Here is a 57,498-nt window from a genome sequence, read left to right as displayed (position 1 = left end):
TGCGCAACGGCGGACAAGCGTGCACGGCCGCCAACCGCTTCCTGGTCGCCGACGCTGTGCTCGAGGAATTCACGGCCCGGCTGACCGAACGCATGGCCGCGTTGACCGTCGGTGCCGGACATCGGACAGGCGTCGCAGTCGGGCCGCTGGTCAGTGCCGCCCAGCTCGACAGGGTCGCAGGGCTCGTCGACGAAGCGGTCGCGGCCGGTGCCCGGATACGAACCGGCGGCAAACCCCTGCCGGGTCCAGGTTTCTTCTACCCGCCCACGGTCCTGGATCAGATCCCCGTCCGCGCGCACATTCTCGACCAGGAGATCTTCGGTCCGGTCGCGGTCGTCACCGGTTTCGGCGACGAAGCCGAAGCGATCGACCGAGCCAACGCCAGCGAGTACGGCTTGGCCGCCTACCTCTACACCCGTGACCTCGGCCGCGCCCTACGCGTCACCGATGCGTTGGAGACCGGCATGGTCGCGGTCAATCGGGGAGTCCTGTCCGATGTCGCGGCTCCGTTCGGCGGCGTCAAAGCCTCCGGCCTCGGACACGAAGGCGGCATCGAAGGCATCGACGAATACCTCGACTCCAAATATGTCGCACTCACGAACTGACACGCCACGACCGCCGCTTCGATCATCGTCCCAGTCATCCGCCCGGATCGTCCTCTGCGGCGACCGCGCTCGCGGCGCCGTGCAGGATCATGTCGATGAAGCGAATTCGCAGCTGCGGATCGAGGGGATCACTCAGTTTCAAGGCCCGCAACTGTAAAGGGGCGAGCAAGGTTTCGAGCAACATTCGTGGCTCGATGCCGACCGGCAGCTCGCCCCTGCGGACCGCGCGTTCGGTGATCGGGTAGATCGGTCGCAGCGTGGCATCCCACAAGGAGTCTCGCAGCCTTGTCCAGCGGGGGTCGTCGCCGCCGAAGGACAAGGCGTGGTTCAGGAGCCGGCCCGTCGGTGTGCCGAGACATTCGCTGACGATGTTCAACAACTCGTCCAGGTCGGAGCGAATCGAGCCGGTGTCGGGGACCTGGACAGACAAGCCTGCCGCGCTCGACAAGGCATCGACGATGAGGTCCTCGCGCGAGCCCCAGCGTCGGTAGATGGTTGTCTCATGGACCTGGGACAGGGCGACGACCTCCGCGACCGCGAACGCGGTCAACCCCTTGTCGGCCAGAACTTTCAGTGTCGCGTCGATAACGGATTCCCGTACTCGCGCGGATCGCCCGCCGGGCCGCCGACGTTTCTGCTCACCCACCATTGCACCTCCACCACTTGCCCCCCTGCGATCAACATTGGAAGCCGGGCGGACCCGGCGCAAGGGTGTCCCGCTCGGCAATGTGGTGATATGAGACATACGAAAGATGTTGTGCACCAACTAGTTTCATGATGATCGAATGTCGAGGCCGTGTAGCCCGTGCCAGCACAAGGTGCTGATCGCTTCCACCGCGTGGTGCTTGGGTACGAGCATTCCGGCCCGATGCCAATCCGAGGCAGCGGTCAGACTGGCGCCGACCAAGCCGAAGGCCAGCATTCGCGCCCGTACCTGCTCGCTGTCGTGCGGGCACAGTCGTTCTGCGATGGTGCCCGCACAGCTCGACAGTGCTGCGCGGACTCGCAGTTCGACCGACGGCTCACTGGGCACGCCGCCACCGAAAACGAGCGTGAGGCTAGAAATGCCCTCGTGATCGATCAGGTCGAAGAAGACCGCGACCGTGCAGTCGACGACCTTCCGATCGGTCTCGGCAGAGCCGAGTGCTCGGTCCACTGTGGCGACCAAGTCGTCGAGCATGCACTGGACGACCGTCAGATAGAGGTCGAGTTTGCTGGAGAAGTAGTCGTAGAGCACAGGTTTGGTCACGTCGGCCCGGCGAGCGAGCAGGGCCATGGTGACACCGTGGTATCCCCTGGCCACGAACGCCTCTCGTGCGATGTCGAGGAGTTGGTTTCTGCGCGCGATCCTGCGCGTACTGATCTTGTCGTGCCGCTGCTCGCCCGCACTCATCGTCGGCCGTCGGCCAGGAAGAACTGGTGCACCCGGCCGACAGCGTCGGTCTTCAGAATCCCGATTCGTCGAGACGCATCACAGCGAGGTCGGTGCTGGACACGACCGCGCGTTCGGCGGTCAGGTGTGGCAGGACCGTGGTGGCGAAGAACGAGGCGACGGCGACCTTGCCCTGGTAGAACTCGGCCTCGTCGAGACCGTCCTCGGTGCCCAGAGCCGCGAGCGCGATGTCGGCGGCAACGATCAGCCGCCACGCCACGAGCAGATCGCCGACGGCCAGCAGAAAACGCACGGCATGCAGACCGATCCGATAGAGCTCGGTCGGCTCCTCGCGCCCGGCGAACAGGTGTTTGGTCAGGTCGCCCGCGACTTCTTGAATGTCCTCGAGCGCGTGGGCGAGCAGAATCTTCTCGGACTTGAGGCGCCCGCCATCGGCATCGGACCCGGCGGTGGATCGGACCTGGTCGAGCAGGTGCGCCAGGGCCACCCCGCGATCGCGCGCGATCTTGCGGAAGAAGAAGTCCTGCGCCTGGATCGCGGTGGTGCCCTCGTAGAGCGAGTCGATCTTGGCGTCGCGGATGTACTGCTCGATCGGGTAGTCCTGGAGGAATCCGGATCCGCCCAAAGTTTGCAGGGATTCGGTCAGATACTGGTAGGCGCGTTCGGAGCCGACGCCTTTAACTACCGGCAGGAGCAGATCGTTGACGCGTTCGGCAAGGTTCTCGTCGGCTCCAGAGATCTGGCGGGCCAAGACCGGGTCCTGATGGCCGGCTGTGTAGAGATAGATCGAGCGCAAGCCCTCGGTGTAGGCCTTCTGCATCATCAGCGACCGGCGGACGTCGGCATGGTTGATGATGGCGACCTTCGCGGCGTTCTTCTCCAGGGAGCGGGCCAGATCAGAGCCCTGGACCCGAGATTTCGCATAGTCGAGGGCGTTGAGATAGCCGGTGGAAAGAGTGGCGATAGCTTTGGTGCCGACCATCATTCGGGCTTCCTCGATCACCTTGAACATCTGAGCGATGCCGTCGTGGATGTCGCCGACGAGGTAGCCCACCGCGGGTACCCCGTGTCCGCCGAAGGTCAGCTCACAGGTGGCCGAGGCCTTCAAGCCCATCTTGTGTTCGACGTTGGTGACGAAGACGCCGTTGCGCTCGCCGGGCTCGCCGGTTTCGTCGTCGAAGTGGAACTTCGGGACGATGAACAGGCTCAGGCCCTTGGTTCCGGGCCCGGCTCCTTCGGGGCGGGCCAGGACCACGTGGACGATGTTCTCGAACAGGTCGTCGGAGTCGGCGGAGGTGATGAATCGCTTCACGCCCTGGATGTGCCACGATCCGTCTTCCTGCTCGGTTGCCGTGGTGCGGCCCGCGCCGACGTCGGAGCCTGCGTCCGGTTCGGTCAGCACCATCGTCGCGCCCCAGTTACGTTCGACGATGTGCGTCGCCCAGCGCTGCTGCTGTTGAGTCCCGATCCCGGTGAGGATATCGGCCATCGTCGGCCCTGTGAGGTACATGTAGGCCGCCGGCTGGGCGCCCAGGATCAGCTCGCTGATCGCCCACGCGAGCATGGAAGGCGCGGGCACGCCTCCGATCGCCTCGCTCTTGGCCACCCGCCACCAGCCTGCCTCGTGCCAGGCGCGCACTGCCTTCTTGAACGGTTCCGGTAGTCGAACCGAGTGGGTGGCCGGGGTGAAAACCGGTGGGTTGCGGTCGGTGTCGGCAAACGGGTCCGCGAGCGGCCCCTCCGCCAGCCTGGCCGCCTCCGACAGCATCATCTGCACGGTGTCGCTGTCCAGGTCGCCGAAGGCGCCCGCGTCGAGGACGGTATCGAGGCCGTACACCTCGAACAGATTGAATTCCAGATCTCGAACGTTGCTCTTGTAGTGGCCCACCGGGTCATCCCTCTCGACGGGACCCGCCTCGTTCGAGCGGGTGCTGAAACGCGGCGCGCGGCGCGCTGCCGGAGCCATGATGGCGCAGCAATCCGATCCATGCAACCTAAGTAACTCTGCGATAAGGTTGCTGGACAGTCTGTATCACCAACTGATCTGGGAGTTCACAGTCTCAGTGCCGTTAAGTCACTGCGAGACCGACTGCGGTATCGGCGAGTAGGGCACATCGGCCATGGCGATTCGCTCACCGATAACGCACAGCAGGTCAGCGAGGTCGGCACGCCGGGTCAGCCGGGGATTGCGCACCGAGTCGGTGACCACTGTGGTGATCGTGTGGATCAACACCCGGGCGGTCGGCATAGACAGCTCAGGGCGGATCGACTGCAGCAGCCGTGCCCAGCCGATATTGCCTTCACGGTGGATGCGGCGGTACCTGGCAGCGGCGTCATCGGGGAGGTGCCCGATCTCGCTGACCGCCGTACCGACGAGATCGGTGCGATCCATGGCGAATTCCACGTAGTACCGCAGCAGGAGCCGCAGCGATGCCTGCGGATTCGCACCCTCGGCGAGCGCGCGCTGGGCGTAGATCTCGACCCATTCGTTGTTGCGGTCGATGATCTCGTTGAGCAGTTGGGTCTTGCCGGCGAAATGGTGATAGAGCGCGGCCCCGCTGACCCCGACCGCGGCACCGATGTCCTCGATACTCACCGCGCCGAAACCACGTTCCTCGAACAGCTGTGCCGCGGCGATGATCATTCGCTCCGGTCGGGAGTCGGGCTCGGATCGCGTGTCTGGTCCGGTGTCGCCGGACTCGACGATCGGTGTCCGCGCGTCGCCGCCGGGAAGATCGACGTCGACCACGGCACCGAGGACCGCGTCGAGCGTCGAGACGAATCGATCCGTCGGCAGCTGGATGCGATGGTTGGACGGGCTGGTCACCACGGACAGAACGATCCAGCTCAGCGCCTCCAGATCACTCGGGGCCAGCCCCGGGCGACGCTGGCCGACGGTCTCTCTGATGCGCTGGGTCAGGCGAACCGCGCGAGACAGGATGCCGCTGCGGTCGACCGGCCTCAGGCTCCGGAACTCGAGTTGCCACAGCCGGGCAACACCGCGGATCTCCAGCGTGACCCGGACCAGCTCGTGCAGTGCCACACCGACATCGCCCGGATTCTCGCGAGCGGTATCGACCCGGGAGATGATCAGGTCGAGACTTTCACGCAGGCAGGAACCGAGGAGCTCCTGCTTCGTGCGGAAGTGTCGATAGACCGCGGCATGGGTGACGCCGGTGGCCGAGGCGATATCGGTCATCGAGGTGCGGTGGAAGCCACGCTCGGCGAAAGCGGTCGCGGCCGTGCGCAGAATGATCTCCCTGCGGTTGCGTGGTCTGCGGCGAACCGATGTCTGCTCGGCGCTGGGCGGGTCCACCTGCGATTGCTTCGGGCCCGGTGTGCCCAGAATTCCGAAGAGGATCCGCTGCAGGCTGTCGGCGAGCTGCTCCGGGGTGGCATCGATCCAGCCGATCGCCCAGTCGTGCATCAATCCGTTGACCGCACCCGCGAACGTGGTGGCGCTGAGCCGGAAGTCGTCCGGGGCGATCTCGCCGTCGGAGGCGAAGCTGTCGAACGTGTCGCACAGCTGGTCCAGCCAGCGCGAACGGACCTGCAGGCGTTGCAGATCCATCCGCTCGCTGACTCCCACTATTTCGACGAAAGCGACCCGGGCCCAGCGGCGATCGGCAGTGAAGTACGAGAGGTAGGCACCCAGTATCGCCGTCGCCCGGTCGATCAACGGTCGACCGACGGTCTGTCGAGCGGCGTCGAGGACGCGCTGTTCGACGGTGTCGTTCACGTGCAGGAACAGTTCACTCAGGAGGTCTTCGAGGGTGTTGTACTCCTGGTAGAACTGCCGGGTCGACAGCCCTGCGGTTCGGCAGAGTTCGGCCAGTCGGATTTCGCGGTAGCCGGGTCCGGTGGCGAAGGCCTCGAGGGCGATGTGCCGGAGGCGGCGGCGCCGCTCGGTCCGCCGCTCGTCGGCCGTCAGGCCCGCGTAGCTTCGGACTGCCGGCGTGATTCTCCCCACCACTTCTCCATTCGGTCGTCATGCTGTCGGTCTCTGTGCAGTGTGCGCCTTGCGGTGCTACGCCCCTGCTCACGCACATTATGGATACATTCGTATTCACAATACTGCCTCTGGTTCGCCCTGTCCGGGCTAGCGGTGCGCGAGGTGTGAGCCCTTGTGTTTGTCCGGAATCGGGGACAGTCTTAACGCAATTAGTTATGGCGTTAAGGATTGATCGCACAGAGAGGGAGGGCTGGTCATGGTTGCATCCGCAGCGGACGTCGCGACGACGCGGCGGGCGGGTCCAGTCGCTTTCGTCATCACGGTCTTCGCCTTCACGGTCGTCATGATGGGCACCACGCTGCCCACCCCGCTGTACGCGCTCTATGCCGAGCACATGGGCTTCGACGTGCTCACCACTACGACCATCTTCGCGGCCTACGCACTGGGCGTCGTCGCCGCGCTGATCCTGTTCGGCCGCTGGTCCGACCAATTCGGCCGCCGCCCACTACTTCTCGCGGGCATCGCTTTCTCCGCTGTCGGCGCGGTGGTGTTCTTGACTGCGGGACCGGTCTGGCAGCTGATGGGCGCACGACTGCTGTCGGGTATTTCGGCGGGCATCTACGCGGGTGCTGCCACCGCTGCCGTCATCGACACGGCTCCGGTTTCGTGGCGCCACCGCGCCGCGGCGGTGGCCACTGCGTCGAATATCGGTGGGCTCGGGCTCGGGGTCCTGGCCGGCGGTCTGATCGCGGAGTACGGTTCGACGCCGCTGCGCAGCCCCTTCGTCATCGACTTGATCCTGCTGGCAGCGGCCGCCGTAGGGGTGTGGTTCATCGCCGAACCGGTCGAGGTGACTTGCCGGGCCCGGCCGAGAATGCAGAAGCCGGTGGTTCCTGCCGAAGCGCGTGCCACATTCGCCCGTGCGGCGCTGGCGGCAGGGGCGGGCTTCGCGGTCATGGGATCGTTCAGCGCCATCGCCCCGTCGTTCCTGGCCCATGTCATCGGCATCGACAACCACGCGATCACCGCGCTCGTGATCGCGACCCTGTTCCTGTGTTCGGCCTCGGCGCAGATCATCGGGCGTGGGATGTCGACGCCAGTCGCGATCGTCATCGGCTGCGCGCTGCTCGCGGTGGGTGGGCTGGTTCTCATCGCCGCGCTGGCCGCCCAGGCGTTCGCGCTCATGGTCATGGGTGCGGCGTTCTGTGGGATCGGTCAGGGCTTGTCGTTCAGTAAGGGCGTCGTCGCCCTGCTCGCCGCGGTCTCGGAGACTCGACGCGCGGAAGTGGTCTCGGCCTATTTTGTCGTCGCCTATCTCGCTACATCGATTCCGGTGATCGGACAAGGACTCGCCGCGAATCATTGGGGATTGCGCACTGCGGGTACGACCCTGGACGGAGCCATTGTTGTGGTGGCGGTTCTGGCCTTGGTTACTACCGTCATTGCCGCCCGGCGCGCGCCCGAGAAATAGTCTCGCGGCGATCTAGGGATTCTGCTCGACACAAACTTAAAACTGGCGTTCGATGTGCGTAGATATTGGACTCGGTACCCGTTTCCAGAGCTCCGGAAACGGGTTGGAGTTGCTTGTTTGTGCCTGGTCGGTACTGCAAAAGTCCGTGTGAGCTGGTGATTCGTCATGTGCAGAGTCTGCATAAGTAGATTATTCAATGTCCCGAATCCCGGCCCTTGTGACTGCCGACACCTTTGTTTTGGATTGTGATGAAGTAGTTTCCCGAAAATCAGCGTGACGCTATTGTTTACATCTCTGACGTACCGAATGAAGCTCGTTGGAGTTATTGTTCCGTTATCCAACTGTTCGGTTTTCTCCGATCTTCTTGGTGGAGGGGATTCAGCGCAAATAGGGCCGACGGTACGAGCGGTCGGCCGTCGACCGAGAGGAAGTTATTCATGCAAGCAACAGAAACGCGCTCGGGTCCGGATGCTGTGAGATCCGGCTGGCGCGAGGTGGTGAAGTTCGACCTCCCGTCGTCGATCGTCGTCTTCCTGGTCGCGGTGCCGTTGTGCCTTGGCATCGCGCTGGCCTCGGGTTCCCCGGTCTACAGCGGGCTGATCTCCTCGGTGATCGCCGGCGTCCTCGGCGGGCTTCTCGGCGGATCACCGCTGATGGTGAGTGGTCCGGCCGCGGGAATGGTCGTCGTCGTAGCGGGGTTGATCACCGACCTGGGCTGGGCGGCCATGTGCGCGATCACCGTCATCGCGGGTGGCCTGCAGATCCTGCTGGGGCTCAGCCGCGTTGCCCGTGTCGCGCTGGCGATCTCACCGGCGGTGGTGCACTCCATGCTGGCCGGTATCGGTGTCACCATCGTCCTCGGTCAGGTGCACGTGATCCTCGGGTCGAAGGCGAAGAGCTCGCCTATCGAGAACCTGGCCTCGATGGTCGGCGACCTCGTCGCGGCCCCGCTGTGGGAAGTTGTCGTCGGGTCGTCCACGTTCGCGATCCTGCTGCTGTGGCCGAAGATGCCCGCGACGGTGCGCCGGGTCCCAGGACCGCTGGTCGCGATCGTGCTCGTCACGCTTGTCTCGACCCTGGCCGATCTGCGGATCAGTCGGGTCGATATTCCCGGAAACCCGCTTGCCGCACTGTCGTTCGCGCCGCGTCTGCCCGGATCCGAGCTCGGTGTGTTCCTGATCGGGGTGCTGTCGGTGACGCTCATCGCCAGCGTGGAGAACCTGCTCTCCGCTGTCGCTGTCGACAAGCTGCACCGGGGCCCGCGGGCCGATCTGAACCGGGAACTCATCGGGCAGGGCATCTCCAATATCGCCTGCGGCGCGGTCGGCGGACTGCCCGTCACCGGCGTGATCGTGCGTAGCTCGACCAATGTGATGGCCGGCGCGCGCACCCGCTGGTCCGCTGTGCTGCACGGCGTCTGGGTGCTCGTCTTCACCGTCGCCCTGGGTGGTCTGATCCAGAACATTCCCATGGCCGCGCTGGCTGGTCTGCTGGTGTACGTCGGTATCAAGCTCGTCGACATTGGGCACGTCCGCACCGCGCGCAGGCACGGCGACCTGCCCGTCTACTCGGCGACGATCGGCGGGGTCGTGTTGCTCGATCTGATGATGGGCGTGTTCCTCGGACTGGCCGTCGCCGCGGTGATGATGCTGTACCGCACGATGTGGTCGGGTATCCACGCCGAGGAACGACAAGACGGGTGGCACCTTGTGATCGAGGGCTCGCTCAGCTTCCTGTCCACGCCGAAGCTGTCGGCAGTGCTGAACTCGATTCCACCGGCGGCCGTGGTGCACGTGGACCTGGTCGCGGACTATCTCGACCATTCCGTCTTCGAGACGATCAACGACTGGCAGGAGAGCTACGAGACAGGCGGTGGACTGGTGATCGTCCAGGAGATCGGCCACCCCTGGTTGAGTGCCGGACGTGACGGAACACCGACCGTGCACCGCAAGACCGCCGCGGCATCGCCCGCACCGTGGATGGCGGGTTGGGCGGACCGGCAGTCGCCTGAGCTCGCCGAACTCCGGTCGGACCCGGGTGCACCGACTGTGGTCAATCCGTCACTGCAACGCGGCGTCGATACCTACCGCATGCACACCGCGGCCTCGGTACGGCCGCTGATGAACCGGCTCTCCGCAGGGCAGGCACCCAAGACGCTGCTCATCACCTGCGCCGACTCGCGCATCGTGCCGAACATGATCACCGCCAGTGGTCCGGGCGACCTGTTCGTGGTGCGCAATATCGGCAACCTCGTCCCGGTCAGCGACGCGGTGACAGGTCCCGGCTCGGTGGCCGACAGCTCGGTGGCCGCGGCCGTCGAATTCGCGGTCGAAGTCCTCGGTGTGGAGGACATCGTCGTGTGCGGGCACTCCTCGTGCGGCGCGATGACCGCGGCGCTCACCGGGGCTCCGGGGCACCTGCCCGGGCTGAACCACTGGATCGAGCAAGCGCAACCCAGTGTGGCGCGCATGACTGCGGGCCTTCCCGTGCCCGCGTTGGGTCCCGGACCGGTCGAGCTAGTCGGCAACACGGTCGATGAGCTGGCCAAACACAATGTGGCGCAACAACTCGAGCACCTGCGGACCTACCCCACCGTTGCGGCCGCCGAGCGTGCGGGGCGGCTGCGTCTGGCCGGGATGTACTTCGACATCGCCACGGCTGGCGTGTATCTCATCGATCAGCACGTAGTGCAGCACGGCTGAGGGCGGCCGACCCGGTCTCCTGAGTCGATGCCCGGCCCGCCGATATCGGTGGGCCGGGCATCGGTCTGTGCGGTCCTCGGCGTCAGGCGGTCGCCGCGACCGGGGCTGCGGCGATCATCCAGTTGCTGAACTCGTCGGCCAGGTGCCATTGGTGCTGGTGGATGAGCCGGTCGGGCAGATTGCCCGGGAACTGCACCGTCAGTAGGGCTTCGAGAGTGCCGTCGCGGTCACGGAACTGGTGGCGGACGCCGCCGATGACCAGGCCGTCGTCGAGCAGGGCTTGGCCCGCGACCTGGATGGGGAAGTCGGGATCGACGGGGATGGTCAGCGCTTCGGTTCTGGTGTAATCGACGAGGAACCGCGACGCCGTGGGCGAGCCGCCGGTCGTTTCGACGACTTCCTGACGGCCGTCGGGCAGGCCGCGCAACAGGTAGTGGTCCGGGGTGGCGGCCACCATGTCGACCTCGGCGTCGGTGATGGTCAGATCGTTGAACCAGTCGGCGAATCGCTGCGCGGAGTAATGGGGGACTTCGAGGCGGGTGACCGAAAACTTGGCTCGGCCCCGGCTGGTGGCGACACCGATTCGTGCCATCCGGTCCGAGATCGCCAGATCGCGCTTGAGCATGGCGTAGATTCCCGCGTGCCCCAGCTCGGTCTTCATGGCGGTGAGGGCCTCGCGCTGGACGTCGAGGGGCGCGTCGAGCGCTCTGTCGATCGTGAAGTCGGGCAGGAGTTCGGCTACTCCGCGGCGCCCCAGGCGTGCGGCGAACCTCTTGAGCACCGCTTCGGCGCGCCGCGCTTCCCAGGCGCGCACCTGCTGGCGTGTGACGTTCTCCTCGCCGAGGAATGTTCGGATTTCGATGGGATCGTCCATGTCGGCAACCTCTCATTAAAGCTATTGAAACTTGCGTTAACACTGCCTTCCCGCGCCTGGAAACGCAAGTTCGTATGGCGTTAATTATGCGCAGACCGTTGACAACGTGACGGCGGTAACGGAAGCTGTGTTATCGCAAGTTGAGCTAGCTTTAAATCGAAGGGAATTGGTCAATGCTGACCAGAAGAAGCTTCATCGTCCGTGCCGCCGGGGTGACGGCTGCCACCGCGGCGGTCGCCTATGCCGGTGCGGGAACCACTTTCGCCGACCCTGGTCCGTCGGCAGCCGGACTGCGGACATATATCGACGGTCGCTTGGTCGACCAGGGCAGAGTCGTCGAGTGGGAACGACGGCGGCTCTCGGTCGCCGCGGCGCGGCTGCGCAAGGACTACGTCGGCCTGTTGACCGGTGAGCTCGACTCACTGCTCGCCCGCTTCGCGATCGAAGTCGACGACATCCCCGCCGCCCGAGCGGTGCTGGCTCAGGCTCGCGTGCTGATCGGATCCAACGGATTGCGTGAGCTTCTCGCCGGTGAGCTCGTCGCCTCCGAAGCCGCCACCCGCGCCACACTCGCGGCCTCGGGTGGACGCTGGGCCGTGTCGACCGTCGAGATCGCCAGCGACCACGGCACCGCGCAGGGCTTCATCGACACATTCGACCGGGCGCGGGTGGGCAACGATCAGGCGTTCTGGACCGACGCGTGCCCGGACCACTACATCATCGCCACCATGCCCGATGGACGACAGGAGGTTGTCGAGGTGACCGGTGGAGCCATGCTCGCCAGCCGGTTCCTCGTCGAGTACACCGACCCGGCGAAAGTGGTGGTCGCCGCGGACCCGTCCTACCCGTTCGCGGTCGCCGGTGCGGCCAAGCTCGCCGACGGTGAACTCATCGGCGGGGTCTGCCATCAGTTCCGTGACGAGCCCGGCGGTGGGTTCCGCAGTCAGCTGAAAGTCGCGTTTCCCGCGGCGGTGCCCGGCTTGTACATCAGCGAGCACCAGTGGCATCTCGCGACCGAGTTCGGCAACTGGATCGAGGCATATCTGCGCTGACCCCGGGTGGGGCAGGACGCGTCGGTCCCATCGGTCGGCATTGGGCGTACGGCGTGGCCGTCGAGTAGAACTGGACCATGGATCAGAGTGGACTCGATGCCGACGACAAACAGTCGGTGACACCCCCGGCTCCGCGTAAGCGGACCGGGGGACGCTCGGCGCGGGTGCGTGACGCTGTTCTGACCGCGACCCTGGAGCAGGTCACCGAGCACGGGATCGAGGGTTTGACCATCGGTGATGTCGCGGCCCGCGCGGGTGTCGCCGAGACGACGATCTATCGCCGCTGGGGCACCCGGACCGCGTTGATCGCCGAGGCGGTCACCGAGCTCGCCGCCGTCGGGAATCCCGCGCCGGACACCGGCAGCTTGCGATCGGATCTGGCGGTGCTGGCCGGACAGGTTTCCGACCTGATCTCGCGCCCGGGGATGGCGCGGCTGGTGGGCACCACCGTGGCTCTGTCGTCCGATCCGGAAGTCGACGCCGCGCGCCGCAAATTCTGGAACGATCGCTTCGAGCGGAGCTCCCAGGTGATCACGAACGCGGTGGCGCGCGGTGAACTCCCGGCATCGGTCAATCCGCGCGCTGTGCTCGAAACCCTTTCCGCACCACTATATTTCAGGCTCTTGGTCGGAGAACAGGCGATCGATGACGTGTTCATCGCACGCTGCATCGACGACACACTCGCCCTCCACGGCGAACGGACCTGAGGACAGCCACGCTTCGCGAACGGATCAGGTCGGTGTGAAGCCCGCACCCCTTCCGCGTGGGCTTCACACCGAATCTCATCGGGCAGGGGCGAGGGCGACCGTGAAATCTGCTCCGGTGGCCGCGCGAACGTCGGATTCGCTGACGCCCGGCGCGGTTTCGACGAGTGTGAGCCCGTCGGGGCCGATGTCGAGCACGGCCATCTCGGTGATGATCCGGTGCACGCAACCCAGTCCGGTCCGTGGCAGGGTGCACTGCTCGACGATCTTGGGTTCGCCGCTGCGGGAACGGTGTTCCATCATCACGATGACCCGTTTCGCGCCGTGGACCAGGTCCATCGCGCCACCCATGCCCTTGACCATCTTGCCCGGAATCATCCAGTTCGCCAGGTCGCCGTGGGCGCTGACCTGCATCGCGCCCAGCACGGCGACATCGACGCAGCCGCCGCGGATCATCCCGAAGGACTGCGACGAGTCGAAATAGGAGGCGCCGGGCAGAACGGTGATCGTCTCCTTGCCCGCGTTGATCAGCTCGGGATCGACTTCGTCCTCGGTGGGGTAGGGCCCCACGCCGAGTACGCCGTTCTCCGAATGCAGGACGACCGTGACGTCGTCGGGCAGATAGTTGGGTACCAACGTCGGCATCCCGATGCCGAGGTTGACGTACTGGCCGTCACTGAGTTCGGCGGCCACCCGCGCTGCCAACTCCTGGCGTGTCCACGTCATGGCCGCACCGTCCTGTTCTCGATTCCGACCTCGACTGTGCCCACGTGCACCACGCGCTGTACGTGGATGCCGGGGGTGTGCACCTCGTCTGGATCCAGCTCGCCCGGTTCCACCAGATGCTCGACCTGGGCGATGGTGATTCGGCCCGCTGTGGCGGCCGGGGGATTGAAGTTGCGCGCGCTGCGGCGGTAGACGAGGTTGCCGTGGCGGTCGCCCTTCCAGGCGTGGACCAGCGCGAAATCGGTGACGATCGCGTGTTCGAGCACGTAGGGCACCCCGCCGAAGACGCGCGTCTCCTTCGGGGGACTGGCCAGCGCGATCCCGCCGTCGCCGTCGTAGCGCAGCGGGAGGCCGCCGTCGGCGACCTGTGTGCCGACCCCGGCGGGGGTGAAGAACGCCGGAATGCCCGCACCGCCTGCCCGCATCCGTTCGGCCAGGGTGCCCTGCGGTGTCAGTTCCACTTCGAGTTCGCCGGCGAGGAACTGACGCGCGAACTCCGCGTTCGATCCTACGTAGGAGCTGGTCGTGCGGCGGATCCGGTGAGCCTCGAGGAGCACGCCCAATCCGACGCCCGCGGTGCCGCAGTTGTTGCTCACGACCTCGAGATCGGTGGCGCCGTGGGCGAGTACGGCGTCGATGAGTACCTGCGGCACGCCGACCAAGCCGAATCCGCCGACCGCGAACGACGCGCCGTCCTGAATATCGGCGACGGCCTCGGCGGCCGTCGCAATGACTTTGTCCATCACGCCAGCGATGCTAGCCGAAATGTTCGCAATGCGCACTGTCGTTCGTATAGCGAACACTTGCGTAGGCTAGAGCTGTGGACGTAGCGTGTTCGCAATACGGACTTGTGTTCGCATAATGAACACGTGTTCTTGGTGCATGCCGAGCCCCGTGCCGGGTCGTCGCGACGTAGCCTCGGGCCCGGCTCGGTGCACCGACGTTCGCCGCGGGGTGGACGCCATCGGGCCCAGTGGGAGAAGGAGTTACGGCAGCCATGACAGAACCGTCGCCGGATTACGTGCAGTCCCTCGCGCGCGGCCTCGCCGTCATTCGGGCCTTCGATGGCCGACATCCGCGGCGCACCCTCAGCGAGGTCGCCCAGGCCACCGACCTGACCCGGGCCACCGCCCGGCGTTTCCTGCTCACCTTGGTCGAGCTCGGCTATGTGCGCTCGGATGGAAATCAGTTCTGGCTCACGCCGCGCGTGCTCGAGCTCGGGTACAGCTTCTTGTCCAGCCTGACCCTGCCCGATCTGGCGGGCCCGCACCTCGAGGCGCTGGCAGAGAAGGTTCGTGAGTCGACCTCGGTGTCGATCCTGGACGGCACCGACATCGTCTACGTGGCCCGTGTTCCCGTCAGCCGGATCATGACCGTGTCGATCAACATCGGGACCCGTTTCCCCGCCTACGCCACCTCGATGGGCCGGGTCCTGCTCGCCGACCTCGACGCCGACGCGCTGGAGAACTATCTGGCCGAGGTCGAACTGACGCCCCTCACCGACACGACCGTCACTACGAAACGACAACTGCGCGCGGAGCTGGCCCAGGTCCGCGCGGACGGCTACTGCGTCGTCGACCAGGAACTCGAGCACGGTCTGCGGTCGATGGCGGCGCCGGTGCGCGACCAGCACGGCGTGGTCGTCGCCGCAGTGAACATCTCCACCCAGGCCGCCCGTTACACGCTGCGCGAGGTCCGCGACTCCCTGGTTCCCGCCCTGCTCGAGACCGGTGCCGCGATCGAGCACGACCTCACCCGGATCCGATCCACCACCTGACACCTACGAGGAAGAGCTATGCCCGAAGCTGTTATCTGCGAACCACTGCGAACCCCGGTCGGACGATTCGGCGGGGTGTTCAAAGACATCGCCCCGCAAGACCTCGCGGCGGCGGTGATCACCGAACTGATCACCCGCACCGGACTCGACTCCACGACCGTCGACGACGTCATCCTCGGCCAGTCCTCGCCCAACGGCGAGGCGCCCGCGATCGGCCGCATCGCCGCGCTGGACGCCGGCCTCGGCATCGGCGTACCCGGCATTCAGGTGGACCGGCGCTGCGGGTCGGGTCTGCAGGCGGTGTTGCAAGCCTGCATGCAGGTGCAATCCGGCGGCAGTGATCTCGTCCTGGCGGGCGGCGTGGAGTCGATGAGCCGCACCGAGTTCTACGCCACCGACATCCGCTGGGGCATCCGTGGTGACGGGCCGGTGTTGCACGACCGCCTCGCGCGTGCGCGAATCACCGCCGGTGGCAAGAACTTTCCGGTCGACGGCGGCATGATCGAAACCGCGGAGAACCTGCGCGCGCAGTTCGCGATCAGCCGCGCGGACCAGGACGCGCTCGCCGTGCAGTCGCACCGGCGTGCCGTCGCCGCGCAACGCGATGGCCGCTTCGAAGCGGAGCTGGTGAGTATCGCTGTGCCGCAACGCAAGCGGGAGCCACTGCTGGTGCGCACCGATGAGCATCCACGAGCCGATACCGACCTGGACACGCTGAGCAAGCTGCGCCCGATCCGTCTCGGTATCGATCCCGAATCCACTGTGACCGCTGGAAATTCCAGCGGTCAGAACGACGGCGCGGCTATCTGTATCGTGACGACACCGCAGCGTGCACAAGCACTCGGGCTGCGCCCCATGGCTCGACTGGCGTCGTGGGCGGTCGCGGGCGTACCGCCGTCCACCATGGGCATCGGACCGGTACCGGCGACCGAGAAAGCGCTCGCGCGACTGGATCTCACACTCGATGACCTGGACGTGATCGAACTCAACGAGGCCTTCGCCGCCCAGGCACTGGCCGTGCTGCGGACCTGGAAGGTCGAACCCGACGACCCGCGCGTCAACCCCAACGGCTCGGGAATCTCCCTCGGTCACCCGGTCGGCGCCACCGGCGCCAGAATCCTGGCAACTCTGCTCCATGAACTGGCCCGCCGCGAAGGCCGCTACGGCCTCGAAACGATGTGCATCGGCGGCGGTCAGGGGCTGGCGGCCGTTTTCGAACGCCTCTGATCCACTCGGGACCCGGTTGCGACTAGCTGTCGCGGCCGGGTTCGACCGCGGGTGGTCGCACGACGGTGGCACCGAGCAAATCCAGTGCGTCGACCGCATTCGACACGCGCAGGGGCGATTCGGTGTCGGTCTCACCCAGCTGTGCGGCGACCCATGCCCGGGTGGGGCCGGATTCGTGGCGGCCCGCGACGAACCACACGCCGCGCGCGGGTTCGCTCGACTGGTTGACATACATATGTGGCCGGGTGGAATCGAAGCACAGCGAGTCGCCCGCGCCGAGGATGTACCTGTCGAAATCGAGCAGCAGCGTCAACTCTCCGGTGAACAGGTAGGCGTACTCGGTTCCGGAGTGGCGCATCGGCATTCGGTCCACCGAGCTCGCGGCACCCGGCTCGTAGGTGACCAGCAGGGCGTCGACGCCTGCCTCCGGGTCGACCGCGAGCTTTTCCCACCGGACCCCGTTGGCCATCTCCAGCACCGGGTTGTCCGCGGCGCGTTGAACCACTCCGGAGGACCGGCTCGCACCCGAGTGCCCGGCCGGGTCGGCGGTGGACTCGGCGCGGCCGTACCGCAGGCCCAGAAGATCATCGAGGGAGACCTCGAGATGGTTGACGAGGGCGTAGAGGGTGCTCACCGACGGCTGGGACTTGTTGTTCTCGATCTGTGAGAGCTGGCTGGCGGAGATGCCCGCCGCGGCCGCCAACCCGCGCAGACTCGAACCCCGATCCAGACGCGCCTGCTTCAACGCCGGCCCGATCCTGTCCTGCATCAGCGCACCTCTGTCTACTCGCCGAAACGAAATCAACTATCAGTGAACACTACGGGTTCACTATGAGTGAACACTACCTGCGGCGCGCGGTGACCCTGGTAGCCCGTCCCGACGTGCCGTTTTCGAGCGGGTTTCTGCCCCTGAGGTGCCTCTTGTCGGCGATTCGAACATCGCTGATGAGCCCCGTTCGATGTGGCGACCGTTGTTCCGTGGTTGACATCACTCTCTATATGTTTAATGATACTGAACACATTCACGGTGGCTTCAGCCCCGTTCCCCGTCATCGACGACGAAGGAGACTCGTGTCTTTCCCGATTGCGCGACTTCGGTCGACCTGCTTTTCTCCGCCTCTCACCACCGCTCACCGATTCGCGGCGACAGTCTGCGTAGCGGGGGAGGGGCCGTGCTGATCGGATTCGCGGGCCTGGGCCGAATGGGCAGGCCGATGGCCGCCCACCTGGCCGCGGCAGGACACACCGTTCTCGCCTATGACCCCCATGTCGAGCGAGCGCCCGAGGGGGTCGGCCTCGCCGACTTCCCCGATGCGCTGGCCGCCGCCGCGTTGACGATCAGCATGCTGCCCGATGGTGAGTCCACTCGCGACCTGGTGATCGAGGGTCTGCGCACCGTCGTGCCCGGCCACTTGCACATCGTGATGGGTACCGTCGGCCCGGAGGTCGTCCGTGAACTCGCCGACCTACCGCATCTCGCGGTGATTGATGCCCCGGTGTCGGGCAGTGTGTCGATGGCCGAAACCGCAGCTATCACCACGATGGTCGGCGCCACGCCCGAACAGTTCGAGCGGGCGCATCCGGTACTGGCCGCGATGACCACCGCCCAGTTCCACGCAGGACCCGTCGGCTCGGGGTCCACGGCCAAGCTCGCGGTGAACGCCGTCCTGGCCGGGCTGAGTCAGGCTGTCGCGGAAGGACTTCTGCTCGCCGAAGCCGGTGCCCTCGACCCGGATACGTTCTACGACATCCTGCGCAACAGCGCGGCGGGCGCACCCTATGTCGGCTACAAGCAGCAGGCATACCTCGCGCCGGAGTCGACCCCGGTCGCGGCGCCGGTATCGCTGATCCGCAAGGACCTCGGCCTGGCTCTCGCGCTGGCCCACCGCCACCGGCTGATCCTGCCCGGATCCGAAGCCGCGTTCGCCGTCCTCGACGACGCCGTGGCCACCGGGCTGGGTCAGGCCGACATGGCCGAAGTCCTCACCGTCTTGCGCCGCCGTAACGGCGTGATGTTGCGCGAAACCCTTTCCACCGCACCACAGACAGGAGCCCTCTCATGACCAGCGACACCCTCGCTACGGCCGAGATCGAATCGACCATCCGCTCGCTCGAGGACGCACGCTACGCCGCGGTGGTCGCAGGCGATGTCGACGGCTTCGCCGCGTTCGCGCACCCCGAGTTGCTCTACACGCACTCCAACGCCGTGGTCGATACCCTCGACAGCTACCTGGAGAAACTGCGCACCGGCTTCTACATCTACCACCGGATCGAGCACCCCGTGCACCGGATCGTCGTTGTCGGCGACACCGTGCTGGTCTCCGGTGAAATGCGCGCCGACATCACCGCTGGTGGGGTGCGCAAACAACTGGCCAACAGCGCGCTGGCGGTCTGGGTGCGCGACGGCGATCGGTGGCTGCTGCTGGGCTACGGACCTACGGTCATCCCGGGGGCGATCTGATGACACAGTTCGCCTACGACGGCCTGCCGGGCCGGGTCGTCTTCGGCGCCGGTACCGCGCGCACCCATTTGCTCACCGAGCTCGACCTGCTAGGCGCGCGCCGCGTGCTGCTCATCGCCACCGATGCCGAGAACGGCACCGCGACACAGCTGTGCGCACCGTTCGCCGATCGGGTGGTCGCGACTTTCACCGAGGTCCGTCCCCATGTGCCTGCCGAGGTCGCCGAGCTCGCTCGCAAGGTCGCACTCGATGCCGACGCCGATGTGGTGCTGTCGGTGGGCGGCGGCTCGACGACGGGAACGGCCAAGATCGTCGCGCTGACCACTGGTCTGCCGGTGCTCGCTGTGCCGACGACTTATGCCGGCTCCGAAGTCACCCCGGTGTGGGGTCTGACCGAGCGCGGGCGCAAGACCACCGGGACCGATCGACGGGTACTGCCCAAGACCGTCGTCTACGACCCGGAGCTGACCCTTACTCTGCCGGTGGAACTCTCGGTCGCCAGCGGACTCAATGCAGTAGCGCACTGTGTCGAGGCTTTCTGGGCGCCGCGGCGAAGCCCGGTGTCCAGCGCGGTCGCCGAAGACGGCATCCGTCACTTGGTCAACGGGCTGACCACCATCGCGTCCACCCCGACCGGCCTGGCCAGCCGCGGTGAACTGCTGCTCGGCGCCTACCTGGCCGGATCGGCGTTCGCTATCGCCGGATCCGGGCTGCACCACAAGATCTGCCACGTCCTCGGCGGAGCGTTCGACCTTCCCCACGCCCATACACACGCCATCGTGCTGCCCTACGTACTGGCCTACAACGCACCCAACGCGAGCGAGGCCACCGACCGGATCGGCCGCGCACTCGGGCGAGTCGACATCGTCGACGGCCTGCGTGAACTCGGTGGTGCGGTCGGCGTCCCCGCGGGGCTGCGTGAGCTCGGCATGGACGAGTCCGGTATCGACGACGTGATCGACGACATCCTGGCGATCGCCCCGGCCGACAACCCGACCCGAGTCACCGCGGAAGGGCTGCGCGCGATCTTGCACGGTGCATGGGCAGGATCGCACCCCGTAGGGCCGACGGCATGACCGGCGACCCGGCTACCGCCGTCGACAAGGAACAGGCCGTCACCGAGGAGGTGCTGGCCAGCTTCGACGCCACGCCCGATCCTCGGCTGCGCGAGGTGATGCACAGTCTCGTGCGGCACCTGCACTCTTTCGCCCGCGACGTCCGGCTCACCGAACACGAGTGGGAGTCGGCGATCGACTTCCTCACTCGCGCAGGGCATATCACCGACGATCGGCGTCAGGAATTCATTCTGCTCTCCGATGTGCTCGGCCTGTCCATGCTCACGGTGGCCATCAACGAACCTGCCCAGCCCGGCGCTACCGAGTCGACGGTGTTCGGTCCGTTCTTCGTCGATTCCGCACCGGAGATTCCGCTCGGAGGCGATATCGCCCGGGGCGCGAAGGGTCTGCCCTGTTACGTCTCGGGCCAGGTCCGTACTACCGGTGGCGAGCCGATCGCGGGGGCACGGATCGAGGTGTGGGAAGCCGACTCCGACGGTTTCTACGACGTCCAGTACACCGACGACCGCTCGGCCGGTCGCGGCTGGCTGCGCTCGGGCGCGAACGGCGAGTACCGATTCTGGTCGGTACTGCCCGCGCCGTATCCGATTCCCCACGACGGCCCGGTCGGCGACCTGCTGAGCGCGACCGCCCGCGGCCCGATGCGCCCCGCGCATCTGCACTACATGGTCACCGCGCCGGATTTCCGGCCCCTGATCACCCATATCTTCGTCGCGGGCGACCCCTACCTCGACTGCGACGCGGTGTTCGGAGTGAAGGAGAACCTCGTCGTCGAGGCCGTCCACCACACCGACACCACCGCTCCCGACGGGACGCACCCGCAGGACGGCTGGAGGAGCATCACGTTCGACCTGGTGCTGGCCACCCACGACGGCCGCTAGCGCCCCCGTCACACACACGACCGGACCCGTCGAGGTCCGGATCGAACGGCACCGCCATGCCTTTCGCCGGAACTACGCACCGGCAGGCGATTGCTCGGTGCCGGTTCCACCTGTGCAGCGAACACCCGTTCCCTGCAATTCGAAGATCACTGCTGCCCGGGCACGACCCCCAGCAGCTCACACTGGAGGTACAACGATGCGACGTACACGTTGGATCGTGCTCGGCGGGTGTTTCCTCGCCTACCTGTTCGACGCCCTGGAAATCGTCCTACTCTCCATGGCGCTACCGTCCATCCGTAAGGACTTGGGCATCACGATCACCCAGGGCGGCCTGCTGGCTACCGCCACCCTGGTCGGCATCGGTGTCAGTAGCGTCCTCGGTGGCTATGTGGCCGACAACTTCGGGCGTAAGAAGGCACTGCTCGCCGCGCTGAGCATCTTCGGCATCTTCACTGCCGCCATCTACGTGGTCCCGAGCTACGAGGTCTTCCTGCTGCTGCGGTTTCTCGCTGGTATCGGGCTCGGCGCAGTCTGGAGCGTGGTCTCGGCCTACGTGGTCGAGACCTGGCCCGAAAAGCATCGTGGTCGCGCAGCCGCGTTCGTGATCAGCGCTTTCCCCGCCGGCGGTGCGATGGCAGCCACGATCTCGGGCTGGTTCCTGCCGGATTGGCGACTGATGTTCCTGGTGTCGGGCTGCGCGGTAGTGCTGCCGATCGCCATCGTCGCGATCTTCTTCTCCGAATCCGCCACTTGGGCAGCTCAGAAGGCCGACAACGCCGACGATGTCGTCTCCGTGCGTGATGTGCTGGGCTCCTCGCTGCGTCGGCGCACCCTGCTGGGCACCCTCATGGCGGCGCTCGCGCTGTTCGGCTACTGGGGTGCGATGACCTGGCTGCCGACCTACCTCACCACCGAGCGTGGGCTGCCGTCGACCTCGGTCGCGCTGTTCATCACGATGCTGAATCTAGGAATGTTCTTCGGCTACAACGGTTTCGGCTACCTCGCCGATCACATCGGCCGTCACCGGACGATCATCATCACCTTGCTCGGCGTCACGCTGACACTGCCGATCTACGCACTCACCACCCAGGAGACCGCCCTGCTGTGGATGGGACCGCTGTTCGGCGCGTTCACCGCCTTCTTCGGCCTGTTCGGCTCCTATCTCGGGGAACTTTTCCCGACCAGGGCCCGCGCTACCGGTGCCGGGTTCTGTTTCAACGTCGGTCGCGGTGTCTCGGCGCTGGCGCCGTTCGCTCTGGCCGGACTGGCGGCGAGTATCGGATTCCAGGGCGGCCTCATCGTGTGCGCGGGATTCTTCGGCCTCGCCGCGGTGGTGGCATTGCTCCTGCCACGCGGCAGCACTGTCACTGATGACGTTGTCGCCCAACCGGTTACCGACCCACGTGACGGAGAACCCGTCAAGGTGTGACAACCGATGGTCTGGGTCGCTCATGGCGACCCAGACCATCTGCTGGCCTTCGAACCCTATCCACCATCTCGACGAGGAAGACACTGCTGTGCCATCGACGATGCAAGCTGCCGTCTACTACGGCCCCCGCGATATCCGACTCGAAGAAGTCGACATCCCCTCTCCGGGCACCGGGGAAACACTCCTGCGGGTGCTGCGATCGGGAATCTGCGGGACCGACGCCTCCGAGTGGACCGCCGGACCGAAAACCTTTCCCGTGCAACGCCGCCACCCCCACAGCGGGCACCTCGGCCCGATCATCCCCGGCCACGAATTCGTCGGCGAGATCGTCGAAGCCGACCCGGGTTCCGGCCTCACCGAGGGCAGCCTGGTCGCCAGTGGTGCCGGTGTCTGGTGCGGTAAGTGCCGACGATGTGGCGAAGGCCGAACCAACCAGTGCACGCAGTACCGGACCCTCGGGCTGAACCTCCACGGCGGGATGGCCGAATTCGTCGCGGTCCCGACGAAGACACTGCGTCCGTTGCCCACCGGGTTGCCCCTGGACCACGCCGGACTCGCCCAACCGCTGTCTGTCGGCATCCACGCGGCTCGCCGGTCCGGTGCGCGCGAGGGCGACAACGTCGTCATCATCGGTGCCGGTGCGATCGGCTCGTTCGTCCTCGCCGGCCTGCGATACCTCGGCGAGTTCGACATCACAGTCATCGACTTCCCCGGCAGCCGCCTCGACCGCGCGCAACGTCTGGGCACCGATCGCACCCTCACTCCGTCGGAGTCCATCGCCGCCGATCTCGCCGATGCACTAAACGGCCGCAAACCCGACGTCGTGATCGAGGCAAGCGGGGCCCCCGGACAGCTGGCGACGGCACTCGAGATGGTCGTCGACGGCGGCCGTATCCAAGCCGTCGGCATTCCCAAGGACAAGCCCGCCCTCGACATGCATTCGATGATCTTCCGCGAGATCACCCTCGACACGACACTGGCCCACGTCTGCGACACCGACCTCCCCGCCGCGCTGCACATCCTCGCGGCAGACCCACTGCTCGGCACCGAATTCGCCGAGACCCCGGTAGGACTGGCACATCTGGGCGCGTCACTCGATCGGCTCGCCGCAGGGCAGGTGGAAGGCAAGATCCTTATCGATCCTGGCGCATGACTGGTTCGGGATTGTCAGCGCCCGTATCCGTCTGGCCTGGTTCCGGATAACTGTTCTTCTCCGGAGTCTCACCAAAGAAAGATGTGTCAGCCCACTCTCGCGCTCCGGAACAGTCGGCGGGCGGGCGGAGGCTGGGTCGATGCCGGTGTCAGTCGGCAGCGGCAACCGAGAGATCGAGAACCGAGCAGCAGTGAGAGGTAATGCCAATAAGAGGCTGACGACGGCGAACCTGTCGGTGGGGCTGGGCATACTGCCTGGCATGGGCTCGATGAACGAGATCGAACAACCGCACGACGTGCTAGTCGCGGTCGAACCGGTGCTGTCCGAGCAGGAATTGGACCGAGTCCGCCGCAACGTCATTGCCGCAAAAGCACCCAACACACGTCGCGCCTACAGCCAGGACTGGCGACGCTTCGAATCATGGTGCGGCTCTGCAGGCCGGCAGGCGGTCCCAGCCCACCCGTTGACTGTCTCGGCCTATCTCACCGAAGCCGCCGATGCCCTCGATTCCCAAGGCCACCACACCTATTCGGCCGATACACTGGGACGATGGGCTGCTGCCATCGCCTATCGGCACCGCGCCGCCGGCCTCCCTTCTCCCTGCAGCGCATCCGTGGCCTCGGAAGCTCTCGCCGGGATCCGCCGTGACACCACGCGCCGAAGACGTCGCGCACGCCGTGCGGCTCCCTTGCTGACCGGCGACATTCGTGATCTGGTCGCCGTGCCTCGCGTTGATACCACCACCGTTGCCCGCCGCCTCGCCGCACTTCGTGACCCGGCCCTGATCCTGTTGGCGTTCCCCGGTGCTTTGCGGGCCTCTGAACTGTGCCAGCGTCGGGCCGTTGATATCCGGCAACACCGGCTCGACGGTCTACACATCGTGATCGAGCAGAGCAAGGGCGACCAAGAAAGCGCGGTCACCGTCCCAGTACCGCGTGCGAGCGACCCGGCGGTGTGCCCGCCATGTGCGTGGGTACGGTGGCGTGCCGTTCTGACAGCCCAGAGCAGCGGCGGTCGCGGCGCCGTCAAACTACACCTGGACCGAGACAATCCCGCTGATCCATTCGACCACCACATCTGTCGCGGCGAACTCACCGAGTTGCCGCAGCAAATGCCCGCGTTTTGCAGCATCGACCGGCACGGCAATCTTTCGACAGGACGAGCGCTGGGTGCTGAGTCTCTCGGCGACATCCTGCGCCGACACCTACGCGCCCTCGGCTACACCACCGCCGAGATCAAGACCTTCAGCGGACACAGCCTGCGCGCGGGATTCGTGACGGATTCGATCCGAGCCGGTGCGACCGAACGACAGATCATGCGCCAAACCCGCCATAAATCCGAAGCGATGGTCCGTCGCTACCAACGCGAGGATGCGCCTCTGGCCGACAACGCCGTCACCCTGCTGCCGCTGCTATGACCTGGCAGATCGCGGCACGGTATCGCTACGATTGGGCCCGGTTCACCGACTGGGCACGCTCTCGCGGTGAGACGTTCCTACCGGCTGGCCCGCTGGTGATCCTGGACTACCTGATCAGCCACCCCGCCGCGGACAGCACCCAGCGTGGACGCCTCGCCGCGATCAACCACGCACACACCACCTTCGGGTACCCTCCGCCAGGACGTGCCGCTGCACTGCGTGATGCGCTCACCGCAGCCCGCTACGACCGAACCGCTACGCTGCGGGCTCGGGTGCAGGAAGTGCTGCCGCTGCCGGAATGGGGCTGGCCCGAGGGGCTGTTCGGGCGCCGCGACGCGGCCATGCTCGTTCTCGCCGCCGCGGGTCTGCCGTACAAGACCATCGCCGAACTCCGTCTCAGCGATCTCGAATCTCACCCTGATCAGGTGATCATCGGCTCCGTACCGCTGGCGGTCCTGCACGCGACCGACAACGAGGACTCGTGTCCGGTGGCGGTGCTGCACCGATGGACCGCCGCTGTTCCGCTGCTGGTTCAGGCGCCCGCCACCATGGCAGCGGCTCGGGATTGGCTCACCACCGGAGCTCGCCAGCCCAGCACGCTCGACTCCACGCAGCTCGCGGTGCCGTTGCTGGTGTCCATCGACCGGGACGGCCGACCGCCGCTGCCGATGACGCACATGGCCGCTACCTCGGTCCGCAGTATCGTCCGAAACCACCTCTCGGGGCAAGTTCGGTCGCACCGGTCCCGAATACCAGACCGCGGCGATGCGCGTCCCGGCCGTTCCGAGCTTTCGTTGGTCCCTGACTCGCCGCTTCCAGACGTCCACGACCGCGGTGTGCAGGCACGCAAGAACGCAGTCACTCTGTTTGACGACCTCGACCTCGACAACGTGTATGACGAGGTGTCGCGCCGGTATGACGAGATCCTGAACCGATTCCACTGGACCTGAGACGAAGCGGCGATCCGTTGTTCCCGATGGAAGTCGACTACACCCGTCCAAATCGACTGACATTCCAGTGACGCAATCACTGACATCGAGTGACGTAGCGCCAGGTCATCCGCACTGACATGACATGACGCACGTCATGGGATGACAGCAAAAGCCCTCAGCTGCCTCCTCCTTGTGGCGCTGGACATGGACTAGGCGGGGGAGCGGTGCCTGTGGCATCCATACCAGGCCTTGCTGAAGACGGCGTTGCGCCGGACGCCGGAAGCGTCACTTCCGCAATACAAGTGGACGCCAACTACCTCCAGCTGGCTTTCAACTACTGACATCCAGTGACGCCTTCTACTGACACGACCGACGTATCGCCTGGTCGCGGCACTGACCTTTTGATGACGGGTCTCACGTACAGGCGAGCACAGCTTTTCACGAGTTCCGTAGCTATTACGTTGCGTTTGCTGTGACCAAACGTAAACGTAAATCATTCAAGGTCATTCGAAACGATCTCAGATCCTGACCGCCGATAATGTTCACTTATCGGGGGTCAGGATCGGATGGGCCGGATCTGACTCGCGAAGGGGCGACACGGTTTTCGTTTCGTGCAATACGTAACGTATTGACGAAACCAACGCTACGATTCACCCGTGTCGAGCGTATGCAACTACCCGGGCTGTGCCCGTCCCATTACCCGCGCCGGTGGGCCGGGTCGCCCCTCCGAGTACTGCGATCACCCCGACCACACGCGGTGGCGGGCGTGGCGGGAAAGGCAACGGCAGCAACAGGAGTCCGAGAGTGCAACCCCTGCCGTCACTGTGACGGCTCAGGGCCCGGTGACAGTGGCGCGTCTGCGGGCCGACGAGCTGCTCGGGCAATTCCGGGGACTGGCCGAGCAGCTGGGGACCACGCTGAACGCAGCGGTCGCCGAGCTACAGACAATCGGGGATCCGTCGGTGGCCGAGGCGCAGGTCCAGGCCGTCCAAGCCGACGCTGCTCGCCGGATCGCCGAGGCGGAGATGGCGACGGTGGCGGCCGAACAAGCGCGGCGCGAGGCCGAAGAGGCACGCGCACTGGCGGAATCGGTGGCCGAAGAGGCGGTGGCGGCCGCCGAACACGCCGAACAGGCGGTGGGGGAAGCGCTCGCGGCCAGGGACGAAGTCGTGGCCTCGGTCGACGCGCTCACCCGACAGGCCTCCGAAGACGTGTTCGCGGCCCGCAGCGACGCCGAGGCACAAGTACGTGCGGCACAACAACAAGCAAGCGACGACATCGACGCGGCGCGACAAGAAGCCGACGACGCCGTGGCCCGTGCCCAACAGCGCGCCGACACCGAGATCGCGCACCAGCGCCGCGACGCCGAGGCCCGGATCGCGGCCGCGAACGCCGAACGCGACCTGGCGATCCAGCGGGCCGCCGACGCCGACCGTGCCACCGAACGCGCCGAACAAGCCACCGCCGAACGGGTGGAGGCCGCCGCCGAAGCACGCGAGGAGTGGCGCCGGACCCGCACCGAACTCGACACGGCCCGCGGCGAACTCGACCGCACCCGTACCGAACTCGCCGAGCTGCGCCGCACCACCACCGCCGAAACCCAGCAACGCCGCGACGAAGCGGCGGCCGCACTCGAGCAGGTGCGCACCGAAGCCGCCGAACGGTGGGCCGCGCTCGACGACGCCCGCAAACAAACGCTGGCCCGTGCCGAACGCGCCGAAGCGCAGCTCGACGAACTCCTCGCCACCACCCGCACCCCGCTACCACAAACATGAGCGGGGGTATCGGGGGCGGCGAGCAGCGACCTGGACTAGCGTCACGCACATGACCGAGCAGCCCGGCCCTCTCGAATCGACGCGTGAGTTCGCCGCCATCGACATCGACGACATGCTGAACGCCGACGAAACCTACACCGGACCGACCTCACGGACGCGACTGATCGCGATCCTGGTGGTGGCGGCGCTGCTACTGGGCGCCGGTGCCACCACCCTCGCGATCCTGCTGGCCTGACCTCTCACGCGGGCCGGGCCAGCGGAGTGTCGGGCTCGCCGGAATTGCGCAGCGCGACGATCTGTTCGGGCACCCAGTAGATCCGGCCGAACTCGAACGCCTGATAGACCCCGTCGTCGTGGGCGGTCTCGTCGGAGGCCGGCCAGCCGAGCTCGCCGTTCTCGTACCCGGCCGCCGCCCACCGCGCGCCGATCGCACCGTGCACCCAGTACGCGGGTTGGCCGGCGCGCCGGTAGACCATGCCGCCCTGAAACGCTTGTGCCAACCCGGGGCCGGACCCGCGCGGATCGGGCAGTTCGGTGTGCTCGGCCGTCGGATAACCCAGCGGTCCTGTCTCCCACTCCAGCTCCGCGTACTTGTCCGTGATCGCGGTGGGGACGGCGTGGGCATCGGTGCTCGGATGCCAGTACACGTAGCCGTGCTCGAATTCGGCGAAACGTCCCACCCCGTCCGGTGTGCTGAGTTCGCCGTCGGTGCGGCGCGCGCCCAACCACGGCGACGCGGCGGCACGGGCATCGATCGCGTTCGGTCCGGTCCCGTCGGCGAACGAGGCGACGTGGTCGGCGAACACATCCCACGGGAAGTTCGGGCCCACATCGGTATGCGAGCCGATGCCCAGTGCCCTCGTGACGTACTGATGGTCGGAGATCCCGTCGCCGACGTGGTAATCCGGTTCGATCACCTCGGTGGAGTACCCGTGCCGGTGCGCGCTGCGGACAGCGAGGAACGCCGCGATCCGCAGATCGCCGTCGATGGCCAGCCACTGTTGCCGCGACCACGCGATCCGGCTGCCCGCGAAGCACAGATTCACCGTGAAAGGGTTCGCCGAGAGCACCGACCAGGACGCGAGCTCCTCGGGCACCACCCGCACCACCACCGCGTCGCGCAGCGTGTAGTGGTAGGACACACCGTTGGCGGGGTTGTTGAGGTAGGCGGCAAGGGATTCGGCGGTGCCGTTGCCTTCCTGGGTGTGCAACAGGAAATTGGTGATGCGGGCCCCTTCGCGCGGGGAGTGCGACGGTCCGAGCCGGTCGATCTCGGTGAACTGCGGCACCGATACCGAACGATCGAGCGCCCACTGCCCGAAGTCGGGGGCGAGGATGTCGTTGACGTCGACGCGGGTGCCGTCGATGATCGGTCCGGGGTTGCTCGGGGTGTCGATCACCCGCTGGTAGAGCACCGCGCGTGGTTCCCGTTCGGTACCCGACCAGGCCCGCGTCTGCCACGCCCAGCTGAATTCCCCGCGCGCGCCGACCACCCCGTCCTCGATCGCCCACGCACACACTCGCGAATGCCCGTAGATCCCGGTCCAGGCGGTGCCCAGCACCGAGTTCACGCCCCGGAAGAACTCCACGGCCGTGCTGTTCCACTGCGACAGCGAGATGTCCTCGTCGACGGCGAAGAAGATCGGTGCGCGTCGGGGCGCGCCCACGCTCAGGTGGGTGGCCAGCGCCTGTTCGGCCATCCGGCGACCGCCGTCGAAACCGGTAGTCCAGTCCGAGGGGGTCGCGTCGCCGGGTTTGCCGTACTGCCAGATGGAGACGATGTCGAGCCCGGCGGCGGTGAGCGCGCGAGCGTAGTCGGCGGTGATCGGTTTGGCGCCGAAGTTCGCGCCCGGCCTGCTCGGTGAGATGTAGGCGAGAACCGCCGAATGGCCCGCGGCGACGATCGCCCGCGGTTCGATGAGCCTGGCCGCGAAATCGACAGCTGTAGACATGATTGACCCCCTGTATGGCTGCGTATCCGATGGAATTCCCGAGATGGTGGAACTATCGCGATGATTGACGCTGGTACCCGAGGATCGGTACCGGGGTGAGGATCTCACCGTGCACAATTCTAAACGAAACACTTACTCCCGCACCGGCGTTCACCAACGAACAGGGTAGTACCCGAATTCGGGAGTAGTTTCACTCACGCGTGCCTGCCCGTGGGCCCGCTAACCTTTCGCCATGGTGGCACAGCTGATGTGGGGGATCCCGACGCACGGGTTCTTCGTCGCGCTCGGTGTCGCCGTGGCCGCGGTGGTGTTCGTGGCCGAGTGCAGGCGCCGCGACGCGCTGCGCGAAGAGTCCCTGGTCGCGGTCACCGGTGCACTGGTCGGTGGGGCGATCGGCATGCGGTTGTCGAGTCTGGTCGAGACTCTCGATCCGTATGAGAGCTGGATGTTCGGTGCGCGCAGTGTGCTGGGCGGATTGTTCGGCGCGTATGTGGGCGTGTTGATCGCGAAAAGGATCATCGGATATCGGGAACGCACCGGTGACCTGTTCGCCCCCGCGGTGGCGCTGGGCATGGCGGTGGGGCGCATCGGCTGCTTGCTCACCGAGGCGCCGGGACGGCCGACGAGCCTGCCGTGGGCAATCCACGCCCCCGCCACGGTGCCGCAGTGCCCCGGGTGTGTGGCCGGTGTCGCGATGCATCCGAGCTATCTCTACGAAATCGTGTTCCAGCTGGCCGCTTTCGGCGCACTGTGGTGGTTGCGCGACCGGATCAGCACGCCGGGTGAGCTGTTCACCCTCTACGTCGGGGCGTACGCGATCTTCCGGTTCCTGGTCGAGTTCACCCGCGCCAACGACACGGTATGGCTGGATCTGACCCGCCCGCAATGGTTCCTGCTGCCGGGACTGGCCCTGGTCGCGGTGCGCTGGAGCATCGGCTACCGGCGCGGGAACTACGACGGTGTACTTCGACGAAAGGTCGTGGCATGAACTTTCCTCCCGGACCACCACCGAACATGCCGCCCCCACCGCCGCAGCAAGGCGGGAAACCGCCGGGCCAGGGCGGTCAGGTCGCGGCGATGGCGTTGGCGGGGGCGATGGCGTTCATCGTGGCGAACGCGATGGCGGGATTCTTCGTGTTCATGGTCGTCGCCTCCATCAATGACGACGCCGCGACCAAGGCACTGTTCGGGCTGACCGCGGTGGTCAGCGCGGCAGCGGCTTTCGGGGGTGGCTGGCTGTTGATCCGGCGCAAACGGCCCGCGCCCAAAGGGTTCGGGATGGGGTTGATGATCGGGTGGTCGCTGGTCACGGTGTGCACGGCGGGGTTGTGCACGGCCATCAACCCGGAGCTGTACACGGGCATGTTCGGGATGGCACCGTGACCGGGATGCCGTTGCGGGGCGATCGGATCCTGCGCTATGTCACCGCGTTCTGTCCCCGCTGCCACGACGAACACCCCGAGACCGCGCTACCCGACGTCGCGAGACTGTCGGGGTGGCTCGCCGAACGGGACGGGAAAGTCTTCCTCGAACGAGGATGTCGAACGCACGGCATGGTGCGGACCCTCTACGACGAGGACCCGGAAATCCTGGCCTACCTCGAAGAATGGACCGCTCCGACCAAGGCGCACCTGCCCGACACCGTGGGCAATTTCGACCCGGTGCCCTCGGCGTATCTGCGGGGACTGCCCGAGATGCAGACCCAGCACACCTGCATCCTGCTCGAAGACATCATCGACAGCTGTAACCTACGCTGTCCCACCTGTTTCGCCGACTCCTCACCCGAACTGCGCGGGGTGGTGCCGGTCGAGGACGTGCTGTCCAATGTCGATCAGCGTCTTGCTCGCGAGAACGGGCGCCTGGACGTGCTGATGCTCAGCGGCGGCGAACCGACTCTGCATCCACAGTTGGCGCGGCTGCTGACCGAACTGACCGCACGGCCGATCACCCGGATCTTGCTCAACACCAACGGTCTGCGCATCGCCGTCGACGACGAACTGCTGGCGCTGCTGCGCGCGCATCGCGACCGGGTCGAGGTGTATCTGCAATACGACGGGGAAACCGCACAGGCCTCACGCCATCACCGTGGCGGTGACCTGCGTGTCCGTAAACAGCAGGCCCTGCGACGGCTGTCGTCGAACGCCGTCTTCACCACTTTGGTGATGACCGTGGCCCTGGGTGTGAACGACGACGAGATCGGCGCGGTCCTGCGCACCGCCATGGACACACCGTTCGTCGGCGGGGTCTCGATCCAACCGCAATTCGGTTCCGGGCGTTCGGGAGCGATCGACCCGATGAACCGGCTCACCCACACCGGTGTGCTGGCCCGACTCGGCCCCCAGACCGACGGATTGGTGACCTGGCGTGACCTCACCGCGCTGCCGTGCTCGCATCCACACTGCTGCTCGGTGGGCTACCTGCTGCGCGACGACGCGGGCCGATGGCGGTCGCTGGTCTCGCTGATCGGGCACGAGAGGCTGAAGCAGCAGCTGGGACTGGTGTCCAACCGGATCGCGGACTCGGCACTGCCCGCCGAACTGCGGGTAGCGGTCCAGGAATCGTTGCTGGGATTGCTCTCGGAGCAGTCGTCGCTGTCGCATCCGGAGATCGGGCGGGTGTGGCGCAACATCTGCGAGAACTGCGATCTGGGGATGTCGACCCTGCTCACGCTGGCGTCGTCGGCGTTGCCGGGGCGGCGTCAACGGTTGCGCACACTGCTCGGGGAACGCGTTGTGCGGATCACGGTGAAACCGTTCATGGATATGTCGACGATGATCGAGGAACGGCTCACCCAGTGCTGCGTGCACGTGGGGACCCGTGCCGATGCCGATCAGTGCGCGCCGTTCTGCGCGGTGCAGGCCTGGCCCGCGCTGTCGCGGCAGCGATTGTCGGCGGCGGCACCGGCGGGGCGGGCGTTGTTGCCGGTGGAGGTGCGGTGAGCGAGCGCGGGGTCTACTACGAGGAGGCGATGCGCGGGCAGCAACCGCACGACCCGTTGACCTTGTGTGTGGTCGCGACGGTGGCGTTGCTGACGTGGTTGGTGGGGCCGTGGGCGGTGGTCGGGTTCGGTGCGCTCGCGTTCGTCGGATACTGGCGGGCGTGGCGGGCGGGGTTGAAGCGCAGTCGATGCTGGTTGCGCGATACCCGGCTGGTGCTGGGGTATGTCGGGGCGATCGCCGTGGTCGGGGCCGTCGCCGCGGTGTGGTAGCGGCGTGTCGCCAAAGCCGGTGTGGCAGAACGGTAGCGGGCGGGCGCGGGGCACGGTTGACTGATAGCCATGGCCTCCACACGCTCCAGCAGGCAGCGCCGCCCCGGGGTGCCCGCACCCTCGGTCCCGCCGGGCGAACTGATCGTCGTCACCACGCCGACCGGCCCGGAGATCACGCCGATCGCGCTGCGCGAGAACCGGTCCGTGCGCACCAGGGTCGATGAGCTCCTGCCCGCCACCGCGCGTCTGGTACCGATCTTCGGTCCGGACGACCGGCTCGCGGCCCGCCTGGCCGGCACACCGCAGGCGCCGGTCGCGGGGGAGTACCTCAGTTACTACTCGGTGCACGGTGAACTGGGCGACCTCGGAGAGCTCGCGCACCGGCTGCGTGAGGACGACACCGTCGCCGCCGCCTACGTCAAGCCGGCGGCCGAACCTCCGCTGGCTCCTCTCGCGGAGAGCATCGTCGCACCACGAGCGCCGGCGGTGACACCCGATTTCCGGGTCAGACAGGCCTATCTCGACGCCGCACCGCACGGCATCGACGCGGTGTGGGCCCATGGTCGGCCCGGCGGGCTCGGCACCGGCGTGCGGGTGATCGACGTCGAGGGCGCGTGGCGGTTCACCCACGAGGATCTGCGACAGAACCAGGGCGGAGTCATCGGCGGTACCGCCTCCGCCGATCTGGGATGGCGCAACCACGGCACCGCCGTCGCCGGCGAGATCAGTGGCGACCTCAACGAATTCGGCGTCACCGGAATCGCACCCGACGCCCACATCAGGGCCATCTCGATCTTCGGCATCGGCTCGGCCGCGGCGATCCGCTCCGCGGCCGACGCTCTGCATCCCGGCGACATCGTGCTCATCGAACTGCACCGCCCCGGACCACGATTCGACTACCAGGCCACTCCCGATCAGCGCGGCTACATCGCCGTGGAATGGTGGCCCGACGACTTGGCCGCCATCCGCTACGCGGTGAGCCGGGGCATCGTCGTCGTGGAAGCGGCGGGCAACGGCGGCGAGAACCTCGATGACGCCGTCTACGACACCCGTCCCGGCGACTTTCCCGCCGCCTGGCACAACCCGTTCCGCGCGGGCCCCGCCGATTCCGGTGCCATCCTGGTCGGCGCGGGCGCCCCACCGCCGGGGCTGCACGGCCGCGACCACGGACCGGCCCGCTCGCGCCTGGACTTCTCCAACCACGGCGCCCGCCTCGACGCCCAGGGCTGGGGCCGCGAGGTCACCACCACCGGCTACGGCGACCTGCAAGGCGGTCCCGACGAAGACCTCTGGTACACCGACGAATTCAGCGGCACCTCGAGCGCGTCCCCGATCGTCGTCGGCGCCATCGCCGCCTACCAGGGCATCCGCACCGCCGGCCCCGGCCGCGCGACCCCCGAGCAGATCCGGACCCTGCTCCGCACCACCGGCTCGCCCCAAACCGCCGCCCCCGGCCGTCCGACCACCCAGCGCATCGGCACCCTGCCCGACCTGCGCGCCATGACCGCGAAAGGCTGAGGCACCCGATGGCAGTGATTCATCAGACCACCGTCACCCCGTCCAAGCGCGATCTCGTCGCGGCCTGGTTGCCCAGTCGGCAGTGGTACCTGGGCGCGACCCCGTGCCTGGACAGAGTCGGTGGCTTCCGCCTCGACGACCCGGCCGGTGAGGTCGGGATCGAGTTCGTGCTGTTCGTCGACGGTTCCGGTGCCGACCAGGTGCTGTATCAGGTGCCGATGACCTATCGCGGGGCACCGCTGCACGGCGGCGACTCGGCGCTGATCGGCACTGCTGAGCACGGGGTGCTGGGCCGGCGCTGGATCTACGACGCGACCCGCGATCCGGTCGCGATCGCCGCCGTCATCGATCTGCTGACCGGCCGCGCGACCGCTCAGGCCCAGAGTCTGAGCGACACGTCCGACCCGACGGTCGTTGTGACACCGGCCGGGTCGGCCGAGGGCAGCCTCGGCGTGGCTGTGGACGGCGTCGCCCACACCGATGTTCCCTGGGGGTCCGCTGCCGTGCGATTCCATCGTGTGCCGGTGTCGTTGTGGGTCGGCGGAGCCGGTTCGGTCGCCGCACCCTCGGCGCTGGGCCCGGTGGTCGAGTTGATCAGCGTGTTGACCGACTGGGCATAGCGCAGCCCGTGCGCGCCGGACCGACACGGGCTCTGCCGGGGAGAAAACCGGATGTGCCGGGGCGGGGTGGCGTGGCAGGGTACGAGCATGGCATCGGCGAAGAGCGTGTGCGTTCGGGCGGCGACTCCTGCGGACTCGGCGGCGATCGTGGGGTTGCAGGAGGCCGGGTTCGGGATGCGGTACGGGAGTGATGAGAACGAATACCGGGGAGCGGTCTTTCCGGTCGAACGGTCACTGGTCGCGGTGGAGGGTGACCGGATCGTAGGGCACACGGTGGATCGGACGATGACGATCACGGTGCCGGGGGAGCGGACGGTGCGCGCGTGTGGGGTGTCGGGGGTCGCGGTGGCGCCGACGCATCGGCGGCGGGGGATCCTGCGCGAGCTGTATCGGGCCCAGCATGCTCGGACCGAGGCCGACCGGTTGCCGTTGACGATCTTCACGGCCAGTGAGGGCACGATCTACGGGCGGTTCGGCTACGAGGTGGCCGTCATCGACACCGCGATCTCCATCGATACGCGCCGTGCCGAATTCCGCTCCACCACACCGGATCCCGGTGGCGTCACCTTGGAGACGCTGCACGAGGCCGCCCCGCGGATCCGCGAGATCTACGAGCGCTGGCAGCAGGTGACGGCGGGGGCGCAGGTTCGGCCGGATGCCAAGTGGGACCTGTTCTTCGCCGACGTAGAACGCCACCGCCACGGTGCGACGACGCTGTTCGTGCTGCTGCACGCCGACGGCTATGCCCTGTATCGGCGCTCGCGGCGCGAGAACCGTGACATCGCCTCGGTGTGGGAATTGCGTGCGGTCACCCCCGACGCGCACGCCGCGCTGTGGCGGGTGCTGCTCGGTATGGACCTCGTCGACACCGTGGAAGCCGAGATCGCCGACGACGATCCGCTCGCCTACATGCTCACCGACCCGCGCACCGTGCAGATGACCCGCCGCGGTGACGCACTGTGGGCGCGGGTCATGGATGTCCCCGCCGCCTTGACCGCCCGCACCTACCGCGCCGACCTCGATACCGTCGTGGCGGTGCGCGATCCGTTCCGCGACGCGGGCGGGAATTTCGCCCTGCGGATCCGCGACGGCCTCGCCGAATGCGAGCCGACCACCCGGACAGCGACTCTCGGCTTCGACATCAATATTCTCGGCGCCCTGTACTTCGGTGCTCATCGCGCGAACACGTTCGCCGCCGCGCACCGGATCGCCGTCGAGGATCCGAAGGCACTGCGCGCGTTCGACGAAGCGTTCACCACCGACCGTGCGCCGCAATTGGGGTGGTTCTTCTAATACCTCGGCAACGGGCGCGTTCACCCCGAAGGTCGCTCCCTCGCGAGTACGGTAGGTAGCTGTGGATTCGCACGAGGTCGATTCTTCGGTTCGGGTGCGTGGCGCCCGGGTCCACAACCTGCGTGATGTCGACGCGGACATGCCACGAAATGCCCTGGTCGCCTTCACCGGAGTGTCGGGTTCCGGCAAGTCTTCGTTGGCGTTCGGCACGCTCTACGCGGAATCACAACGCCGCTACCTGGAGTCGGTGGCACCGTATGCCCGCAGGTTGCTGAACCAGGTGGAAGCGCCCGATGTCGACACCGTCACCGGCCTGCCGCCGACTGTGGCCCTGGCCCAGCGCCGGTCCTCGCCGTCGTCACGCTCGACGGTCGGCACCGTCACCGCGATCTCGAACACGCTGCGCATGCTCATGTCCCGCGAAGGCGACTATCCCGACACCCCGGCCAGGACCGGCCCCGGGCACTACCCGGAGGGCACCAACCGTCTCTACTCCGACGCGTTCTCCCCGAACACCGTCGAAGGCGCGTGCCCTCGCTGCCACGGACAGGGCGTCGTCCACGAGGCCACCGAGGCGTCGATGGTCCCCGATCCGTCGCTGAGCATCCGAGAGGGCGCGATCGCGTCGTGGCCCGGCGCCTGGCAGGGCAAGAATCTGCGCGACGTGCTCGCCGCGCTGGGCTACGACATCGACCGCCCGTGGCGTGAACTCTCACCCGCCGCCCGCGAATGGATCCTGTTCACCGAGGAGAAGCCGGTGGTCACAGTGGAACCCGTGCGAGAACCGCATCGCATCCACCGCCCCTATCAGGGCACCTACACCGGTGCCAAGCAATTGCTGTTGCGCTCGCACGCCGAATCCAAGAGCGCGGCGACCAGGGCCCGCGCGGCCGAATACCTGCACACCGCCGTCTGCGGGCTGTGTGCGGGGCGACGGCTCAAACCCGAAGCGCTCGCGGTGACCTTCGCCGGGTACAACATCACCGAGCTCGCCGACCTGCCGCTCGTCGAGCTCGTCGAGGTACTGCGCCCCTACACCCCCGGCACGGAAGCCGTCGCGGTACTCACCCAGGACCTCACCTCCCGCATCGATGTGCTCATCGAGCTCGGGCTCGGCTATCTGAGCGTCGACCGGGAGAGCCCGACACTGTCCGGCGGTGAGCTGCAACGATTACGGTTGGCCGGGCAGTTGCGGTCGGGCCTGTTCGGTGTCGTCTACATTCTCGACGAACCCTCGGCGGGACTGCACCCGGCCGACACCGCGGCACTGACGACAGTGCTGGACCGGCTCAAGCGCTCGGGCAACAGCGTGTTCCTGGTCGAACACGATCTCGACGTCGTCCGCCACGCCGACTGGCTCATCGACATCGGTCCCGGCGCCGGTGTGAACGGCGGCACGGTGCTCTACGCCGGTGAGGTCGAGGGGTTGCGGAAGGTGGCCGACTCGGTCACCCGGCCCTACCTGTTCGACGAGATCGTCCGCCCACCGCGCACGGCCCGCGCCCCGACCGGCGAGCTCCGATTACGCGCCGTCACCAGCCACAACCTGCACGACCTCGACGCCGACATCCCCCTCGGGGTGTTCACCGCGATCACCGGCGTCTCCGGTTCGGGCAAATCCACTCTGCTGCACGCTGTGTCGACGACCGCCGGCGTCGATCCGGACATCGTGCGTGTCGTCGAAGTCGATCAGGCGCCGATCGGGCGCACCCCACGGTCGAACCTGGCCACCTACACCGGCCTGTTCGACACGGTCCGCAAACTCTTCGCCGCGACCGGCGCCGCCGAAGCCCGCGGGTACGGCGTCGGCCGGTTCTCGTTCAATGTGGCCGAGGGGCGCTGCCCGACCTGCCAGGGCGAGGGATACATCACCGTGGAACTGCTGTTCCTGCCCAGCACCTACAGTCCGTGCCCGGCCTGCCACGGCGCGCGCTACAACCCCGAAACCCTCGACATCACCTACCGCGGCAAAACCATCGCCGAGGTACTCGACCTGACCGTCGACCAGGCCGCCGACTTCCTCGGCGACGTCGACGTCGTCGCGCGTGCCCTGCGCACGCTGCGCGATGTCGGCCTCGGGTACCTGCGGCTCGGTCAACCCGCCACCGAACTGTCCGGCGGTGAAGCCCAACGGGTGAAACTGGCCACCGAGTTGCAGCGGGCCCGGCGCGCGGGCACCGTCTATCTGCTCGATGAACCGACTACCGGGCTGCATCCGGCCGACACCGATATCCTGATGACACAACTGAATTCGCTCGTCGACAGCGGCGCCAGTGTGGTGGTGGTCGAACACGACATGACCGTTGTCGCCGGGGCCGACCACGTGATCGACATGGGACCGGGCGGCGGCGGGCAGGGAGGCCGGATCGTGGCGCAGGGGACACCGAAACAGGTGGCGGACAGTACGGTCAGCCGGACTGCGCCCTACCTGCTGGAGCGGCTGACATGACCGGCAGCGCGGATCGGACCCGCACGGCGATGCTGGTCGCGGGCGGGTGTTCGTTTTTGCTCGGTGTAGCGCTGCTGCTGTGGCCCGGGCGCGATGAATCCACGCTGGCGACGCTGTTCGGGATCTCGCTGATCCTGAGCACCGTGGTGCAGGTGTATCTGACGTTCATGGCGCGGATCGCGTTTCCGCTGCGGGTGCTGGTACTGGTCAGCGCCGCACTGACGGGGATCTTGGCGGGCCTGGTCTTCCAGGGCGGCAATATCGAACTGCTGGCCCTGTGGATCGGCATCGGCTGGTCGGTGCGCGGTGTGGTGCACGCGCTGGTCGCCGCGTGGGACGACAGCGTCGAGGACGGCTGGGCGCACGAACTGTGCGGGCTCGCCACCACCGCGATCGGCATCGCCATCATCGCGATCACCTTCCAGACGGTCACCGGGCTGGCCACGATGGCCGGTGCCGGGCTGGTGGTGATCGCGGTGATGGAACTGCTCGCCGGTGGCCTCGGGCGGGCGGCGATGGCGGCGGCGCGCGGGTCCGCGACCGAGGAGCAGACCCCGCCGGTTCGGGCCGCTACCGAGCTGTAGTAGCGAATCACACACTGCCACTTCGGGATTCGAGGTTTACGCGAACTCACGGACAACGCGACATTGCGGGCAGTCGAGCGAGCGCTGAACTCTGCGTGCACCCTCGCTCACGGCTGGGGTATCTGTGCTGCGCGACGGTAGCGTGGCCCGCGGCGTGCGCACGGGGAGGGTCCTGTTCGGCGCGCCGCGTCCGCAGCCCGATTGTGAGCCCAGGAGAATGTGGTGTCGCGCGTAGTCCCCGGCGTAGCTGCCGATGCCGTCCAGCGTGAAGAGCTGGCTATGCGGCGCATGACCGAGAGTTTGGTCGAAGACCTGTCCGAGAACGTCCCCGTCGACCAGGTGACGTCGGCGGTCGGCGCCGCGCACCACCGGTTCACCGGTAAACCGATCCGGGAGTTCGTGCCGATCCTGGTCGAGCGGATCGTGCGCCGCGAACTCGCCGATCCCGACCCGACGGTACGAGTTCCGGCCCCCACCGCCAGCGTGCGCGCCGCGGAACTGATCGCACGCGAGTCGAACACCACCGAGGAACCGCCGAAGCGGGCGGTGAGCAGGCGTGCGGTGGTGCCGTTGTCGATCGGCGCGGCCGTGGTCGTGGCCGGTGTCGTCGCCGGAGTCGTGCTCCTGCCCGGCGGTGCCGATGCACCGGCCGCCGCTCCCGCCGCCGGCGTGACGGTGGTGCGCGGGGTGGTGGGGTCGGAGAAGATGTCGTTCTTCGCCGATGAGCGCGTGGCGAAGGTGCTCGCCGACAACGGCCTGCGGGTCGAGGTCGAACCGGCCGGTTCGCGCCAGATCGCGACCACCGTCGACCTCGGTGCGTTCGATTTCGCGTTCCCGTCGAGCATTCCGGCCGCGGAACGAATCCAGCGTCAGCGCAACATCACCACCAAGTACACGCCGTTCTCGTCACCGATCGCCATCGCCACCTACCGGCCGATCGCGGACCTGCTCACGGCGGCCGGGGTGATCAAGCCCGGCCCGGTCGCGACATTCGATATGAACAAGTACCTGGAACTGGCCGGGACCGGTGTGCAGTGGGACGACCTGCCCGACAACACCACCTACCCGGTCGCCAAGAACATCCTGGTCTCGACGACCGACCCGCGCAGCTCGAACTCCGCGGCCATGTACCTCTCGATCGCCAGCTATGTCGCCAACGACCACACCATCGTGCGCGGCGCCACCGCCGAACAGCACGTGTTGCCGGCGTTGTCGAAACTGTTCCTCGCCCAGGGTTACACCGACAACAGCAGCGACGGACCGTTCAACCAGTACCTCACCAACGGCATGGGCCCGACCCCGCTGGTCTGCATCTACGAGGCACAGTTCGTCGAAGCCGCCGGCAAGGGCCGGATCAAGCCGGACATGGTGCTGACCTACCCGACCCCGACGGTCCTGTCGAGCCACACCCTCGTTCCGCTCGACGCCTCCGGCGACAAGATCGGCAAACTGCTCATCGACAACGCCGAACTGCGTCGCCTGGCCGCCGAACACGGCTTCCGTACCGGTGACACCGCCCAGTTCACCTCGGTCGCCGCCGACCGTTCGGTGCCGGTGGCCGCCGATCTGATCGACGTCGTCGACGTGCCGGCCTACGAGACCCTCGAGCACCTGCTCGACGGGGTGGCCAACTCCTACAACTGAACTCGCCTCCACGAGTGCCGCGCAGCTCCCGGCTGCGCGGCACTCGTGTTCCTGCCGCCAGGAGGACGCGTTCAGGGCATGCGGCCTCGCGCCGATTCGTGTCCAGGTGACGCGCAGGCTGTAGTGCCGGATTCGGGGGTTGACACGAGTTCGGCGCACGACTGTACACTGATGTGTTGCCAGGCATCCGAGCTGGCCCGCACCGCGAATGGAGTTCCACCGAGATGGACAAATTCGAACCCGGCCGAGAACTGATCCACGAGCTGTCCATCGCGGCACGCCGCACCGGCACCGCACTTGCCGCCATCCTGGGCGACGCGGGCCGCAAGAGCGCGCGCGAGGTGGTCGATCTGGCACACGAGGGACGTGAACTGGTCGCCGGAACGCTACGGGCCAGCGCTGACGAGCTTCGCCGACGCCGTTGAGTGCGCGCTCGGCGGATTCGTCGATGCCGCTGCGGCGTTCGCGGGAAGTCGCCGCGGCGGCGGGTAGCGGGTCTCGGTAGGATTCGGCGGGTGCCAGATTCTTCCGATATAGCCCGGCTCTTCGATCGGCGACCGCGTCACTGGGTGTCGCCCGCGGACCCGGTGGCGTGGAATGCGGTGCGGGACAAGGTGTGCGCGGAGGTCGCGCCGGAAACCGCGACAGAGTTCGTGGCGCTGCTGCGGCGCGAGATCGTCGAGGTGGTCGGGGTCGACGTCGATGACACCGACGCGACGGCAGAGCCCTGCGTGCTCGTCGAGGGGCGCCCGGAAGCTGTGGACCTGCCGACCTGGCGCACCATCGTGCTGCCCCTGCTGACCGCTCGCGCGCGTCAGCTGTACGGCGAACTACCCACCGAGCGCCCCTGACGCAGGCTCCGACGAGGGCCACAAGCATCGCGTGTCGTGTCCTCGGCCGCCCTCGGCCCGAGGGGCTTGACACCAGTTCAGTGCACGTCTGTACACTCGGGCGTGTCAGATGAGTGAGCTGGCCCGCACCGCGAATGGAGTCTCACGAGACGGATCATGTCGGTCACGGTCGAGAATCGGCCGACCGTCGCCACCCCGGACTGGACAAACTTGCCGAAAAGGCAAGTGATTTGCTGTTTCGGCAATAACTCTGGGTGATCCGGCCGACTGCTGGTGATACTCCGGTCCTCGATCCGAGGAGGACCGCCATGCTGGACAACCCTGTTCGCACCCACACCGCAGCCGTTCGCCCATGGGCCGTGCTGGCCGTGTGCTCGCTGAGCCTGTTCGTCGTCGGGCTCGACGCGACGATCGTCACCGTGGCATTGCCCACGATCGGTGGCGGTCTGCACGTCGGCACCCAGGGCCTGGAGTGGATCGTCGACTCCTACACCCTGGCGCTGGCGAGCTTTCTCATCACCTCGGGAGCGATCGCGGATCGCATCGGCCGGCGACGGGTATTCCGGCTCGGGCTCGTCGTTTTCGGCACCGCTACCGCCGTGTGCGCGCTGGCTCCCACAATCGAGGTGCTCATCGCGGCGCGGGTCGCCCAGGGTGTCGGAGGGTCGATGCTGAGTCCGGTGGCCTTGGCGATCGTGGTCTCGGCGATCACCGACGCGCGGCAGCGAGCCCGCGCGATCGGGGTGTGGGCGGCGGTGTTCGGGTTGAGCATGGCGGTCGGGCCGACCCTCGGTGGGGCACTGGTCGACTGGTTCGGGTGGCGGTCGGTGTTCTGGGTCGCGGTTCCGGTCGTGGCGGTCGCACTCGTACTGAGTGCGGTGTTCGTGCCCGAATCGCGAGCAGAGCAACCGCGTCGAATCGACGGCGCGGGGCAAGTGCTGCTCGTCCTGGTGGTCGGCGGGGTGATCGCCTTGCTCATCGAAGGACCTCGGATCGGATGGGGCTCGGCCACAGCGCTGGCCGGGTACTGCGGTGTCATCGCGGCAGCTGCCGGATTCGTGTGGGTGGAGCGACGGGTGGCCGAGCCGTTGATCGATCCGGCACTGTTCCGGCGCGCGCCGTTCACGGCCGCGGTGGTCGGCGCGGTGCTGGTGTTCGTGGCGCTGACCACCACCTTGTTGCTCAGTACCTGGCATCTGCAGCACGAGCGGGGAATGAGCGCGGTCACGGCAGGAGCGATCACATTGCCCCTCGCCGTCGCGGCAACCGTGTGCGCACCGCTGTCAGGGATTCTCGTCGGGCGCGTCGGTGCCCGTCGGCCGTTGTTGCTCGCGGGCGGATTCCTCACCGCCGGTGGGGTCGTGCTCGTCGGTGCGGGCGGCGATCCGGATCTGATGACGATGCTGGGCGCGTTCGCGCTGATCGGGATCGGGTTCGGATTCGCGAATGCGCCGATCACCAATACCGCGGTGAGCGGGTTGCCCGCGGCCAGGGCGGGAGTGGCGGGTGGAATCACCTCCACGGCTCGACAAGTCGGCGCCGCGGTCGGTATCGCGATCGCCGGCGGGGTGATCGCCGGTCACGGGTCTTTGCGGATCGGGTGGCTTGTCGTAGCCGGATGCGGTGTCGTGGTGCTGGCCCTGACCGGACTTTCGCCACAGAAAAGTTCCTGACCTGCGGAAGAGATTGCCGGAAAAGTATTTTCGTGGCGAGCGATGAGTTCTTTCGGCACGCACCGTCTGAATAAGTGCTACCTGTAGCCGAGATCCGGGAGAGCCTCATGACCGCCAGTTCCGCCGTCACCACCGGCACCCTCGTGGTGCCGGACGCCCGCCTGTATTACGAGGTCCGTGGTGCGGGACCGCTGCTCGTCCTCGTCGGCGCCCCGATGAACGCCGCCTCGTTCGCCGCGGCCGCCGAACAACTCGCCACCACCAATACCGTCCTCACCACCGATCCGCGCGGGCATTTCGGCAGCCCCCTCGACAACCCGAATCAGGATTCGACGGTGCTCGCCCGCGCCGGGGACCTCGCCCAGCTCATCACCCATCTCGGCGCGGGCCCGGCCGTGGTGTTCGGATCCAGCGGTGGTGCGGTCACCGCGTTGGCCCTGGCCCAGACCAACCCCGACCTGGTCACCACCGTCGTGGCCCACGAACCGCCGCTGCGCGAACTGCTCCCCGACGCCGAAGCCCAGCGCCCACTCACCGAGGACATCGTCGCCACCTACGCCACCGGCGAGGTGATCGGCGCCTGGCGAAAGTTCTTCGCCCAAGCCGCTATCGCCATCCCGGAACCGATGCTCGAACAGATCTTCGGCGGCGACCGTGATCCCCGACAGGTCGCCAGCGAACGTTTCTGGTTCGCCCACGAACTGCGCCCGACCACCTCCTGGGTACCGGACCCTCCGTTGCTGCGTTCGATCCCCACCCGGGTGATCGTCGGGATCGGTGCCGAGTCCACCGGTCAGTTCTGCGATCGCACCTCGCGGGAACTGGCATCGGCGCTGGGCGTCGACCCGGTCCTGTTCCCCGGCGACCACATCGGATTCGTCAACGATGCCGTCACCTTCGCCGCCCGCCTGCAAGAAGTACTCGACGAGCCGTGAGCGTGGTTGCTCGCGCGCGAGCGGGCCGGGGGAGAAGATGCCAGGCATGAGCGAATCACAGGACTGGAACAGCAAGATCATCGCCGAGTTCCGAGCCAACGAAGGCCGCGTCGGCGGGCCCTTCGAGGGTGCGCCGATGGTGCTGGTGCATCACCGAGGGCGGCGCACCGACCGGCAACTGGTGTCGCCGATGATGTATTTGGCCGACGAGAACGACCCGAAGCTTATGTACGTCTTCGCGTCCAAAGCCGGTGCCCCCACCAATCCCGACTGGTACTACAACCTCACCTCGGCGGGCGCGGCCGACGCCGAGGTCGGCACCGAGACCTTTCCGGTCACCGTCACCGAAGTGACCGGCGACGAACGCGACCGCCTCTACGCCGAGCAGGCGCGACGGTACCCCGGTTTCGCCGGATACGAGGAGAAGACGAAGGGTATCCGCACCATCCCGGTGCTGGCGTTGCGCCGGAACTGATCGGATGAGGTCGCGGGCAGGGCGACCGGACCGCCCTGCCCCGCTACCGGAGACCGAGGCGGAGGTAGTACCGCAGTCCAATGTGCGTGTGGGCCTCGGCTTCCTACCGTTCGATCATGCGTTTTCGAACCCTCACCGTGCCGATTCTCGCCGTCGCGCTGGGCTTGTCCGCCTGCACGATCAGCGCGGCCGAGCCCCACGCCTCGGCTCGCGTGGACAGTGTGCGCGGCGATCTCGACGCTCTGGTCGGCTCAGGTGCCATCGGAGCCGTTGCCACGCTCACCGAGCACGGGGCAGGCACTGTTGTCAGTGCCGGGCTGGCCGACGCGGGCGCGGCGACCCCGATCGGTACCGATGTTCCCCAACACATCCGGGTCGGCAGTGTCACCAAGTCCTTCACCGCCGCGATCGTGCTGCAGCTGGTGGCCGAACATCGCGTCGACCTCGACCGCTCCGTCGACACGTATCTGCCCGGGTTGCTCACCGGTGCGGGCGTGGACGGTCGCGCGATCACCGTCCGCCAGATCCTGGGCCATCGAAGCGGCCTGCCCGAGCCGGCCCGCTCCCCGGAGCTCGACGAACACGAAGCGGCGAAGAACGGCCGCACCTTCACCCCGGCTCAGGAGGTCGCCCTGGCCCTGGAGCAGCCGGCGAAGTTCGCGCCCGGCAGCCGATTCGAGTACACCAACATCAACTACATCGTCGCGGGCATGCTGATCGAAGCAGTGACCGGGCATCGCTACACCGACGAACTGCGCGACCGCATCCTGACACCGCTCGGCCTGTCGAATACCTACTTGCCCGCCACCGGTGAAACCGGTCTGCGCCAACCGCATCCGACCGGCTACGCCACCGTTGACGGGACACTCACCGACACGACCCTGATGGAGCCGTCGGTGCCGTGGGCATCGGGCGCGCTGGTGAGCACCGGCGCCGATGTGAATCGGTTCTTCCTCGCGCTGCTGGCCGGTCGGGTCGTGCCCCAATCCCAACTCGCGCAGATGCTCGACGGCATCGACATGGGCAACGGTGACGGCATGTCCTACGGTCTCGGCCTCGGGTACACCCAACTGCCGTGCGGTGCGCGGTATGTCGGTCACATCGGCGGCGTCCCCGGCTTCTCCACTGTCGCCGGTGCCACGGGGTCCGGCCTCGCGGTCACCATCGCCTATACCGGCACATCGTCGTCTGCCGATCTCGGCGAGATGCTCACCCACGCGCTGTGCGACTGAATCTCCCGTCTCGTCGACACACCGGCCGACGTGCGAGAACACCGCTGTCAACGCGGTGATGGCACACGATGCAAATCGGCATCGGGTGCATCGACTATCGCGTCACGACATCGCTCGCTCACCGTCCGCAGCGCCGCGACGAGCTCCGGTGGGTCGGCGACCGTGAACCCGATGTCCAGGGCGGTGATCATCCAGGCCAGTGCGGCAGGGGAGTCGGCGCCCAGATGCAACAGACAGCTCACATCGTCGACCGCTTCGAGGACTCCCATGCCGGGCCAGACACGATCGGCCACCTCGGTGGCCGATCCGTGCAGGGTGACGACGGTGCGCCACGGCCACGACGCGACCGACAGCCTGCGGGACAGATAGGTGGCCGCGTCACCGTCGGGCAACGGTCGCGGGGTGAATCGTGGGCCCGTCGGTACCCGGGGCTCGAGCCGGTCGACGCGGAACGACCGCCAATCGGCCCGGTCGACATCCCACCCGACCAGATACCAATGCCTGCTCACATTGACCAGCGAATCGGGTTCGACATCGCGGCGCGACGTCCGACCTGCGTGATCGGTGTAGTCGAAGCGCAGACGCTCCCGGCGTCGGCACGCCTGCGCGATCGTCAGCAGCGTCTCGGGTGACACCCGCGGCGCTTCGGCGGCGACCCGCACCATCGACTGTTGCAGGGTCGTAAGCCGGTGCCGAAGTCGCGAGGGAAGTACCTGTTCCAGCTTGGCGAGCGCACGCAGCGAGGCGTCCTCGATACCGGTGACCGTGCCGCCCGAGGTCGTACGCAAGCCGACCGCGACGGCCACGGCTTCCTCGTCGTCGAGCAGCAGCGGCGGCATCGACGCACCCGCGCCCAACCGATACCCCGCGCTGCCCTGCAATGCCTGCACCGGATAGCCCAATCCTCGCAACCGTTCCACGTCGCGGCGCACGGTGCGTGCGGTGACACCGAGCTTGGTCGCTAGTTCGGACCCCGACCACGCGCGGCGGGTCTGTAACAGTGACAGCAGCCGGAGCAGCCGAGCGGATGTTTCGGACATCGCTCCATCATGCCGCGAACTTAGGAACGATTCTGACCTAAGTGATCCATAGCGTTGCCGGTATGAGCGACATCGACAGCTTCCGGATCGACATCCCGCAGTCCGACCTCGACGACCTGCGTGAGCGGCTCGTCCGCACCCGCTGGGCCGACGACCTGCCCGGCACCGGCTGGACCTATGGCCTGCCCACCGCCTACCTGCGCGAGCTCGCCGACTACTGGCGGACCGGGTTCGACTGGCGCGCCGCGGAAACCGCACGCAACGCCCACCCTCAGTTCGTCACCGAGATCGATGGGCAGCGCCTGCACTTCACCCACGTGCGCTCACCCGAATCCGGCGCACTGCCGCTGGTCTTGGTGCACGGCTGGCCGTTCACCGACTTCGGTGCGACGATCGGACCGCTGACCGACCCCCGCGCGCACGGCGGTGACCCGCGTGACGCCTTCGACCTCATCATCCCGACGCTGCCCGGATTCGGCTTCTCCGGACCCACGCACCAGCCCGGCCAGGCGGCCACCGAGCGATCCGCGGAACTGATCGCCCGCCTGATGAGCGAATTGGGCTACCAGCGCTACGGCGTGCAAGGCAGTGACGCGGGCTCGTTCATCGCCCCGCAGGTGGGTCGTGTCGACACCGAGCGGGTCGCCGGCGTGCACCTCAACGCGGCGATCACCATCCCCGCCTGGAACGACGACGGCGCGGGCTACACCGAGCAGGATCGGGAAAAGCTTGCCGCGCTCCAGGATTGGAGCAGCAACGAAACCTCCGCCTACGCGGGTGTGCACAGCACCCGCCCGCACACCCTGGCCCATGCCCTGGCCGATTCACCGGCAGGTCTGCTCGCGTGGGTCGTCGATGTCGTCAACACCTACAAGGATCCCGCCGCCGCGCTGCCCGAGGATTCCCTCGACCGCGACGCCATGCTCGCCGAAACAGCGATCCTGTGGTTCACCGGGACCGCGGGCTCCTCGATGCGGCTGTACAAGGAATCCCAGCAGTGGGGCGCGGACCTGCCCAGCTCCGGTGTCCCGACAGCGGTCGCGGTCTTCCCCGGTGACACCACGATTCGCGGCATCGCCGAGAAGCAGAACAATCTCGTCCGGTGGACCGAATACGACCGTGGGGGGCACTTCGCCGCGATGGAAGCGCCCGAGCTGCTGATCGAGGATGTGCGCGAGTTCTTCCGGTCGGTGCGGTAGGGGTCGGTGGGCCCCCGGGTAAGTCCGGGGGCCACCGCCGGCTCGATGCCACACGGCACCGATCTCGCTCAACCGCTCCACGGCGTAGGCGGGGTCGACCAAAGCCTCCGGGGTGTGGATGCCCGGTGCGGGACGGTCGCCGCGCAAGCCGACCAGCCGTTCGACGCCGAATGCGATCCCGAGCGCGGTCAGCGGTCGCTGACCGTCCCGATGGACGAGGTGCTGTGTTCTGTCGAGCGGTGCGCCGCCGCGGCCGGTTCCGGCGAGATCGATCCGAACCTCGACGGAGGCGGGCTCGCCGCGCCGCCTGCTCGGGGTCGCGCCGACCGCGAAGTCGACCCGGACGTTCGGTGCGCCGGTCGCCAGGGCCAGGCTCGGCACGTCGAGAACCGGGATGCTCTGGCCGGGTAGCGCGGTGCCGTCGACGGTGTGGACGTCTGCTTGCGCCTCGGCCTCGGAGAGCCAGGTGAAGATGCCGTCGCGGCGCACGAGACCTGCTGTCGTGACGGCCGACCAGCGTTCCAGATCGGCGATTCCCGCGGGCCCGCCGGTGTCGGTGTCATCGAGCGCGACGCCGACTCGGACCGTGTCGATCCGGTCGAACTCGCGCGCGGAATCCAGCGTGGCGAGCACGACGGTTCCCGCCATCAAATGGCTGGCTACCAGAACCGGTGCCGCACTGGACCTTTGCGCGCCCGCGACGATCTCCGGGCCGATGTCGAGCAGGCCGCTGGAGATGCTGAGGTAGGGCAGGCCGCGCTCCTGCGCGTAGTGCAGGCCGTTGAGCCGGTCGTCCCACAGGGTTGCGACGACCGCGGAGTAGTCGGCGTCGGCGAGACCGAGGTCGCGGCGCGACAGATCGATCGTCACTGCCGTGGCAGTGCCGAGGGCGTCGGCTACCCGTTGCGCACGACCGAGATCACGGCCCGCGATGGTCAACGGCAGGGCCGGATGCCATCGACGCAACAGGGCCGCGGTGTCCGACCCCGCCTGTCCCGACCCGCCCAAGATCAGTACCGGTTGCTCCATGATGAATTCCTCTCACTAAGCTACAAGTTGTAACTTACTCTTTGTAGCTAAGCTGTGGGCATGGCGCAAGGGAGGACGATGACCACACGATCGGGCAGATTGGCGAAGCCGGCCCGGCGCGAGCAGCTGCTCGACACCGCCTTGACGCTGGTGCGGGAGCAAGGCACCGACGGCCTGACCTTGGCCACTCTCGCCGAAGCTGCGGGCGTGAGCAGGCCGATCGTCTACGACCACTTCGGCACCCGCCCCGAACTGCTCCTCGCGCTCTACCGCCAACTCGACGAACGCCACCGCCTGGCCTCGGAACAAGCCGCCCGCGACGCCACCCCCACCGTCGACGAGATCGCCCGCGTCATGAGCACCGCCTACTTCGCCTGCGCCACCGACATGCCCGAATTCGACGCGATTTCCGCCGCCCTGAAAGGCAACCCGGACGTCCAGGCGATCCAGCACGACATGCTCGACAGCTACCGCGACTGGATGGCCGCCACCTTGCAACCGTTCTCGTCACTCACCGCCACAGCACTGCGACTGCGCTGCGTCGGCGTGCTCGGCGCGGCCGAAACACTGGCCGCGGAACTGAACCTGGGTACGACCACGCCCGACGAAGCGATCTCGGCGCTGACCGATCTGATCGTCGGCAGCATCGGTGCGGGCGAGCGGCGCTGACGGGGCGAGAGCATCGTCAGCGAACCTGAAATCCGCACGGCCGCCGGTGTTGTACGCGGTCGGCGGGAAGGCGATAGCGGTTCTGTGATGTCGTCGGTGTCGGGCTCGGCCAGTTCGACGCGCTGGACCTCCCGAGCTGAATCAACTGGGTCTTGTCCCGGCATGTACGGCCGCATCTTTGGAGAAGCTCTGTCAGAGGTCGGTGGGCGGTGATGTGGTCGGGCTCGATACGTCGACGAGGAAACGGTTGGGATCGGTTACCAGCAAGCGTCTTTGGCCGTAGAACAGATCCCGGGGCTCCTCGACGATGGGAATGCCGAGGTCCTTGGCACGGGCGTAGATAGTCTCCACATCGTCGACAACGATGGTGATGTAGGAGCCGCCGAACCCGCCACGAACATGGTCGGGCACCAGCTCGTGATCGCGCGCCATGATGCCGATGATGGTCCCCGAGTCCGAGTCGATGAGTTGCACGAACCAATCGCTGTCGTAGGCGACCTGGAAACCCAAGAGGTCGACGTAGAAGTCACGCGTCGCAGCGAGTTGGTCGCTGCAGATGTTCACAAAGCTTCGCGCAATGGCCACATCGGCGAGACTAGCAAGCTGGCTCGAATTCCCGGCGGTTCACTTCGGCTCGCCGATTAGATTGAAAGAGTGTTCACCTCCAGTGGAATTCCGGCAGGGTTCGGGCACAGATTGATCGCGCCCAGTGTCGACATGTACGGAGAATGGCGCGACGCGCATGTCGAGTGGGGGCCCGGTCTCCACGAGGACGGTTTCGGCTTGTTGCCGAGTGACGACGTCGACTCGATCCCGGGATTCGAGCTCTGGGTTGCGCGGCTCATCGCCGCGTCGGGAGAGGGGCGCGACGGGCGTTGCTCGTATCGCTGGATAGTCGAGGGTGATCGCGTACTCGGCGGGATCGCATTGCGACACGGGGACGGTGGCCTCGTGCGGAACCTCGGGCATGTCGGGTACGGGATCCGGCCGTCCGCGCGCCGTCGAGGGCTGGCTACGTGGGCATTGGGAGAGATCATCGCTGAGGCGCGAGTGGCTGGAATGGACCGAGTGCTGGTTGTTTGCGCGGCCGGGAATATCGGGTCGGTGAAGACGATCGAGCGCTGTGGTGGTGTTCTCGAGAGCATCCAGGACACCGAACTCGGTCCGGCGCGGCGCTATTGGATCACGGTCGTGAAGTCGCGCGCCTAAGTGCGCCATTGGGAGGGGCGGGTTTCGCCCCTCCCACGAGGTGACTATCGACGGCCGAAGCGCTCGACGAGTCGGGAGTAGCTGTCGTGGCCGTGGCCCGCGGTGATGGCGTCGGCGACCAGGCTTCTCGTGTAGGTGGGTAGGTCGGTGTCGATTCCCCGGGTCCGGCTCTCGGCGAGCAGGTCGTCGAGGGAGGGGAGATGGTGCTGCAGGGCGCCGTACGGGATGGCGAAATCGGTGCTGTCGACCTCTTTCGCCAGCATCGGGATCAGTGATGACAGGGCTGCGAGGGAGCGATCGGCCTGCTGGGTGAAGTCGCCGACGGGGAGACCGGCGTTGCCGAGAAGTGCCGAGGCGTGCAGGAACCCGTTCAGCAGGCCCCACATGATGTCGTGAACGGCCATGCCGTACAGCACCGGCACAGCAGGGTCGGGGGAGACGAAGGTCGCGCGGCCGCCGAGAGCTCGGAGGAGGGCTTCGTGTCGATCGAAGGCAGCGCGGGCGCCGCCGTAGAACACCACCGCGTCCGGGGAGCCGATGGCCGGAGCGATGGTCATGATCTGGCCGTGCAGGTAAGCCGCTCCGGACTCGCGCGCCAACTGTCCAGTGGCGGTGGCCTGTTCGGAAGTGCCGTCGGTCAGGTCGACCACGGTCCGTCCCGCCAGCTCCGCACCCGACGCACGCAACAGATCCGCCGCCACCGCACCACCCTTGACATTGACGATCACCACATCGGCCGCACCCACAGCCTCTGTCGGGGTCGCGGCCGACCGTGCTCCCTCGGCTACCAGCGGATGTGCCCTGTCTTGCGACCGGTTCCACACCGTGACCGGATAGCCCCCATCCAGCAGGGCAGCGGCCAGCGCCGACCCCATCTCACCCAACCCCAGAACTGCGACTGCCGTTGCCTGTGCGTTCTCATGTCCACTCATGAAACGGACATTAAGAGCTCAACCACTCTTCAGGTCAAGGCCCGGGAATCAGGCGAGCTGCTATCGCCGTTCGATGGTGGCGAGCCACGCTGAGGTTGCGTCGGAGAATCGTGTTCGCAGATGCTCGGGGGCGATGGTGGCGATATGCCAGGCGGGGTTGTGATCGAAGGGCGCGGTGAGGGCGTGCCGGGTGACCGGGTGCGGTCCGAGGTCGGGACCGGTATCGCTGAAGCACAACACGTACAGGGTGCCGCCGGAGTCGGTGACCGACGCCAGGCTTGCCACGTACTCGGTGCGTTCGGACGCGTCGAAGGTGTGGAACAGGCCGCAGTCGAGGACTGTTTCGAAGCGGCGATACAGCCGCTGGAGATGTAGGGCGTCTGCCATAGCGAAGGCCACGTCGATCCCACGATCGTCGGCTGTCTGCCTGGCGGTGGCCAACGCTGTTTCGGCCACGTCGACACCCAGCACAGGCAACCCGCGGGCGGCGATGAACAGGGCGTTGTCGCCGGTGCCGCACCCGACATCGAGGACCGGTCCGCAGAACCCCCCTGATTCGGCCAGCCGCACGACAGCGGGCTGCGGGGTACCGATGTCCCACGGTGCGGGGCCGTCGAGATAGGACGCGTTCCACGGCTGACCGGCTTGGCGCTCGTGACTGGTCGGCGGGCGGGGGTCGGACTGAGGAGTCGGCGGCATCAGCGGATGAACAGGTTGGAGCGGTCGGCGAGGTCGAGAACCGGCTGGGGGAACAGGCCGAGCAGGACGGTGGCGCCCGCGCTGAACGCCACGACCAAGGTGGTGGCGAACGGGGCGGTCACGATGGGCGCGTCGGCCGGAGGGTCGGTGAAGAACATCAGCACGATGACCCGGACGTAGAAGAAGGCGGCGATGGCGCTGCAGAGGACACCGACGATCACCAAGGCGGTATAGCCCGCACCGGAGGCAGCGGCGAAAACCGCGAACTTGCTGACGAATCCGCTGGTGAGCGGCAGACCGGCGAAAGACAGCAGCAACAGGGCGAATGCCGAAGCGAGCCACGGGGATCGGCGACCGAGGCCCGCCCACTGCGACAGTGCGGTCGCTTCGTCACCGGAGGCGTCACGCACCAGACTGACCACCGCGAACGCACCGACGGTGCCGAGACCATAGGCCAGCAGGTAGAACAGCACGGCGGCCACACCGGCGTTGTCGGCGGCGACGATACCGACGAGCAGGAAACCGGCGTGCGCGATCGAGGAGTAGGCCAGCATGCGCTTCACATCGGTCTGGGTGATCGCCATGATCGCACCGACGACCATCGTCGCCACCGCGACCGCGGCGAGCACCGGGCGCCAATCCGAGCCCAGCGCACCGACTCCCACCATCAGCACCCGCATGGTCGCCCCGACGGCGGCGATCTTGGTGGCGGCGGCCATGAACGCGGTGATCGGGGTCGGCGCGCCTTGATAGACATCGGGCACCCAGGCCTGGAACGGCACCGCGCCGATCTTGAACAGCAGCCCGACGGCGAGCATGCCGATACCGAGCAGGGCCAGAGTCGCGTTCTCGGGCTGCTTGTCCAGTGCCGCACCGATTCCCGGCAGCGACACCGTGCCAGTCTGCCCGTAGAGCAGTGCGACACCGTAGAGGAAGAACGCCGAGGAGAACGCACCGAGCAGGAAGTACTTCATCGCCGCCTCTTGCGAGAGCAACCGCCTGCGGCGAGCCAGCCCACACAGCAGATACAGCGGTAGCGACAACACTTCGAGCGCGACGAACATCGTGAGCAGATCGTTCGACGCGGGAAACAGCAGCAGACCGCCGACCGCGATCATCGTCAGCGGGAACACCTCGGTGGTCGAAACCCCCGAGCGCACCGCCGCGAGCTCGTGCGCGCTTCCCGGCACTGCGGAGGCCTGCGGTGTGAACGCGTCGACCCCTCGATCCAACGCGGCCGCCGCCCGACTCCACGTGCCCGGCCCGCTGCGCGCCCGCGGCACCGCGCCACGCTCGGCGATCAGCAGCAGGCCCAGCAGCGAGACCAGCAGGATCGTGCCCTGCAGGAACAGCGTGACTCCGTCGATGGCGACCGCGCCCACCACCGCGGTGCCCTCGGATCCGGCGAGCAGCACCACGGCCACCAGAGCGCCGACCACACCGGCCAGCCCGAGCACCAACTGCGTCGGATACCGGTAGGGCCGCGACACGAACGCTTCGACGAGTACACCCACCACGCCGACCCCGAACACGATCAGCATCGGGGCGAGCAGGTGGTATTCGATGCTCGGTGCGGGCGCGATGGCCGCGAGCTCGGTGATGGTCACGGAGTCCGTCCTCATTTGTGGCCGCCTGCGGGCGGGGTGGCCGCACCAGCTTCGGGAGCGGGGACCGTCGGAGCGGGATCGTGCTTACCGATCGTCGAGAGGGTGTGTCCCACCGCGGGGTCCACCAGATCCAGGATCGGTTTCGGATAGAACCCGAGCACCAGCAGCGCGACCAGCAGCGGCACCACCACCGCCAGCTCACGCGGCACCAGATCACGCAGGTGTTCGTTGCCCTTCTTCAGTGGGCCGGTCATCAACCGCTGATACAGCCACAGCACATAGATCGCGGCCAGGACCAGCGCACCGGTCGCGATCACCGCCGCCACCTGGTACTTCGGGAAGGTGCCGATCAGGACCAGGAATTCGCTGACGAACGGTGCGAGACCGGGCAGCGAGAGCGTGGCCAGGCCGGCGATGAAGAACGTGCCGGCCAGCACCGGCGCGACCTTCTGCACGCCGCCGTACTCGGCGATCATCCTGGTGCCGCGCCGGGAGACGAGGAACCCGGCGATGAGAAACAGTGCGGCCGTGGACAGTCCGTGGTTGACCATGTACAGCGTCGCCCCGGATTGGGACTGACTGGTCATGGCGAAGATGCCGAGGATGATGAACCCGAAGTGCGAGATCGAGGTGTAGGCGATCAGTCGCATCACATCGGTCTGTCCGATGGCGAGCAGCGCTCCGTAGAGGATGCCGATCACGGCCAGGGTGATCACCAAGGGCGCGAAGGTGTCCGATGCCAGTGGGAACAGCAGCAGGCAGTAGCGCAGCATGCCGAAGGTGCCGACCTTGTCGACCACCGCCATCATCAGCACCGCGCTGGACGGGGTGGCCGAGACCGCCGCGTCGGGCAGCCACGTGTGCAGTGGCCACAGCGGCGCCTTCACGGCGAAGGCGAACATGAACCCGAGGAACAGGGCGTTGAGCACCGCTGTACTGCCCCCGAGTTCACCGTTGTTGGCCGCGGCGACCACGACGCGCAGATCGAAGGTCCCCGCCGATCCCTCGCCGAGGCCCGCCTGGGCGGTCAGCACGTACAACCCGATGACCGCGGCGAGCATGATCAACCCACCGAAGAGGTTGTAGAGCAAGAACTTCACCGCCGCACGCGACCGTTGGGCGCGCACCGCGGCGTCGGTGGTGCGAGTGCCGAAGCCGCCGATGAGGAAGTACATCGGGATCAGCATCGCTTCGAAGAACACGTAGAACAGCAGGATGTCGAGGGCGAGGAAGGAGATCAGCACCATCGACTCGACCAGCAGCATCAACGCCATGTAGATGTGGATGGTCTTGGGTCCGTCGCCGGTGGGGGTGTCGTCGTTCCAGCCTGCCAGGATCAGCAGCGGCACCAGCACCGCTGTCAGCAGGACCAAGGCGGTGGCGATGCCGTCGAGGCCGAGTGTGTAGCCCACACCGAATGTCGGGATCCATTCGTGGGATTCGACGAATTGGTACTGGGCACCGCCGGGCTTGAACCGCACCGCGAGGACAACGGCCAGTGCGAGTACACCGATCGACACCGCGAACGCCACGCCACGCGCCACCGTGCGGCGGGCGGCGGGCAGGACGAGCACCACACCCGCCCCGATCGCGGGGGCGAGCCAGAGCGTCGTCAGCCAGGGAAACGAGTTCACCAGAACCTCACCGCCAGCAGGGCAGCGGCCACCAGGGCCGCGCCGGTGAACATGGACAGGGCGTAGGAGCGTACGAAACCCGTCTGCACCTTGCGGATTCGCGCCGACAGTCCGCCGATCGAGGCGGCGGTTCCGTTGACGATCCCGTCGACGCCCTTCGCGTCGAGGAACACCAGCGCCCTCGTGAGGTGGCGGCCGGGGCGTTCGAACACGGCTTCGTTGATCTTGTCGCCGTAGAGATCGGCACGGGCGGCCCCGGTCAGCACGCTGACCGGCTCCGGCGCGACTTCGGGGATCGGGCTCTCGGCGTATTTGCGGTAGGCGATGGCCACACCGACGGCGACCGCGGTCAATGCCAGACCGGTGACGACCGCCGCGGGGATCACCGGCTCCGTGTGATGGGAACCGACGACGGGTTCGAGCCAGTTCACCAGCGACGAGCCCCAGACGAACAGGCCACCGGCGAAGACCGATCCGAACGCGAGCAGGATCATCGGCCCGGTCATCACCGCGGGTGACTCGTGCGGGTGGGTGTCGGGCTTCCAGCGGCGCTCACCGAAGAAGGTCATCAGCATGACGCGGGTCATGTAGAACGCAGTGAGCGCGGCACCGACGAGAGTGACCACGCCGAGCAGGATTCCGGTGGATCCGCCGTGGTCGAAGGCCGCCTCGATGATCTTGTCCTTGGAGAAGAACCCGGACAACGGTGGCACTCCGATGATGGCGAGATAGCCCAGGCCGAAGGTGATGAACGTGATCGGCATCAGTGTGCGCAGGCCGCCGTAGCGGCGCATATCTGTTTCGTCGTTCATCGCGTGCATCACCGAGCCGGCGCCGAGGAACAGTCCGGCTTTGAAGAAGCCGTGGGTGAGCAGGTGCATGATCGCGAACGCGTACCCGGCCGGGCCGAGGCCGACGGCCAGGATCATGTACCCGATCTGGCTCATCGTCGAGGCCGCGAGGGCCTTCTTGATGTCGTCCTTGGCGCAGCCGATGACGGCGCCGAACAGCAACGTCACCGCACCGACGGCGAGCACCGCCGTGCGCGCGTTCGGCGCGAGGTCGTAGATCGGGTTGGCGCGGGCGATCAGGTACACACCGGCGGTGACCATGGTGGCGGCGTGGATGAGCGCCGAGACCGGGGTGGGGCCCTCCATCGCGTCGCCGAGCCACGACTGCAACGGCACCTGCGCGGATTTTCCGCAGGCGGCCAGCAACAACAGCAGACCGATGGCGGTGAGGGTGCCTTCGCTCGCGCCCGGGGTCGCCGCGAACACGGTGCGGAAATCGAAGGACCCGAATGCCGCGAACATGACCATCATGGCGATGGCCAAGCCCATGTCACCGACCCGGTTCACCACGAACGCCTTCTTGGCCGCCGTTGCGGCCGAGGGCTTCTCGTACCAGAATCCGATCAGCAGATAGGACGCCAGGCCCAC

General features: G+C 67.1%; 54 protein-coding genes and 1 pseudogene (2 of these 55 running past the window's edge). 38 read left to right on the top strand and 17 right to left on the bottom strand.

What is annotated here, in order from left to right:
* Nucleotides 1–605: the final stretch of an NAD-dependent succinate-semialdehyde dehydrogenase gene (locus ACFTS5_RS09570; protein ID WP_378629279.1), read on the top strand. Its footprint begins 853 nt before the window's first position; only the last 605 of its 1,458 coding nucleotides appear in the window; its start codon lies off the left edge, out of view; the stop codon is at nt 603–605.
* A 34-nt stretch (nt 606–639) separates the two neighbouring features.
* On the opposite strand, the gene ACFTS5_RS09565 is transcribed toward ACFTS5_RS09570, so the two are convergent.
* The 4 genes from ACFTS5_RS09565 to ACFTS5_RS09550 all read right to left on the bottom strand — a co-directional run bounded on the left by ACFTS5_RS09565 (nt 640) and on the right by ACFTS5_RS09550 (nt 5,968).
* Nucleotides 640–1,368, bottom strand: coding sequence for a TetR/AcrR family transcriptional regulator (locus tag ACFTS5_RS09565; RefSeq protein ID WP_378630015.1), 729 nt, complete (start codon nt 1,366–1,368; stop codon nt 640–642).
* A gap of 9 nt (nt 1,369–1,377) precedes the next feature.
* Entirely contained in the window at nt 1,378–1,998 is a 621-nt protein-coding gene (locus ACFTS5_RS09560) for a TetR/AcrR family transcriptional regulator (protein WP_378629277.1), read from the bottom strand.
* A 52-nt stretch (nt 1,999–2,050) separates the two neighbouring features.
* The gene (locus tag ACFTS5_RS09555; protein WP_378629275.1) at nt 2,051–3,886 is read right to left on the bottom strand and encodes an acyl-CoA dehydrogenase; all 1,836 of its coding nucleotides are present in this window, start codon (nt 3,884–3,886) and stop codon (nt 2,051–2,053) included.
* 186 nt (nt 3,887–4,072) lie between these two features.
* Nucleotides 4,073–5,968: a TetR/AcrR family transcriptional regulator gene (locus tag ACFTS5_RS09550; protein WP_378629272.1), complete on the bottom strand. Its 1,896-nt coding sequence runs from the start codon at nt 5,966–5,968 to the stop codon at nt 4,073–4,075.
* A 238-nt stretch (nt 5,969–6,206) separates the two neighbouring features.
* Here ACFTS5_RS09550 and ACFTS5_RS09545 point away from each other — a divergent pair, with 238 nt between their 5' ends.
* Nucleotides 6,207–7,421: an MFS transporter gene (locus ACFTS5_RS09545; RefSeq protein ID WP_378629271.1), complete on the top strand. Its 1,215-nt coding sequence runs from the start codon at nt 6,207–6,209 to the stop codon at nt 7,419–7,421.
* A gap of 437 nt (nt 7,422–7,858) precedes the next feature.
* Nucleotides 7,859–10,123 carry a SulP family inorganic anion transporter gene (locus ACFTS5_RS09540; protein WP_378629269.1) on the top strand — a complete coding sequence of 755 codons (2,265 nt, stop codon included), beginning with the start codon at nt 7,859–7,861 and terminating at the stop codon, nt 10,121–10,123.
* Between the two features lie 82 nt (nt 10,124–10,205).
* Here ACFTS5_RS09540 and ACFTS5_RS09535 read toward each other — a convergent pair whose 3' ends face one another.
* Nucleotides 10,206–10,997, bottom strand: coding sequence for a hypothetical protein (locus ACFTS5_RS09535; RefSeq protein ID WP_378629268.1), 792 nt, complete (start codon nt 10,995–10,997; stop codon nt 10,206–10,208).
* Between the two features lie 173 nt (nt 10,998–11,170).
* Between ACFTS5_RS09535 and ACFTS5_RS09530 the strand changes: the two genes are divergently transcribed.
* Nucleotides 11,171–12,049, top strand: a complete 879-nt coding sequence (locus ACFTS5_RS09530) for a hypothetical protein (protein ID WP_378629266.1) — start codon at nt 11,171–11,173, stop codon at nt 12,047–12,049.
* Between the two features lie 77 nt (nt 12,050–12,126).
* Nucleotides 12,127–12,756: a TetR/AcrR family transcriptional regulator gene (locus ACFTS5_RS09525; RefSeq protein WP_378629265.1), complete on the top strand. Its 630-nt coding sequence runs from the start codon at nt 12,127–12,129 to the stop codon at nt 12,754–12,756.
* A gap of 75 nt (nt 12,757–12,831) precedes the next feature.
* On the opposite strand, the gene ACFTS5_RS09520 is transcribed toward ACFTS5_RS09525, so the two are convergent.
* Entirely contained in the window at nt 12,832–13,479 is a 648-nt protein-coding gene (locus ACFTS5_RS09520) for a CoA transferase subunit B (RefSeq protein WP_378629263.1), read from the bottom strand.
* Nucleotides 13,476–14,222: a CoA transferase subunit A gene (locus ACFTS5_RS09515; RefSeq protein WP_378630013.1), complete on the bottom strand. Its 747-nt coding sequence runs from the start codon at nt 14,220–14,222 to the stop codon at nt 13,476–13,478. The genes ACFTS5_RS09520 and ACFTS5_RS09515 overlap by 4 nt, the downstream gene beginning before the upstream one ends.
* Before the next feature lie 254 nt (nt 14,223–14,476).
* Between ACFTS5_RS09515 and ACFTS5_RS09510 the strand changes: the two genes are divergently transcribed.
* Nucleotides 14,477–15,256 (top strand): IclR family transcriptional regulator C-terminal domain-containing protein, encoded by a 780-nt coding sequence (locus ACFTS5_RS09510; RefSeq protein ID WP_378629262.1) that lies wholly within the window; start codon nt 14,477–14,479, stop codon nt 15,254–15,256.
* A gap of 18 nt (nt 15,257–15,274) precedes the next feature.
* Nucleotides 15,275–16,483 (top strand): acetyl-CoA C-acetyltransferase, encoded by a 1,209-nt coding sequence (locus tag ACFTS5_RS09505; protein WP_378629260.1) that lies wholly within the window; start codon nt 15,275–15,277, stop codon nt 16,481–16,483.
* 22 nt (nt 16,484–16,505) lie between these two features.
* Here ACFTS5_RS09505 and ACFTS5_RS09500 read toward each other — a convergent pair whose 3' ends face one another.
* A complete protein-coding gene (locus tag ACFTS5_RS09500; RefSeq protein WP_378629258.1) occupies nt 16,506–17,252 on the bottom strand; it encodes a helix-turn-helix domain-containing protein in 747 nt (248 codons plus the stop codon).
* 403 nt (nt 17,253–17,655) lie between these two features.
* Between ACFTS5_RS09500 and ACFTS5_RS09495 the strand changes: the two genes are divergently transcribed.
* From ACFTS5_RS09495 to ACFTS5_RS09450, 10 genes are all read left to right on the top strand, one after another.
* Complete coding sequence (locus ACFTS5_RS09495) at nt 17,656–18,546, top strand: NAD(P)-dependent oxidoreductase (protein ID WP_378629256.1); 891 nt, start codon at nt 17,656–17,658, stop codon at nt 18,544–18,546.
* On the top strand, nt 18,543–18,944 hold the full coding sequence (locus ACFTS5_RS09490; RefSeq protein ID WP_378629254.1) for a nuclear transport factor 2 family protein: 402 nt from the start codon (nt 18,543–18,545) through the stop codon (nt 18,942–18,944). Before ACFTS5_RS09495 ends, ACFTS5_RS09490 begins: the two co-directional genes overlap by 4 nt.
* The gene (locus tag ACFTS5_RS09485; RefSeq protein ID WP_378629252.1) at nt 18,944–20,020 is read left to right on the top strand and encodes a maleylacetate reductase; all 1,077 of its coding nucleotides are present in this window, start codon (nt 18,944–18,946) and stop codon (nt 20,018–20,020) included. Before ACFTS5_RS09490 ends, ACFTS5_RS09485 begins: the two co-directional genes overlap by 1 nt.
* Nucleotides 20,017–20,901 (top strand): intradiol ring-cleavage dioxygenase, encoded by an 885-nt coding sequence (locus ACFTS5_RS09480; protein ID WP_378629249.1) that lies wholly within the window; start codon nt 20,017–20,019, stop codon nt 20,899–20,901. The genes ACFTS5_RS09485 and ACFTS5_RS09480 overlap by 4 nt, the downstream gene beginning before the upstream one ends.
* A 196-nt stretch (nt 20,902–21,097) precedes the next feature.
* A complete protein-coding gene (locus ACFTS5_RS09475) occupies nt 21,098–22,330 on the top strand; it encodes an MFS transporter (RefSeq protein ID WP_378629248.1) in 1,233 nt (410 codons plus the stop codon).
* An 88-nt stretch (nt 22,331–22,418) separates the two neighbouring features.
* Nucleotides 22,419–23,483: a zinc-binding dehydrogenase gene (locus ACFTS5_RS09470; RefSeq protein WP_378629245.1), complete on the top strand. Its 1,065-nt coding sequence runs from the start codon at nt 22,419–22,421 to the stop codon at nt 23,481–23,483.
* 139 nt (nt 23,484–23,622) lie between these two features.
* A complete protein-coding gene (locus ACFTS5_RS09465; protein ID WP_378629244.1) occupies nt 23,623–24,900 on the top strand; it encodes a recombinase in 1,278 nt (425 codons plus the stop codon).
* Nucleotides 24,897–25,850, top strand: a complete 954-nt coding sequence (locus ACFTS5_RS09460; RefSeq protein WP_378629241.1) for a recombinase — start codon at nt 24,897–24,899, stop codon at nt 25,848–25,850. Before ACFTS5_RS09465 ends, ACFTS5_RS09460 begins: the two co-directional genes overlap by 4 nt.
* 824 nt (nt 25,851–26,674) lie before the next feature.
* The gene (locus tag ACFTS5_RS09455) at nt 26,675–27,607 is read left to right on the top strand and encodes a hypothetical protein (protein ID WP_378629240.1); all 933 of its coding nucleotides are present in this window, start codon (nt 26,675–26,677) and stop codon (nt 27,605–27,607) included.
* Nucleotides 27,608–27,656: 49 nt separating this feature from the next.
* Nucleotides 27,657–27,842: a hypothetical protein gene (locus ACFTS5_RS09450; protein ID WP_378629239.1), complete on the top strand. Its 186-nt coding sequence runs from the start codon at nt 27,657–27,659 to the stop codon at nt 27,840–27,842.
* A 4-nt stretch (nt 27,843–27,846) separates the two neighbouring features.
* On the opposite strand, the gene ACFTS5_RS09445 is transcribed toward ACFTS5_RS09450, so the two are convergent.
* On the bottom strand, nt 27,847–28,413 hold the full coding sequence (locus tag ACFTS5_RS09445) for an LGFP repeat-containing protein (RefSeq protein WP_378630011.1): 567 nt from the start codon (nt 28,411–28,413) through the stop codon (nt 27,847–27,849).
* A 492-nt stretch (nt 28,414–28,905) separates the two neighbouring features.
* A pseudogene (locus ACFTS5_RS09440) lies at nt 28,906–29,559 on the bottom strand (DUF1906 domain-containing protein); the annotation flags it as partial.
* A 232-nt stretch (nt 29,560–29,791) separates the two neighbouring features.
* On the opposite strand from ACFTS5_RS09440, the gene ACFTS5_RS09435 reads away from it, so the two are divergent.
* From ACFTS5_RS09435 to ACFTS5_RS09360, 16 genes are all read left to right on the top strand, one after another.
* On the top strand, nt 29,792–30,547 hold the full coding sequence (locus ACFTS5_RS09435; protein ID WP_378629236.1) for a prolipoprotein diacylglyceryl transferase: 756 nt from the start codon (nt 29,792–29,794) through the stop codon (nt 30,545–30,547).
* A complete protein-coding gene (locus ACFTS5_RS09430) occupies nt 30,544–30,942 on the top strand; it encodes a hypothetical protein (RefSeq protein WP_378629234.1) in 399 nt (132 codons plus the stop codon). The genes ACFTS5_RS09435 and ACFTS5_RS09430 overlap by 4 nt, the downstream gene beginning before the upstream one ends.
* 5 nt (nt 30,943–30,947) lie before the next feature.
* Nucleotides 30,948–32,498: a radical SAM protein gene (locus tag ACFTS5_RS09425; RefSeq protein ID WP_378629232.1), complete on the top strand. Its 1,551-nt coding sequence runs from the start codon at nt 30,948–30,950 to the stop codon at nt 32,496–32,498.
* Nucleotides 32,495–32,767, top strand: a complete 273-nt coding sequence (locus ACFTS5_RS09420; RefSeq protein WP_378629229.1) for a hypothetical protein — start codon at nt 32,495–32,497, stop codon at nt 32,765–32,767. The genes ACFTS5_RS09425 and ACFTS5_RS09420 overlap by 4 nt, the downstream gene beginning before the upstream one ends.
* Nucleotides 32,768–32,836: 69 nt before the next feature.
* Complete coding sequence (locus ACFTS5_RS09415) at nt 32,837–34,285, top strand: S8 family serine peptidase (protein ID WP_378629227.1); 1,449 nt, start codon at nt 32,837–32,839, stop codon at nt 34,283–34,285.
* Nucleotides 34,286–34,293: 8 nt separating this feature from the next.
* Entirely contained in the window at nt 34,294–34,905 is a 612-nt protein-coding gene (locus ACFTS5_RS09410) for a 1,4-alpha-glucan branching protein (RefSeq protein ID WP_378629224.1), read from the top strand.
* An 87-nt stretch (nt 34,906–34,992) separates the two neighbouring features.
* Nucleotides 34,993–36,198: a GNAT family N-acetyltransferase gene (locus ACFTS5_RS09405; RefSeq protein WP_378629223.1), complete on the top strand. Its 1,206-nt coding sequence runs from the start codon at nt 34,993–34,995 to the stop codon at nt 36,196–36,198.
* 139 nt (nt 36,199–36,337) lie between these two features.
* Nucleotides 36,338–38,647 carry an ATP-binding cassette domain-containing protein gene (locus ACFTS5_RS09400; protein ID WP_378630009.1) on the top strand — a complete coding sequence of 770 codons (2,310 nt, stop codon included), beginning with the start codon at nt 36,338–36,340 and terminating at the stop codon, nt 38,645–38,647.
* Nucleotides 38,644–39,231, top strand: a complete 588-nt coding sequence (locus tag ACFTS5_RS09395) for a DUF308 domain-containing protein (protein WP_378629222.1) — start codon at nt 38,644–38,646, stop codon at nt 39,229–39,231. Before ACFTS5_RS09400 ends, ACFTS5_RS09395 begins: the two co-directional genes overlap by 4 nt.
* Before the next feature lie 222 nt (nt 39,232–39,453).
* Nucleotides 39,454–40,875, top strand: coding sequence for a three-helix bundle dimerization domain-containing protein (locus ACFTS5_RS09390; protein ID WP_378629220.1), 1,422 nt, complete (start codon nt 39,454–39,456; stop codon nt 40,873–40,875).
* A gap of 224 nt (nt 40,876–41,099) precedes the next feature.
* Nucleotides 41,100–41,300 (top strand): hypothetical protein, encoded by a 201-nt coding sequence (locus ACFTS5_RS09385; protein WP_378629218.1) that lies wholly within the window; start codon nt 41,100–41,102, stop codon nt 41,298–41,300.
* 90 nt (nt 41,301–41,390) lie between these two features.
* Nucleotides 41,391–41,726: a hypothetical protein gene (locus tag ACFTS5_RS09380; protein ID WP_378629217.1), complete on the top strand. Its 336-nt coding sequence runs from the start codon at nt 41,391–41,393 to the stop codon at nt 41,724–41,726.
* Nucleotides 41,727–42,034: 308 nt separating this feature from the next.
* Entirely contained in the window at nt 42,035–43,399 is a 1,365-nt protein-coding gene (locus ACFTS5_RS09375) for an MFS transporter (protein WP_378629215.1), read from the top strand.
* 107 nt (nt 43,400–43,506) lie between these two features.
* A complete protein-coding gene (locus ACFTS5_RS09370) occupies nt 43,507–44,334 on the top strand; it encodes an alpha/beta fold hydrolase (RefSeq protein WP_378629213.1) in 828 nt (275 codons plus the stop codon).
* A 46-nt stretch (nt 44,335–44,380) separates the two neighbouring features.
* Nucleotides 44,381–44,809 carry a nitroreductase/quinone reductase family protein gene (locus ACFTS5_RS09365; protein WP_378629210.1) on the top strand — a complete coding sequence of 143 codons (429 nt, stop codon included), beginning with the start codon at nt 44,381–44,383 and terminating at the stop codon, nt 44,807–44,809.
* Nucleotides 44,810–44,925: 116 nt separating this feature from the next.
* Nucleotides 44,926–46,041, top strand: a complete 1,116-nt coding sequence (locus ACFTS5_RS09360) for a serine hydrolase domain-containing protein (protein WP_378629208.1) — start codon at nt 44,926–44,928, stop codon at nt 46,039–46,041.
* Nucleotides 46,042–46,088: 47 nt separating this feature from the next.
* On the opposite strand, the gene ACFTS5_RS09355 is transcribed toward ACFTS5_RS09360, so the two are convergent.
* The gene (locus tag ACFTS5_RS09355; RefSeq protein WP_378629206.1) at nt 46,089–47,081 is read right to left on the bottom strand and encodes a helix-turn-helix transcriptional regulator; all 993 of its coding nucleotides are present in this window, start codon (nt 47,079–47,081) and stop codon (nt 46,089–46,091) included.
* A gap of 62 nt (nt 47,082–47,143) precedes the next feature.
* Here ACFTS5_RS09355 and ACFTS5_RS09350 point away from each other — a divergent pair, with 62 nt between their 5' ends.
* From ACFTS5_RS09350 to ACFTS5_RS09335, 4 genes are all read left to right on the top strand, one after another.
* Nucleotides 47,144–48,280: an epoxide hydrolase family protein gene (locus ACFTS5_RS09350; RefSeq protein ID WP_378629203.1), complete on the top strand. Its 1,137-nt coding sequence runs from the start codon at nt 47,144–47,146 to the stop codon at nt 48,278–48,280.
* A gap of 114 nt (nt 48,281–48,394) precedes the next feature.
* Nucleotides 48,395–48,691: a hypothetical protein gene (locus tag ACFTS5_RS09345; protein ID WP_378629200.1), complete on the top strand. Its 297-nt coding sequence runs from the start codon at nt 48,395–48,397 to the stop codon at nt 48,689–48,691.
* 30 nt (nt 48,692–48,721) lie between these two features.
* Nucleotides 48,722–49,342, top strand: a complete 621-nt coding sequence (locus ACFTS5_RS09340; RefSeq protein WP_378629198.1) for a hypothetical protein — start codon at nt 48,722–48,724, stop codon at nt 49,340–49,342.
* Between the two features lie 45 nt (nt 49,343–49,387).
* Nucleotides 49,388–49,978, top strand: coding sequence for a TetR/AcrR family transcriptional regulator (locus tag ACFTS5_RS09335; RefSeq protein ID WP_378629196.1), 591 nt, complete (start codon nt 49,388–49,390; stop codon nt 49,976–49,978).
* Nucleotides 49,979–50,170: 192 nt separating this feature from the next.
* On the opposite strand, the gene ACFTS5_RS09330 is transcribed toward ACFTS5_RS09335, so the two are convergent.
* Complete coding sequence (locus tag ACFTS5_RS09330) at nt 50,171–50,563, bottom strand: VOC family protein (protein ID WP_378629193.1); 393 nt, start codon at nt 50,561–50,563, stop codon at nt 50,171–50,173.
* 69 nt (nt 50,564–50,632) lie between these two features.
* On the opposite strand from ACFTS5_RS09330, the gene ACFTS5_RS09325 reads away from it, so the two are divergent.
* The gene (locus ACFTS5_RS09325; protein ID WP_378629190.1) at nt 50,633–51,187 is read left to right on the top strand and encodes a GNAT family N-acetyltransferase; all 555 of its coding nucleotides are present in this window, start codon (nt 50,633–50,635) and stop codon (nt 51,185–51,187) included.
* A gap of 44 nt (nt 51,188–51,231) precedes the next feature.
* Here ACFTS5_RS09325 and ACFTS5_RS09320 read toward each other — a convergent pair whose 3' ends face one another.
* The 5 genes in view from ACFTS5_RS09320 to nuoL are tightly spaced (at most 60 nt apart) and all read right to left on the bottom strand, a layout consistent with a single transcriptional unit that may run on beyond the window.
* Nucleotides 51,232–52,119, bottom strand: a complete 888-nt coding sequence (locus ACFTS5_RS09320; RefSeq protein WP_378629187.1) for an NAD(P)-dependent oxidoreductase — start codon at nt 52,117–52,119, stop codon at nt 51,232–51,234.
* Between the two features lie 60 nt (nt 52,120–52,179).
* Nucleotides 52,180–52,818, bottom strand: coding sequence for a class I SAM-dependent methyltransferase (locus ACFTS5_RS09315; protein WP_378629184.1), 639 nt, complete (start codon nt 52,816–52,818; stop codon nt 52,180–52,182).
* Complete coding sequence (gene nuoN / locus ACFTS5_RS09310) at nt 52,818–54,440, bottom strand: NADH-quinone oxidoreductase subunit NuoN (RefSeq protein ID WP_378629181.1); 1,623 nt, start codon at nt 54,438–54,440, stop codon at nt 52,818–52,820. Before nuoN ends, ACFTS5_RS09315 begins: the two co-directional genes overlap by 1 nt.
* Complete coding sequence (locus ACFTS5_RS09305) at nt 54,437–56,059, bottom strand: NADH-quinone oxidoreductase subunit M (RefSeq protein WP_378629179.1); 1,623 nt, start codon at nt 56,057–56,059, stop codon at nt 54,437–54,439. Before ACFTS5_RS09305 ends, nuoN begins: the two co-directional genes overlap by 4 nt.
* Nucleotides 56,056–57,498 carry the 3' portion of an NADH-quinone oxidoreductase subunit L gene (gene nuoL / locus ACFTS5_RS09300; protein WP_378629177.1) on the bottom strand. 444 nt of this gene lie beyond the right edge of the window, so the window shows 1,443 of its 1,887 coding nt (coding positions 445–1,887); its start codon lies off the right edge, out of view; its stop codon occupies nt 56,056–56,058. Before nuoL ends, ACFTS5_RS09305 begins: the two co-directional genes overlap by 4 nt.

Origin of the sequence: Nocardia sp. NPDC056952 (genome assembly GCF_042674185.1) — a bacterium.
Classification (GTDB): domain Bacteria; phylum Actinomycetota; class Actinomycetes; order Mycobacteriales; family Mycobacteriaceae; genus Nocardia.
Note: the sequence above shows the minus strand (reverse complement) of the source record. Positions and strands in the feature narration are given on the sequence as shown.

Bases quoted from the DNA above. Each gene is read 5' to 3' on its own strand.
- ACFTS5_RS09400 (WP_378630009.1), top strand. From the start codon at position 36,338: ATGCCACGAAATGCCCTGGTCGCCTTCACCGGAGTGTCGGGTTCCGGC.
- ACFTS5_RS09320 (WP_378629187.1), bottom strand. From the start codon at position 52,119: ATGAGTGGACATGAGAACGCACAGGCAACGGCAGTCGCAGTTCTGGGG.
- ACFTS5_RS09500 (WP_378629258.1), bottom strand. From the start codon at position 17,252: ATGCAGGACAGGATCGGGCCGGCGTTGAAGCAGGCGCGTCTGGATCGG.
- ACFTS5_RS09540 (WP_378629269.1), top strand. From the start codon at position 7,859: ATGCAAGCAACAGAAACGCGCTCGGGTCCGGATGCTGTGAGATCCGGC.
- ACFTS5_RS09535 (WP_378629268.1), bottom strand. From the start codon at position 10,997: ATGGACGATCCCATCGAAATCCGAACATTCCTCGGCGAGGAGAACGTC.
- ACFTS5_RS09505 (WP_378629260.1), top strand. From the start codon at position 15,275: ATGCCCGAAGCTGTTATCTGCGAACCACTGCGAACCCCGGTCGGACGA.
- ACFTS5_RS09415 (WP_378629227.1), top strand. From the start codon at position 32,837: ATGGCCTCCACACGCTCCAGCAGGCAGCGCCGCCCCGGGGTGCCCGCA.
- ACFTS5_RS09515 (WP_378630013.1), bottom strand. From the start codon at position 14,222: ATGGACAAAGTCATTGCGACGGCCGCCGAGGCCGTCGCCGATATTCAG.
- ACFTS5_RS09475 (WP_378629248.1), top strand. From the start codon at position 21,098: ATGCGACGTACACGTTGGATCGTGCTCGGCGGGTGTTTCCTCGCCTAC.
- ACFTS5_RS09375 (WP_378629215.1), top strand. From the start codon at position 42,035: ATGCTGGACAACCCTGTTCGCACCCACACCGCAGCCGTTCGCCCATGG.
- ACFTS5_RS09510 (WP_378629262.1), top strand. From the start codon at position 14,477: ATGACAGAACCGTCGCCGGATTACGTGCAGTCCCTCGCGCGCGGCCTC.
- ACFTS5_RS09490 (WP_378629254.1), top strand. From the start codon at position 18,543: ATGACCAGCGACACCCTCGCTACGGCCGAGATCGAATCGACCATCCGC.
- ACFTS5_RS09350 (WP_378629203.1), top strand. From the start codon at position 47,144: ATGAGCGACATCGACAGCTTCCGGATCGACATCCCGCAGTCCGACCTC.
- ACFTS5_RS09525 (WP_378629265.1), top strand. From the start codon at position 12,127: ATGGATCAGAGTGGACTCGATGCCGACGACAAACAGTCGGTGACACCC.
- ACFTS5_RS09530 (WP_378629266.1), top strand. From the start codon at position 11,171: ATGCTGACCAGAAGAAGCTTCATCGTCCGTGCCGCCGGGGTGACGGCT.
- ACFTS5_RS09335 (WP_378629196.1), top strand. From the start codon at position 49,388: ATGACCACACGATCGGGCAGATTGGCGAAGCCGGCCCGGCGCGAGCAG.
- ACFTS5_RS09360 (WP_378629208.1), top strand. From the start codon at position 44,926: ATGCGTTTTCGAACCCTCACCGTGCCGATTCTCGCCGTCGCGCTGGGC.
- ACFTS5_RS09365 (WP_378629210.1), top strand. From the start codon at position 44,381: ATGAGCGAATCACAGGACTGGAACAGCAAGATCATCGCCGAGTTCCGA.
- ACFTS5_RS09465 (WP_378629244.1), top strand. From the start codon at position 23,623: ATGCCGGTGTCAGTCGGCAGCGGCAACCGAGAGATCGAGAACCGAGCA.
- ACFTS5_RS09355 (WP_378629206.1), bottom strand. From the start codon at position 47,081: ATGTCCGAAACATCCGCTCGGCTGCTCCGGCTGCTGTCACTGTTACAG.
- ACFTS5_RS09460 (WP_378629241.1), top strand. From the start codon at position 24,897: ATGACCTGGCAGATCGCGGCACGGTATCGCTACGATTGGGCCCGGTTC.
- ACFTS5_RS09480 (WP_378629249.1), top strand. From the start codon at position 20,017: ATGACCGGCGACCCGGCTACCGCCGTCGACAAGGAACAGGCCGTCACC.
- ACFTS5_RS09385 (WP_378629218.1), top strand. From the start codon at position 41,100: ATGGACAAATTCGAACCCGGCCGAGAACTGATCCACGAGCTGTCCATC.
- ACFTS5_RS09450 (WP_378629239.1), top strand. From the start codon at position 27,657: ATGACCGAGCAGCCCGGCCCTCTCGAATCGACGCGTGAGTTCGCCGCC.
- nuoN (WP_378629181.1), bottom strand. From the start codon at position 54,440: ATGAGGACGGACTCCGTGACCATCACCGAGCTCGCGGCCATCGCGCCC.
- ACFTS5_RS09520 (WP_378629263.1), bottom strand. From the start codon at position 13,479: ATGACGTGGACACGCCAGGAGTTGGCAGCGCGGGTGGCCGCCGAACTC.
- ACFTS5_RS09370 (WP_378629213.1), top strand. From the start codon at position 43,507: ATGACCGCCAGTTCCGCCGTCACCACCGGCACCCTCGTGGTGCCGGAC.
- ACFTS5_RS09560 (WP_378629277.1), bottom strand. From the start codon at position 1,998: ATGAGTGCGGGCGAGCAGCGGCACGACAAGATCAGTACGCGCAGGATC.
- ACFTS5_RS09395 (WP_378629222.1), top strand. From the start codon at position 38,644: ATGACCGGCAGCGCGGATCGGACCCGCACGGCGATGCTGGTCGCGGGC.
- ACFTS5_RS09545 (WP_378629271.1), top strand. From the start codon at position 6,207: ATGGTTGCATCCGCAGCGGACGTCGCGACGACGCGGCGGGCGGGTCCA.
- ACFTS5_RS09315 (WP_378629184.1), bottom strand. From the start codon at position 52,818: ATGCCGCCGACTCCTCAGTCCGACCCCCGCCCGCCGACCAGTCACGAG.
- ACFTS5_RS09485 (WP_378629252.1), top strand. From the start codon at position 18,944: ATGACACAGTTCGCCTACGACGGCCTGCCGGGCCGGGTCGTCTTCGGC.
- ACFTS5_RS09425 (WP_378629232.1), top strand. From the start codon at position 30,948: ATGCCGTTGCGGGGCGATCGGATCCTGCGCTATGTCACCGCGTTCTGT.
- ACFTS5_RS09430 (WP_378629234.1), top strand. From the start codon at position 30,544: ATGAACTTTCCTCCCGGACCACCACCGAACATGCCGCCCCCACCGCCG.
- ACFTS5_RS09405 (WP_378629223.1), top strand. From the start codon at position 34,993: ATGGCATCGGCGAAGAGCGTGTGCGTTCGGGCGGCGACTCCTGCGGAC.
- ACFTS5_RS09410 (WP_378629224.1), top strand. From the start codon at position 34,294: ATGGCAGTGATTCATCAGACCACCGTCACCCCGTCCAAGCGCGATCTC.
- ACFTS5_RS09435 (WP_378629236.1), top strand. From the start codon at position 29,792: ATGGTGGCACAGCTGATGTGGGGGATCCCGACGCACGGGTTCTTCGTC.